The organism is Prevotella jejuni, assembly GCF_900187995.1.
GTDB lineage: Bacteria > Bacteroidota > Bacteroidia > Bacteroidales > Bacteroidaceae > Prevotella > Prevotella jejuni.
The window spans coordinates 57,672-115,342 of sequence record NZ_FZNZ01000007.1; the positions used below are offsets into that span (position 1 = coordinate 57,672).

The 57,671-nt window shown below is 42.2% G+C and carries 43 protein-coding genes (2 of these 43 cut by a window edge); 19 read left to right on the plus strand and 24 right to left on the minus strand.

The genetic code is table 11. The features are described 5' to 3' along the window. The 13 genes from ftsZ to mraZ all read right to left on the minus strand — a co-directional run. Positions 1-1,043: the 5' portion of a cell division protein FtsZ gene (ftsZ, locus tag CHB62_RS03620; RefSeq protein ID WP_089365748.1), read on the minus strand. It extends 286 nt beyond the left edge of the window; the window shows 1,043 of its 1,329 coding nt (coding positions 1-1,043); its start codon is at positions 1,041-1,043; the stop codon falls past the left edge of the window. A gap of 63 nt (positions 1,044-1,106) precedes the next feature. Next, positions 1,107-2,561, minus strand: coding sequence for a cell division protein FtsA (gene ftsA, locus CHB62_RS03625; protein ID WP_009010892.1), 1,455 nt, complete (start codon positions 2,559-2,561; stop codon positions 1,107-1,109). A 50-nt stretch (positions 2,562-2,611) separates the two neighbouring features. Then, positions 2,612-3,550, minus strand: a complete 939-nt coding sequence (locus CHB62_RS03630; RefSeq protein ID WP_009010891.1) for a cell division protein FtsQ/DivIB — start codon at positions 3,548-3,550, stop codon at positions 2,612-2,614. A gap of 39 nt (positions 3,551-3,589) precedes the next feature. Beyond that, entirely contained in the window at positions 3,590-4,966 is a 1,377-nt protein-coding gene (gene murC / locus CHB62_RS03635) for a UDP-N-acetylmuramate--L-alanine ligase (protein ID WP_089365749.1), read from the minus strand. 89 nt (positions 4,967-5,055) lie between these two features. Further along, entirely contained in the window at positions 5,056-6,162 is a 1,107-nt protein-coding gene (gene murG / locus CHB62_RS03640; RefSeq protein WP_009010889.1) for an undecaprenyldiphospho-muramoylpentapeptide beta-N-acetylglucosaminyltransferase, read from the minus strand. Positions 6,163-6,248: 86 nt separating this feature from the next. After that, on the minus strand, positions 6,249-7,535 hold the full coding sequence (locus CHB62_RS03645) for an FtsW/RodA/SpoVE family cell cycle protein (RefSeq protein ID WP_089365750.1): 1,287 nt from the start codon (positions 7,533-7,535) through the stop codon (positions 6,249-6,251). Between the two features lie 92 nt (positions 7,536-7,627). Next, complete coding sequence (gene murD / locus CHB62_RS03650; RefSeq protein ID WP_089365751.1) at positions 7,628-8,959, minus strand: UDP-N-acetylmuramoyl-L-alanine--D-glutamate ligase; 1,332 nt, start codon at positions 8,957-8,959, stop codon at positions 7,628-7,630. A gap of 178 nt (positions 8,960-9,137) precedes the next feature. After that, positions 9,138-10,409, minus strand: a complete 1,272-nt coding sequence (locus CHB62_RS03655) for a phospho-N-acetylmuramoyl-pentapeptide-transferase (RefSeq protein ID WP_089365752.1) — start codon at positions 10,407-10,409, stop codon at positions 9,138-9,140. A 63-nt stretch (positions 10,410-10,472) separates the two neighbouring features. Continuing rightward, positions 10,473-11,930, minus strand: a complete 1,458-nt coding sequence (locus CHB62_RS03660; protein WP_089365753.1) for a UDP-N-acetylmuramoyl-L-alanyl-D-glutamate--2,6-diaminopimelate ligase — start codon at positions 11,928-11,930, stop codon at positions 10,473-10,475. A 63-nt stretch (positions 11,931-11,993) separates the two neighbouring features. Next, entirely contained in the window at positions 11,994-14,150 is a 2,157-nt protein-coding gene (locus tag CHB62_RS03665) for a penicillin-binding protein (protein ID WP_089365754.1), read from the minus strand. 3 nt (positions 14,151-14,153) lie between these two features. Next, positions 14,154-14,747 (minus strand): FtsL-like putative cell division protein, encoded by a 594-nt coding sequence (locus tag CHB62_RS03670; protein ID WP_089365755.1) that lies wholly within the window; start codon positions 14,745-14,747, stop codon positions 14,154-14,156. Beyond that, a complete protein-coding gene (gene rsmH / locus CHB62_RS03675) occupies positions 14,740-15,684 on the minus strand; it encodes a 16S rRNA (cytosine(1402)-N(4))-methyltransferase RsmH (protein ID WP_089365756.1) in 945 nt (314 codons plus the stop codon). Before rsmH ends, CHB62_RS03670 begins: the two co-directional genes overlap by 8 nt. A 23-nt stretch (positions 15,685-15,707) precedes the next feature. Next, on the minus strand, positions 15,708-16,193 hold the full coding sequence (mraZ, locus tag CHB62_RS03680; protein WP_009010881.1) for a division/cell wall cluster transcriptional repressor MraZ: 486 nt from the start codon (positions 16,191-16,193) through the stop codon (positions 15,708-15,710). A gap of 747 nt (positions 16,194-16,940) precedes the next feature. On the opposite strand from mraZ, the gene glsA reads away from it, so the two are divergent. Both glsA and glsB read left to right on the plus strand, forming a co-directional pair. Continuing rightward, positions 16,941-17,768: a lyso-glycine lipid O-acyltransferase GlsA gene (gene glsA / locus CHB62_RS03685; RefSeq protein ID WP_089365757.1), complete on the plus strand. Its 828-nt coding sequence runs from the start codon at positions 16,941-16,943 to the stop codon at positions 17,766-17,768. A gap of 79 nt (positions 17,769-17,847) precedes the next feature. After that, positions 17,848-18,840, plus strand: a complete 993-nt coding sequence (gene glsB / locus CHB62_RS03690; protein WP_089365758.1) for a glycine N(alpha)-acyltransferase GlsB — start codon at positions 17,848-17,850, stop codon at positions 18,838-18,840. Between the two features lie 151 nt (positions 18,841-18,991). Here glsB and CHB62_RS03695 read toward each other — a convergent pair whose 3' ends face one another. From CHB62_RS03695 to CHB62_RS03705, 3 genes are all read right to left on the minus strand, one after another. Further along, positions 18,992-21,181 carry a glutamine synthetase III family protein gene (locus CHB62_RS03695; protein WP_089365759.1) on the minus strand — a complete coding sequence of 730 codons (2,190 nt, stop codon included), beginning with the start codon at positions 21,179-21,181 and terminating at the stop codon, positions 18,992-18,994. Positions 21,182-21,946: 765 nt separating this feature from the next. Continuing rightward, positions 21,947-23,047, minus strand: a complete 1,101-nt coding sequence (locus CHB62_RS03700; RefSeq protein WP_089365760.1) for a helix-turn-helix domain-containing protein — start codon at positions 23,045-23,047, stop codon at positions 21,947-21,949. Between the two features lie 205 nt (positions 23,048-23,252). Next, positions 23,253-25,409 carry a helix-turn-helix domain-containing protein gene (locus CHB62_RS03705; protein WP_089365761.1) on the minus strand — a complete coding sequence of 719 codons (2,157 nt, stop codon included), beginning with the start codon at positions 25,407-25,409 and terminating at the stop codon, positions 23,253-23,255. A gap of 199 nt (positions 25,410-25,608) precedes the next feature. On the opposite strand from CHB62_RS03705, the gene CHB62_RS15120 reads away from it, so the two are divergent. The 4 genes from CHB62_RS15120 (at position 25,609) to CHB62_RS03725 (ending at position 29,193) form a co-directional block, all read left to right on the plus strand. Beyond that, entirely contained in the window at positions 25,609-25,734 is a 126-nt protein-coding gene (locus CHB62_RS15120; protein ID WP_009010875.1) for a hypothetical protein, read from the plus strand. 670 nt (positions 25,735-26,404) lie between these two features. Continuing rightward, positions 26,405-26,608 (plus strand): hypothetical protein, encoded by a 204-nt coding sequence (locus tag CHB62_RS03715; protein ID WP_089365763.1) that lies wholly within the window; start codon positions 26,405-26,407, stop codon positions 26,606-26,608. Positions 26,609-26,651: 43 nt separating this feature from the next. Further along, the gene (locus tag CHB62_RS03720) at positions 26,652-28,244 is read left to right on the plus strand and encodes a hypothetical protein (protein ID WP_089365785.1); all 1,593 of its coding nucleotides are present in this window, start codon (positions 26,652-26,654) and stop codon (positions 28,242-28,244) included. Between the two features lie 493 nt (positions 28,245-28,737). Next, complete coding sequence (locus CHB62_RS03725) at positions 28,738-29,193, plus strand: HU family DNA-binding protein (protein ID WP_089365764.1); 456 nt, start codon at positions 28,738-28,740, stop codon at positions 29,191-29,193. A 686-nt stretch (positions 29,194-29,879) separates the two neighbouring features. On the opposite strand, the gene CHB62_RS03730 is transcribed toward CHB62_RS03725, so the two are convergent. From CHB62_RS03730 to CHB62_RS03750, 5 genes are all read right to left on the minus strand, one after another. Further along, complete coding sequence (locus CHB62_RS03730) at positions 29,880-30,773, minus strand: TIGR02757 family protein (RefSeq protein WP_240616226.1); 894 nt, start codon at positions 30,771-30,773, stop codon at positions 29,880-29,882. 82 nt (positions 30,774-30,855) lie between these two features. Continuing rightward, the gene (bcp, locus tag CHB62_RS03735) at positions 30,856-31,311 is read right to left on the minus strand and encodes a thioredoxin-dependent thiol peroxidase (RefSeq protein WP_009010869.1); all 456 of its coding nucleotides are present in this window, start codon (positions 31,309-31,311) and stop codon (positions 30,856-30,858) included. A 430-nt stretch (positions 31,312-31,741) separates the two neighbouring features. After that, complete coding sequence (locus CHB62_RS03740; protein ID WP_089365765.1) at positions 31,742-32,974, minus strand: LL-diaminopimelate aminotransferase; 1,233 nt, start codon at positions 32,972-32,974, stop codon at positions 31,742-31,744. A 76-nt stretch (positions 32,975-33,050) separates the two neighbouring features. After that, complete coding sequence (dapF, locus tag CHB62_RS03745) at positions 33,051-33,947, minus strand: diaminopimelate epimerase (RefSeq protein ID WP_089365766.1); 897 nt, start codon at positions 33,945-33,947, stop codon at positions 33,051-33,053. A 624-nt stretch (positions 33,948-34,571) separates the two neighbouring features. After that, on the minus strand, positions 34,572-36,599 hold the full coding sequence (locus CHB62_RS03750; RefSeq protein ID WP_089365767.1) for a M13 family metallopeptidase: 2,028 nt from the start codon (positions 36,597-36,599) through the stop codon (positions 34,572-34,574). Between the two features lie 766 nt (positions 36,600-37,365). Between CHB62_RS03750 and CHB62_RS03755 the strand changes: the two genes are divergently transcribed. After that, positions 37,366-38,541 carry an ATP-binding protein gene (locus CHB62_RS03755; RefSeq protein WP_089365768.1) on the plus strand — a complete coding sequence of 392 codons (1,176 nt, stop codon included), beginning with the start codon at positions 37,366-37,368 and terminating at the stop codon, positions 38,539-38,541. Between the two features lie 137 nt (positions 38,542-38,678). On the opposite strand, the gene CHB62_RS03760 is transcribed toward CHB62_RS03755, so the two are convergent. Next, the gene (locus CHB62_RS03760; protein ID WP_368073606.1) at positions 38,679-41,108 is read right to left on the minus strand and encodes a DUF2339 domain-containing protein; all 2,430 of its coding nucleotides are present in this window, start codon (positions 41,106-41,108) and stop codon (positions 38,679-38,681) included. Positions 41,109-41,520: 412 nt separating this feature from the next. Here CHB62_RS03760 and CHB62_RS03765 point away from each other — a divergent pair, with 412 nt between their 5' ends. From CHB62_RS03765 to CHB62_RS03805, 9 genes are all read left to right on the plus strand, one after another. Next, entirely contained in the window at positions 41,521-43,431 is a 1,911-nt protein-coding gene (locus CHB62_RS03765) for a phosphoethanolamine transferase (RefSeq protein ID WP_240616227.1), read from the plus strand. A 52-nt stretch (positions 43,432-43,483) separates the two neighbouring features. Next, positions 43,484-44,653 carry an acyltransferase family protein gene (locus CHB62_RS03770; protein WP_089365771.1) on the plus strand — a complete coding sequence of 390 codons (1,170 nt, stop codon included), beginning with the start codon at positions 43,484-43,486 and terminating at the stop codon, positions 44,651-44,653. Between the two features lie 35 nt (positions 44,654-44,688). Next, positions 44,689-45,714, plus strand: a complete 1,026-nt coding sequence (locus tag CHB62_RS03775; protein ID WP_089365772.1) for an acyltransferase family protein — start codon at positions 44,689-44,691, stop codon at positions 45,712-45,714. Continuing rightward, positions 45,711-46,601, plus strand: a complete 891-nt coding sequence (locus CHB62_RS03780) for a decaprenyl-phosphate phosphoribosyltransferase (RefSeq protein ID WP_089365773.1) — start codon at positions 45,711-45,713, stop codon at positions 46,599-46,601. The genes CHB62_RS03775 and CHB62_RS03780 overlap by 4 nt, the downstream gene beginning before the upstream one ends. 3 nt (positions 46,602-46,604) lie before the next feature. Then, positions 46,605-47,210: an HAD family hydrolase gene (locus CHB62_RS03785; protein ID WP_089365774.1), complete on the plus strand. Its 606-nt coding sequence runs from the start codon at positions 46,605-46,607 to the stop codon at positions 47,208-47,210. A gap of 2 nt (positions 47,211-47,212) precedes the next feature. Further along, complete coding sequence (locus CHB62_RS03790) at positions 47,213-47,602, plus strand: GtrA family protein (RefSeq protein ID WP_089365775.1); 390 nt, start codon at positions 47,213-47,215, stop codon at positions 47,600-47,602. A 1,097-nt stretch (positions 47,603-48,699) separates the two neighbouring features. Continuing rightward, positions 48,700-50,049 carry a DUF6080 domain-containing protein gene (locus CHB62_RS03795; RefSeq protein WP_089365776.1) on the plus strand — a complete coding sequence of 450 codons (1,350 nt, stop codon included), beginning with the start codon at positions 48,700-48,702 and terminating at the stop codon, positions 50,047-50,049. Positions 50,050-50,052: 3 nt separating this feature from the next. Further along, positions 50,053-51,477 carry a DUF6080 domain-containing protein gene (locus tag CHB62_RS03800; protein WP_089365777.1) on the plus strand — a complete coding sequence of 475 codons (1,425 nt, stop codon included), beginning with the start codon at positions 50,053-50,055 and terminating at the stop codon, positions 51,475-51,477. Positions 51,478-51,484: 7 nt separating this feature from the next. Next, entirely contained in the window at positions 51,485-52,447 is a 963-nt protein-coding gene (locus tag CHB62_RS03805; protein WP_089365778.1) for a glycosyltransferase, read from the plus strand. A gap of 11 nt (positions 52,448-52,458) precedes the next feature. Here the strand turns inward: CHB62_RS03805 and CHB62_RS03810 are convergent, their stop codons facing one another. Both CHB62_RS03810 and CHB62_RS03815 read right to left on the minus strand, forming a co-directional pair. After that, the gene (locus CHB62_RS03810; protein WP_089365787.1) at positions 52,459-53,901 is read right to left on the minus strand and encodes a lipopolysaccharide biosynthesis protein; all 1,443 of its coding nucleotides are present in this window, start codon (positions 53,899-53,901) and stop codon (positions 52,459-52,461) included. A gap of 487 nt (positions 53,902-54,388) precedes the next feature. After that, on the minus strand, positions 54,389-54,904 hold the full coding sequence (locus CHB62_RS03815; protein ID WP_089365779.1) for a hypothetical protein: 516 nt from the start codon (positions 54,902-54,904) through the stop codon (positions 54,389-54,391). A 925-nt stretch (positions 54,905-55,829) separates the two neighbouring features. On the opposite strand from CHB62_RS03815, the gene CHB62_RS03825 reads away from it, so the two are divergent. The 3 genes from CHB62_RS03825 to CHB62_RS03835 all read left to right on the plus strand — a co-directional run. Beyond that, complete coding sequence (locus CHB62_RS03825) at positions 55,830-56,660, plus strand: LicD family protein (protein ID WP_009010851.1); 831 nt, start codon at positions 55,830-55,832, stop codon at positions 56,658-56,660. Between the two features lie 77 nt (positions 56,661-56,737). Beyond that, a complete protein-coding gene (locus CHB62_RS03830; RefSeq protein ID WP_089365780.1) occupies positions 56,738-57,472 on the plus strand; it encodes an IspD/TarI family cytidylyltransferase in 735 nt (244 codons plus the stop codon). 54 nt (positions 57,473-57,526) lie between these two features. Beyond that, positions 57,527-57,671: the beginning of an NAD-dependent epimerase/dehydratase family protein gene (locus tag CHB62_RS03835; protein WP_089365781.1), read on the plus strand. The gene runs 905 nt beyond the window's last position; 145 of the gene's 1,050 nt are visible here — the first part of the coding sequence; the start codon lies at positions 57,527-57,529; its stop codon lies off the right edge, out of view.

Consider the following 57,671-nt stretch of genomic DNA (forward strand, 5'->3'; position numbering starts at 1 on the left):
GCAGCATCCTCTTGAGTCTGCTTCTTGATATGACTACCCATACCATCAACATCCTCGATACCGAAGCCTGTTGCAAGGATAGTAACCTTAACCTTTTTATCAAGTTCAGGGTCGATAGCAAGTCCCCACTTTAACTCGAAGTCAGCACTGAAGTGGTTCATGAACTCTGTCACATCGCCCATCTCCTCCATTGTCAAGCCAGGGTTGTCCTTGTCGTCACTGTTGAAATTGATAGAGAGCAGAATCTTCTTTGACTTATAAACATCGTTATCGTTGAGCAATGGAGAGTTGAGGGCATCCTCAATCGCCTGCTTCACTCGTCCTTCACCCTCTCCGTAACCCGTAGACATGATAGCCACACCACCATCTTTGAGGACAGTCTTGACATCGTTGAAGTCGAGGTTCATGATACCATGCACTGTGATAATCTCAGCAATACTCTTAGCTGCAACACTCAGGGTGTCGTCTGCCTTGCGAAAACCATTGAGCAAGCTCAGTTCTGGGTAGATTTCTCGTAGGCGTTCGTTGTTGATAACGAGTAGCGCATCAACATGTTTTGCCATCTCTTCAACGCCATCCAAGGCCTGATCAATCTTCTTAGCACCCTCGAAACGGAACGGGATAGTAACGATACCAACGGTGAGGATACCTAATTCCTTACTGATACGTGCGATGACAGGAGCAGCACCCGTACCCGTACCACCACCCATACCAGCAGTGATAAACGCCATCTTCGTACCATCATTGAGCATGTTTTTGATATCCTCGCTCGTATCTTCAGCCGCTTGGCGTGCACGTTCAGGGCGGTTTCCAGCACCAAGTCCTTCATCACCCAATTGCAGGTGCACTGGAACAGGAGAGTCGTTGAGTGCTTGTGCATCTGTGTTGCAGAGAACGAAGGTCACGTCGTGGATACCTTCTCTGTACATGTGGTTCACAGCATTGCCGCCACCACCACCGACACCAATGACCTTGATGATGCTATCGGCTACATCGCCATCACCGAAGTCTAATATATCCATTTTATTATTGTTGTCTGCCATAACAGTCTGTTATCTATGTTTATGATCAATATTCATTTTCTTGTGTGCAGGAGAGAAGAGCGTTTACTCGTCGTCTTCTTCTGCCATAATCTTCTTAACGAACTCTTTAGATTTGTGTGTGAACTTGTTCCAGAAGCTATTGCGGCGCTTTTCTTCTTCAAGTTCGCGCTCTCTTGCTTCCTCTTCCTCACGTAGTTTGCGTTCTTCCTCCTCACGTTTACGACGTTCAGCTTCCGCCTTCTTTTTCTCTTCTGGAGTAGGAACGATGCCCTGACCTTGTCTTGCAGCAGTAGAAGGAGTGTAAGGTTGTTCGATAGGAGTCGCTACAGCAATCTCTTCATTATTAAAGAGATTGGTCTGTGCAGGGTTGTATTCAGCGCCAGCACAGTTCATATCGCCCTTAGCAAGCAGCCCGAGAATAGTATTCATGTTACCATTTCTTGCAGTGATATCCGCATTGCTTGAAGAGATAGTATGCGTGACAAAGTTCGCTTTACGTATCTTGTCGATATGAGTAGTATTGCGCATGCAACGCTCAATGTTCTTGAGATTCATGCCGCCACCTGTAAGGATGATACCACCAAGAAGTTTGTCAGCATATTCTGAAGGTACCTGATACCACACGTTCTCAACGATCTCATTGATACGAGCTTCTACTATCTCAATGAACTTACGGCTGTCAACAGAGCGTTCAGCGTCGATAGAATACTTTAATGTATTATCGATATCGTTGTTCTCAGTAAAGGCAGAACCATACTTAAGCTTCATAGCCTCAGCATCCTTCTCCTCCATCTGTAGACTTGCGATGTCCTTTGTGATATTGTTACCGCCCAAAGGAATGACAGCCAAGTGGCGAAGGATATTCTTATAGTAGACAGAAACCGTGGTTGTATCAGCACCAAAGTCGACCAATACACAGCCACCACGCTTCTCTGCCTCGCTCAATACCGCATCAGCCAAGGCCAAAGGAGCAAGATACATCTCAGCGATAGAGATGCCAGACTTCTCAAAGCTGTTGTTGAGATTATCGTAGAAAGCCTTGCGCCAAAGGATATTAAGGAAATTACCCTCAAGTCGAGAAGCCTTAATACCTACTGGGTCGAGAGAGTACTGGTTGTCAACTTTATACTCCTGAGTGGCAGCATCAAGGATCTCCTGGTCCGGATAGGTCATGTTACGATTGGCATCCATCAACTCATTAATCATGTCAGAAGTAATGATAGTATCGGTTGGTAAGTCCTTTACTATGACGTTGCGAACGCTTCGTATGGACTGTCCTCCTACGCCAACGTAGACTTGAGAGATTTCATACTTCAGTTGTTTTCTTAGTTTGTTGATAATGCTGGTGAGGCACTGTCCGGTCTTATCGATGTTGTAAACGACACCCTTACGAATACACTGTGTAGCGTCTTCCTTTACAACAGCAAGTACGGAGATGCTGCCGTCAAGGTTTTTCTTGCCAGCAATACCCGTAATCTTTGATGAGCCTAATTCAATGGCTACTATAAACTCTGCCATATTCGTTAAGTATTTTGTTGCTTATTTATATTCTCTAAATTGTTAGCTATTTATTCTGTCAGACCGTCGGAAGCATTCTCTTGTCGCTTCACTTCCGTACGAGCCTTCTCTCTTTCCTCCTCTTCTGTGCGTTGTACGTCTTCTACCTTTTCAGACTTAGCTTTCTTAATAACCTCGTCCTCTTCTGCCTTCTCTGCCTTTTCGTCACGTTTCCTACAGATGATTTGGTTGTCGAACTCAATGTCTATATAAGAATACTTGTTCCATCCAGCTTGTGAGAGTCCGTATCGATAGAATTTCTCTAAGCGTGATAACTTCTTTGTCACAAAGACATTGATATCATGTTTACGTTTCCATGGACCATTGTTCTTAGGCAGATAACCCATGAAAATGATGTGATTACCGACGCGAGGGACTAATTCGATCCCTCTGTCAGGCAATACGTTAATCTGTTCTATCTGGTTGAGCCATAATGGAGAGGCATTGATAGCCATTGCCAAAGGGGCTATATACAGACGTGCAAAATTGTTGTCTATATTACCAGTAGCGATAATCAAGTCGCTTGTGTACTTAGAGTTAGGGAGTATCCCTCCGTTATCATCAAGATAGTAGTCAGCCCCAGTATTACTCTTGATGCGTATAATCGGCATACGTTGCGTAATTTGGATATTGACCTGACCATCTTTTGTTATGTAGCACTGCGCTGTCTTGATAAAAGGTCCCACCTTTAATGCTTCCTCAATGTGACGAGGATTGATGTCCTTTACCTTCTTATTAAGCGGATAGAGGTTTACCTTCTTTAATATCTGCTTGATTTCTCCTGCGGTAAGAAAGCCTGCGTTATTCGAGTCGGAGATGTTGATGTTCACTTGGGTACATAGCTCTTTGCTCTCATCAGGCTTGTTCCATGAGGTAACAGCCACGATGAGATAAATAGCCAGTAGGAAGTCCAGCGTAGTGATGATTATCTTTTTCCACCGAATGCGCATATCTATTCTCTCTTACTTACAGTGTTCTATATTCTTACATTACTTCTTGTTGAGTATTTCAGCAATCTGTGGGACATAGTTATCGAGATTGCCTGCACCCAAAACGACCAACACATCGAAATCTCTTGATTCCACAAAGTTAAGTACATCATCCTTTTGTATCATCTGCTTCTTGACATCTGGACGCAGATTATCGTAGATGAGCTTACTTGTCACACCTGGGATAGGTTCTTCACGAGCAGGGTAAATCTCGGTCAAAACGACCTCATCAAAATGACTGAGCGCATCAGCGAACTCTTTGTAGAAATCGCGTGTGCGAGTATAAAGGTGAGGTTGGAAGATAACAGTAACCTTCTTGTCTGCATAGAGTTCCTTCAGACTCTTTGCACTCTGTAGTATCTCCTTTGGATGATGCGCATAGTCAGAGAGGAAAACATGGCGGTCGTTCTTAATCTTAAAGTCGAAACGACGGTCAACACCACCGTAGGTCTTCATGCCATTGCGAAGCTCTTCGGCAGTACAACCATTGAGTTGTGCCATAGCCATAGCAGAGATACCATTCTCTATGTTGATAGGAATAGGTTGTCCAAGCTCTACATCCTTTACGTTTTCGATAGGGGAAACGAAGTCAAAGGTGATAGTTCCGTTTGCAATTCGTATGTTCTCAGCATGGAAATCACCCTCGTCACGACTGTATTCATAGGTTCTTACCCCCTCTTGTACGTTCGGTTTCATCTCTAAGTCCTTATGGATAATGAGTGCACCACCCTTTTTGATGAGTTCTGTATAATGACGGAAACTCTCAAGATAAGCCTCCTTAGTACCATAGATATCCAAATGGTCGGGGTCGGTAGAGGTGATAACGGTCATCCAAGGACGCAGCCAATGGAACGAGCGGTCGAACTCATCGGCCTCAATGACTACAAAGTCGCTGTGGTCAGAGAGGATGTAGTTGGTGCCATAGTTCTTAGAGATGCCCCCAAGGAAGGCATTACAGTCCAAATGACTCTGGTGCATTAGGTGTGCGCACATACTTGACGTGGTCGTTTTCCCATGTGTTCCTGCAAAGCAAAGACCCTTGTGTGTGCGGGTAAGAGTACCCAACACTTGTGCACGCTTCTGTATCTCAAAGCCGTTCTCACGGAAATAAACCAGTTCAGCATGCTTAGCTGGGATGGCAGGGGTGTAGACAACCAACGTAGACGATGGTTCTTTACAGGCTGCTGGGATAAGTTCTACATTCTCTTCATAGTGAATGTTCATCCCTTCTTTCTCCAGAGTGTGTGTGAGTTCGGATGGTGTTTTGTCATATCCCGCCACTATCAACCCTTTATGAAGGAAATAGCGAGCTATAGCACTCATACCGATGCCACCCGCACCAACGAAGTAAACTGATTTAATATCTTTGAGTTCCATGTGTTATATATTCTTTTTCTGTCTTTTGTTTGTTGGTAGCTTTGTGTTTCACTACCGTTTCTTGCATTGCTATTGGGTGAGTATGTGTATTAAGCCTTTATGAGTTTGATAACCTCATCAGCAATAATCTCAGCAGAGTCCTTCAACCCCATCTTCTTAACATGCTCACTTAGACTTGCTAACTTCTCGTCATTTGTGATCGTCTCAAGGGCAAGCTTTATCAATGTGTCAGGCGCTTCAGCATCCTTTACACAGAGGGCAGCATCTTTGTTGACTAACGCCATAGCGTTCTTGGTCTGGTGGTCTTCTGCCACATTAGGACTCGGAACTAAGATAACTGGCTTGCCAATGAGTTGGAACTCACTGATAGAACTTGCGCCAGCGCGGCTGATAACGAGGTCAGCAGCCTTATAAGCAGCTCCCATATCACTGATGAAATCCATTATCTTCAGGTTGGGTAATTCCTTACCCTTCATCGAATCCAATATCTGTTGATGGTAGAATTTACCAGTCTGCCAGATGAATTGTACGTCTGACTGTGCTATGAGGTCGAGGTGTTCGATGACAGAACGATTGATGGTCCTTGCTCCCAGACTACCACCCACAAGTAGGATGGTCTTTTTGTTAGGGTTGAGACCGAAGCTCTCGCGTGCCTCTTCGATAGAAAGTGGGGTAGAGAGGACGTTCTGTCGGACAGGGTTACCCGTCATGATAATCTTGTCTGCAGGGAAGAAACGGTCCATTCCTTCGTAAGCAACACAAATCTTTTTCACACGCTTCGCCAATAGCTTGTTCGTTACCCCAGCGTATGAGTTCTGCTCTTGGATAAGACATGGGATGCCCATCTTGGCACATTCGTAGAGTGTTGCACCACTGGCATAACCACCAACACCCACAGCAACCTGTGGCTTGAAGTCTTTAATGATGCGACGAGCCATACGAAGACTCTTCCAAAGCTTGTAGAGTACTTCAAAGTTCTTTAACTTGTGTGCACGGTCGAAGCCTTTGATAGGTAGACCTTTTATCTCATATCCTGCGGCAGGGACGCGTTGCATCTCCATACGACCATCTGCACCCACAAATAGAATCTTCGCCTCTGGGTGCTTAGCTTTGATGGCGTTGGCAATAGACACAGCCGGAAAGATATGTCCTCCTGTACCGCCACCGCTGATGATAATTCTTAATTCCTCGTCCATGTGTAATCTTCTTTATAACTTACAAAGGTAATCATTTTTTTTATCTTCGCTCAACTTTACCCTTCCTTTTTATTTTTCTCTGTCAATTAGACAGTTGCGTGAGAAAGATTTTCGGCTGAACTCTTGTCTTCCTTCTTCTTCTTTGCAGAGCGACTTACGCTTAGTATGACACCAATGTAGATACAGTTTATTATCGTTGAGGTACCACCTTTACTAATGAGTGGTAGAGGTTGTCCTGTTACTGGGGCTAATCCAACAGCTACTAACATGTTGAATAGGGCTTGTGTAACCAAGAGGAAGGCTATTCCCATTGCTAAGAACGCAGGGAAAGTGTTCTCACATCTGTTGGCGATGATACCCGTTCTGAAGAGAAGGATGATATAGAGTAAAGCCACAAAGATAGCTCCTTCGATTCCCATCTCCTCTATGATGATAGCATAGATGAAGTCGGAGAAAGCCTGTGAGAGGAAGTCTCGCTCGTTAGAATTGCCTGGTCCTTTTCCTACAACATCTGATGAAGCGATGGCAATGTTGGCATGTGCGACCTGTGCATCCTTATCCAAATCGTAGTCTTTAGGTGCTACATATTCATTATTGAAGAACTTCTTTATACGAGCCTTCCATGTGTCAGCACGGTGAAGCGTTTTCCCAATGAAGCCAGGTGACTCTTTCGGCTGTGCTGCCACCGTCTGTTCTGTAAGGTTCTGTTTGTCAGGTAGATCGTCTTCCAGCTTCTTGTCATCACCAACCAACATCACTAAGGATAATGCTAAGACGCCAAGTAAGGCAATGAAGCCTACCAACCGACCTAATTGCTTGAGTGGAACTCTCCCTACAAACATCATCAGAATAACCGTCAGGGCAATGAGCATCGCCGTAGAAAGGTTCTCAAAGAGAATCAAAAGAATGATACCACTTGAGAGTAACATGATGTATTTGAAGGCTTTACGGTCTGCTCCATGATCTGTTTGCATAGCACTAAGCACCTGCGCAACCGCTAAGACCAATGCACCTTTGGCTAATTCGGAGGGTTGAAATTGTAGACCTGCAAGCGTAATCCATCTGTTTGCGCCATTTGTTGTTTGTCCTGCTACAAGCACCCAGATAAGCATTAGTGTCGAGAAGATAAGTACGATGGGTGTTATGAGCTTGAAATAGCGGCACTTAATATTAAGTACAAACACCATCAAGACGATACCAACGATAAGAATACTGCAATGATAGATGATAGGACTCCAGTAGTTTCCCTTTGTGAACGACAGTGAGCTTGAAGCCGAGTAGACCTCAACGATACTGATGATACATAGGAAGAAGAAGACCATCCAGATTACTTTGTCTCCTTTAAATATATTACTGAGAGATTTATTCTTCATTGTTTTGTTGTTCCTTATGGGATTTATTAGTCCAATTAGTCTTATTGGCCCAATTTAGTCTTATTAGCCCAATTAGCCAGATAAGTCTTTTCCTACAATGCTCTGACATAACTCTTGAACTGCTCGCCACGGTCTTCCATATTCTTAAAGAGGTCGAAGCTTGCACAGCATGGACTTAAAAGGACGGTATTGCCAGGCTTTGCTAATTCAGCACAAGCCGTCACACAATCCTTCATAGAGTGTGTGTCACGAACAGGAATACCGAGGCTATCGAAGTTGTCATGGAGCTTTTTATTATCAGCACCAAGGTAGACAAGTCCAATACACTTCTGCTTTACTAAGTCTTTAAGTACGCTGTAGTCGTTTCCTTTGTCCTTACCACCAAGGATAAGAACGGTAGGTGTGTTCATACTCTCAAGTGCATACCAGCATGCATCGACGTTAGTTGCCTTTGAGTCGTTGATGTATTGCACTCCAGCTACCTTGCAGACCTTCTCTAATCTATGCTCTACACCAGGGAAATCGCTCAGACTCTTGCGGATGTTCTCTTTCTTTATACCACTGATGTCTGAGGCAATGCCGGCAGCAAGAGAGTTATAGATATTGTGCTTACCAGTCAAGGAAAGGTCCTCTTGCTCCATGTTGAAGGGTTCAGGTTGCTCTATGGTGTATTGTCCTTCTTCGATATATCCAATGCTTCCCTTCTCTTTTAATTCAGAGAAAGGATAGCATACTGCATGCACATCAAACTTCTCTAACTCCTTCTTTATTACAGGGTCATCATTCCAATAGATGAAGCTGTCCTCCTTTGTCTGGTTCTGAATGATACGCATCTTGGCGTCGGCATAGTTCTCAAACTTATAGTCATATCGGTCCAAATGGTCGGGAGTGATATTGAGAAGGATAGCAATATTTGCACGGAAGTCGTACATATTGTCTAATTGGAAGCTACTTAACTCAATGATGTAATACTCATGTGGGTCTTCCGCAACCTGTAATGCAAGGCTGTTACCTATGTTCCCGGCCAATCCAGCATCGTATCCAGCATCCTTAAAGATATGATAAATGAGGCTTGTTGTGGTAGTTTTACCATTACTTCCAGTGATACAAATCATCTTAGAATTGGTATAGCGACCAGCAAACTCTATCTCGCTGATGATATGTGTACCTTGTGCCATCAGTTTCTGAACCATCGGCGCCTCTTTAGGAATACCCGGACTCTTAATGACTTCGTCTGCATTAAGAATCTTCTCTTCCGTATGCTGTCCTTCTTCCCATTCTATGCTACGCTCGTCAAGCATCTTCTTATACTTGTCCTTAATGGCAGACATGTCTGAAACAAAGACGTCGAAACCCTCTTTCTTAGCCAATACAGCTGCGCCAGCACCACTTTCACCGGCACCAAGTATTACTATTCTTTTCATATATCTTTCCTTTCCTTACTCTTGCTTATGTAATGTTTTTGTTTGCTGGCTGCTTACCTCTCTTCGAGTAAACGGTTACTCGCCTCTTGGGTAGTGGTCAGCTGTGTGGTGTTTCGTATGAACACCAATTGTGCGAACGCCCCGCACATATCGTGCTGACGCCTCGCACGCCTCGTGCTTATCTTATCTTCAGTGTGATGATAGTCATTGCAGCGAGGATGATAGTCACAATGATGAAACGTAAGGTTATCTTACTCTCATGGATAGCACTATGTGGCTTCTTTAAGAGATACTTACATTCTGGGTCGAGTTGACTATCTTGTGTGCGGAAGTTATCGTGAATAGGGGTGCGTTTGAAGATACGTTGTTTAACTCCTTTACGTTTTCCTAACTTGTAGTACCACACTTGAACGATAACGCTTAAGCTCTCAACAAAGAACACACCACAGAGGATAGGGAGCATCAACTCCTTGTGAATGATGATAGCACCTACTGCGATGATACCGCCAATAGTAAGACTTCCTGTGTCGCCCATGAATACCTGTGCAGGATAAGCATTATACCAAAGGAAGCCAATCAAGGCACCTATGAAGGCCATAAAGAATACTACCAACTCTTCAGAACCTGGTATATACATGATGTTCAGGTAGGCGGCGTATTGTATATGGCTACTTACGTAGGCTAAGATACCCAATACGACACCTATGATAGCGGAGTTTCCTGCGCACATCCCGTCCATTCCGTCATTGAGGTTGGCACCATTAGAGACGGCTGTAACGACGAAGATGGTCATAAGAACAAACAGTATCCAGCCACCTGCAGTCTTGTAGGGACCTAAGAAACCCATAATCTCTGAATAGTCGAGATTATGTAGTTTGACAAACGGAATGGTTGTCTTAAGCGTTTTCTCAGCTTTTGCCTCATGCTTGATGACGATTTCTTTACCATTCTGGTTGGCTACTTCAAGGTTCAAGTTAGCTTTAACGTCAGGAGAAGCCCAAAGAACCAAGCCTACGATAAGCCCGATAGTTACCTGTCCGACAATCTTGTATTTACCTTTCAAGCCTTCCTTGTCATGCCGAAATATCTTGATAAAATCGTCCATACCACCGAGGAATCCCAGCCATACGGTCGTTATAATCATTAACAACAGATAGATGTTACGTAGTCTACCTAACAAGATAACCGGAATCAGCAGTGCAACGATGATGATGATACCACCCATTGACGGTACACCAATCTTCTTAACACCGAATGGGTCAATCTGTGCATCTCGTTGAACCTCTGTTATCTGTTTCTTCTTGAGGTATTTTATAAACCGTTCTCCAAACCATGCAGAGATGATAAGGGCTAATATCATTGCCAAGATAGAACGGAAACTGATGTATCCCCATAGATGGGAACCACTGATACCGAACTGGTCAAGCCAACGGAAGATATAATACAGCATGTTATTTCTTTTTTAATTTATTCTTATTAGATGGTGTTCTATAAATCAAAACAGCATTGTTGCTTATTTGATTCCAAAGATTTCACGGATGACCTCATGGTCATCGAAATGATGTTTCACACCATTTATCTCTTGATAGTTCTCATGTCCCTTACCTGCAACAAGGATAACATCACCCTTCTTCGCCATCATTGCTGCTGTACGGATGGCTTCCTTGCGGTCGACGATAGTAAGAACTTTCTTGCGTTGTGTCGTGTCCAGACCTGCAAGCATATCGTCGATGATAGCTTGTGGCTCTTCGTCACGTGGGTTGTCACTTGTCAGGATGACAGTGTCACTTTGCTTTACTGCTTCCTGTGCCATCAGTGGACGCTTACCCTTGTCACGGTGTCCACCAGCGCCACAGACCGTGATGACATGTCCACCTTTACCATCAAGTACGTCGTGAATAGCGTTGAGTACATTCTCTAATGCGTCTGGGGTATGAGCATAGTCGACAACAGCAGTGAAGCCTTCTGGTGATTGGATAGGTTCCAATCGACCGTTAACACTCTTCAGCGTACTCATTGCAATCAGTATCTCTTCAGGCTTCTTACCTAACATGATGGCTGCTCCATAGACAGCAAGAAGGTTGCTTACATTGAACTTACCAATGAACTGTACGCCCACTTCTTTACCATCAATCTCAAGGTACATACCCTCGAAGTGACACTCCAATATCTTTGCACGGAAGTCTGCCATGCGTTTGATAGAATAGGTCTTGACGGTTGCTTTGGTATTCTGAACCATTATCATACCGTTCTTATCATCGGCATTGGTGATGGCAAAGGCATTCTTAGATAGACCATCGAAGAACATCTTCTTTGCATTACGGTAGTTTTCGAATGTCTTATGATAATCGAGATGGTCACGAGTGAGGTTGGTGAAGATACCTCCAACAAAGTCTAATCCCCCAATACGATGCTGGTGAATGGCATGACTTGAACACTCCATGAACGCATACTCGCATCCTTCGTCAACCATCTTGGCAAGAAGACTGTTGAGCTCTATGGGGTCTGGTGTGGTATGACTGGCTGGGTATTCCTCGTCATTGATATAGTTACATACCGTAGAGAGCAACCCTACCTTATAACCGAACTCTCGGAACATCCTATATAATAAGGTAGCAATAGTCGTCTTACCATTTGTTCCAGTCACACCAACCAATTTTAGTTTGTGTGAAGGGTCTCCATAGAACATTGTGGCAACCTTGCCAGCATCCTCTTCAGTTGAAGCTACTTGAATGTATGTTACCTTATCATCCAATACCTCTGGCATGTCTTCGAGTAAGATGGCAACGGCTCCCAATTCAATAGCTTTGCTAATGAACTTATGTCCGTCTACTTGAGTTCCTTTCATTGCGATGAATAGATGACCATTCTCAATCTTGCGGCTATCAATATTCACACCTTTAATCTCAATGTCTACATCACCTTTGCAAGCGATGGGCTTTACATTTGTAAGTAGTTTACTTAACTTCATATCTTTGTTCTATTCTTATTCGTTCTTTATAATGTAAGGGAAATTATCCCTTTGAGCGTTTCCTTATCCCATTCTTAGTTCACAGCGCATGCCTTTCTTTACTTTCTCTCCTGGTGCAAGACTCTGTTGGATAACGCGACCTCTACCAATGATGATTGCTTTTATCCCATGTGTCTCCATCAGATAAACAGCATCACGAGCTCCCATACCATGTACGTCTGGTACAAGGTGGGCTTTTGATAGGTTCTCCTTTTGGAAGGATAGCGTCTTACTATTCGTTATTGTCTTTCCCCAAATAGGATTTCCGAAGGGTAGAGAACCGTTCCATCCGTTTGTAATGTTAAAGCCAAGCGCATTTAACACGTAGTCGGTCGCTAATAGATTACCTGTCTTTGCGGTTGGGATAAGGATGGATTCCTTGTCACGAGCGTCTGTTACGTTTAGTTTCAGACTCTGTGCCATAATGCCTTCAGCAATATGATGGAACACAACTCCACTCATTCCACCTCCCGAAGCAGGTAGACCTGTCTTCTGAATGCAGACGATACAGCTGTATCGAGGGTTATTTGCAGGGAAGAAACCTGCAAAGCTCAGCAGGTAGTTGGTACCTCCCGTCTTATAGCCTAAGGCTCCCTTTGACATCTGGGCAGTACCCGTCTTACCCGCAACGAGGAACTTGTCTGAACCAGCTTTCTTACCCAAACCTTCTGATACTACCTCAGTCAATATTCGGGTAATCTGCTTTATCGTACTTTCCTTTGCTATATGCTCCTTTAATACCTTTGGAGGATTGTCATAGATAACCTCGCCATTCTTCACAATCTGCTTTACAAAGCGTGGTTGCATCAGCTTTCCTCCGTTAGCGATAGCGTTATAGAAGGTAATAGTTGATATTGGAGGTATCTGTGTCTCGTAGCCGATACTCATCCATGGAAGGGCTGTAGCACTCCAGTTGACATATTGGCCACGACTGTTCTTATGTGGCATACGAATCCTTGCAGGCGAATATCCGACAATAGGAATATGGAAGTCAGTAGCAAGTCCGAGGTCGTAGATGCCTTGAACAAACTTCTCTGGGTTCTTGTGATAGTGCAAGTCGATGATACGACTAACACCAATATTAGAACTGTACTTCAATGTCCATGGCAGTGTCAGTGTGCCGTAACCACCACGTGTCCAGTTATGGTCTTTCATGTCTCGGCCATACATGTTCCAAACACCAGGTCCTGTCTGAACGGTGTACATCGTGTCTACCACTCCATCATCAAGTGCTGTCATGATGGAAGCAGTCTTGAAGACAGAGCCAGGTTCCAACAAGTCGCTTACAGCATGGTTCTTAACCTCTCTATATTCACCGTCGCTACATTTGTCGAGATTGACGATTGCTTTCACATCACCCGTCGCTACCTCCATCACAATGGCAACACCTACGTTGCCATTAATCTCTTTTAGCTCGTCAATCAGTGCACGTTCGGCCAAGTCTTGCATGCTGACATCAATGGTCGTGATGATGTCGGCACCGTCAACAGGGGGTGTGTCAGTGATATTAAGGAATCTATTGCGCACCTTACGACGGTGAATGATACCATTTGTACCACGAAGGATAGAGTCGTAAGAAAGCTCCAGACCGCAGCGAGCCGTATCTTTAGCACCGAACATATCGCCAATAGTACGTTGAGCAAGTGAGCCAAACGGACGACGACGGGCATTGAACTTATCCCAGTGGAATCCGCTCTTATTCTTATTTTCATTCTTGAAGATAGGAAGAGATTGTATCTCTTTAAAGGTGTTATAGTCGATACGCTCGTTCCATATAGGCCAATGCTTACTTACCTTATGATATCCTTCCATGAGATACTGCTTGAAGTATGAGGCCGACTTCTCAGGGAAGATGTTGTTCAATCCTTTACTTATATAGTTGATGCTATCGATGAAAGCGGTGTCATTTCCTGCTACTTTCAGAGCGTTAAAGTCCATGTAAACCTTAAACTCAGGTATTGAGCTTGCCATGAGTTGCCCATTGCAACTGAGGATATTACCTCTGGTAGGCTTGATCGAAACGCTGTCTTTCTTCTGAGAAGCAGCCACTTCCATCCAGTAAGACCTTCCTGCTGTCATAGTGTAGATAGTCTTACCGATAACAGCTACAGCGATAAGCGACATGATGATGGCTATGACGCTGTAACGAGGCATTATTTTACTATTATCAAACTTGCTCATATCTTATTTCTCGGGTACATCTATAATATAAGGTGGACGGTCTGACATCTTTAGGACACTGTCCTTTCTTGTCTTCAAGATTTCAAGTATATGGCTCTCACGTGTCTTCTCAGTGAGTTGACTACTACTTGATAGTGCACGATATTTAGCATCGTCCAGTTCATTCCTTAACTTATCAATATCAATAAGATACTTCTGTACACTATATCGATTTGATATATAGACGATGGTAAAGAAGACGATGGTGATAATCAACCAGATGTTATTACGAAGGAGCCGTGCTGAGAGAATATCACCACCTAATATCTTTCTCAAGGTAAAGTTAGAAGATTGCGGTTGCTCATCTTCACGTGCTTGCTCTTCTATAGCAGCTTTAATCTTTTCAACCTCCTCCTTTTCTTCTTTCTCCTTCTCTTCTTCTTCTGTTAGTGGTGTTACAGCTTCATTGTTGGCAGAGGCCTGTGTTGTCTCCTCTACAGCTTCTGTCTTGATGAGTGGCTCCGTAGTGTTTGGCTCATTCTCAGTGAAGAGTGTTATCTCTTCTGTGAGGACTTGCTCCGTTGCCATTGGCTTCTTCTTGTCGTTCTCGTCATTCATTTGCTTTCTTTTCTGCTATTCTTAGTTTTGCACTTCGGCTTCGTGGGTTTCTTTCTTGTTCGTCGTTACTTGCTGTGATAACTTTGTTATTGACCAATCGGAAGGGTGTCTCTATTCGTCCGAAGAAGTCTTGCTTCACTTTACCCTCGATGTTACCCGACTTCATAATGTTCTTCACCATTCTATCTTCTAATGAGTGGTAGGTGATAACAGAGAGTCTACCGCCAGGACGAAGCAACTCGGTTGCTGCTGTGAGCATCTCTTTCAGAGCGTCCATCTCGTGGTTTACTTCAATGCGAAGGGCTTGGAACATCTTTGCCATGTCTTTCTTCTCTCGTGCCCGTTGGAAGAAAGGTTCGATGGTCGTCAGTAGATCATTCGTCGTCTTGTATGTTTTCTTTTCTCTTGCTTTAACGATGGCTGAGGCGATACGGCGTGACTGTTTCAGTTCTCCGTAGAGATAGAGTAGGTCTGCCAATCGTTCTTCGTCATAGTCGTTAAGGATGTCGGCTGCTGTCAGTCCTGCTCTTTTGTTCATTCTCATGTCAAGCGGGGCCTCGAAGCGGAAGGAGAAGCCACGAGTCTCATCATCGAAATGATGACTGCTGACGCCAAGGTCGGCAAGGAGTCCGTCTAAATGGTCTATCTCATAATACCGCATCCAGTTCTTCAAATATCTGAAATTAGAACGAACGAACGTAAAACGGTTCACTTGCTCTTCACTTAGTCCCATGCTGTCAATGTTCTGCTCGGCATCAGCATCTTGGTCGAAGCTATAGAGATGACAGCCTTCTCCTAAGCGAGAAAGAATCTCTCGGCTATGACCTCCACCTCCGAAGGTTACATCCACATAGACTCCATTCGCATGAAGGTTCAGTCCTTCAATGCTTTCGTTGAGGAGTACGGGAATATGATAACATTCTGCAGTCTTAATCATGCTGTTGATTCTTGTGTTGTTGATTACTTGTTGTCCTGTGATGGAGTGTCAATCCAGAAGGTTCCTTCCATTCCCATGGTTTCTTCCATGGCTTTGCTAAATTCTTCAGCCGACATAAATGGCTCGTTGTCAGCTTTGTTCGCCCATATCTCAATACAATCGTCCATCCCTGTGAACCTAATCTGTTGGTCAATATTGGCCATCTTCAGATATCGCTTTGGTATTAGGAAACGACCATTACCATCCAATGTAATCATCTCAACATCGGTGACGTATTGGCGATAAATCATTTGGTCGCGACGACTCCAACGGCTTAGACGGTTGCGAAGTGCATCCATTCGTTTGTTCCATACCGACTCGGGGTAGAGAACCAGACAGGGTTCGAAGATATCTTTGCGCAATACCAACGACTCTTCGCCAGATGCGTTAAGCACCTTGCGAAAGACTGCTGGCAGGAAAGCCCGCCCTTTTGCGTCTGTTTTTGCTTCGATATTTCCTAAAAATCTCATACCTGTCTTTTTATAAAGCTGTATTTGGCTTCAAAGTTACACATTTTTCCCCACATATCCCCACTATACTCCACAATATTTTAAGAACGCTCTTAAATTTTATTATATTAACGCTTCAAGAGGCGTTACTTCCCTCATGATTATCATTCAAGAGCATGCGCTTGAATCTTACTGTTGGTTGAGTGGACAATGTCGGTTGTTTACTTGTTTGAAATATATTTACAGTTAAACCGTGTAAAAGTCTTTCTTTGAGGGCTGAAAAGCTGGTTATGGATGTTGGTGTAAGTATCATGTATTCAAACATTTGCGAGGTGGTAATGAAGAAGACGCCTAATATGCTTCAAGAAGAGCGTTAGTAAGCTTCAAGAAGGGCGTCTTTTGCATGCTTGAAGGGTCTTGTCTGTAACGTTGTTGGGCGTAGTCTACTTTTAAGAGGGTGAAATTTTATTACAAAACAGAGGGTTGTGACAATCTTTATCAAGGCTTCTCTCCGAAGAAAATTATCTATTTTAGGAAGCGTCGAAGTCGTTTTCTTGCTAATTTTATGCCTTTGTTTCGTTGTGTGTCAGTAAAGTGGGGGATATGAGAAAGCGTGGGGCATAATCGGGAACTTGACTTTTAAGGAGTGCTCCCAGCCGAGTTAATGACATGATTTTTTTATGTTTAAGCCTATATTTTTCGCAAAAAAAGCAGGCTATTCCAAATCGTTTCGTTATTTTTGCACTTTGTTAGGAGAGAATAGAGTACATGAGTGAAGAAATAGAGAAGACGATAGACATTGACAAGATTCTAAGAGATAAGATGGGAGCGAAGGCTAAATTCGTTCCGTCTTTTGCTGTCAATTGGCTAAAACGTATCCTCCATGAAGACGAGGTGAACCAGTTTCTTTGGGAAAGTCGTGGCTTGACAGGTACGGAGTGGCTCACGGAATGTGTGCGTTATCTTGATATGACGCTACAAATCGAAGGGTTAGAAAATCTCCCAAAGAAGGACGATGGTAAGCTCTATACCTTTGTCTCAAATCATCCCCTTGGTGGGCAGGATGGTGTAGCACTCGGTTCTATTATCGGGAAACACTATGATGGAAAGTTCCGCTACTTGGTTAACGATTTATTACTCAATCTCCCTGGATTGAAATCAGTAAGTATTGGTATCAACAAGACGGGAAAACAGAGTCGTGATTTCCCTCGAATGGTTGAGGCTGGATTTCAAAGTGACAATCATATCTTGATGTTCCCGGCCGGACTGAATAGTCGTAAGATTAATGGAAAGATACATGATTTAGAGTGGAAGAAAACTTTTATCACGAAGAGTGTGGAGTATCAGCGTGATGTAGTCCCTATCTTCTTTGGTGGACGCAATTCAGATCGGTTCTATCGCATCGCTCATTTTAGTGATAAATACGTCAAGAAGGTGAATATTGCCATGCTCTTCCTTGTCGATGAAATGTATAGAAATGTTGGTAAGACATTCCGAGTAGCGATAGGGAAGCCTATCCCTTGGCAGACCTTCGATAAGAGTCGTACACCGATGGAATGGGCAAAATATGTCGAATACATGGTTTACGAGCTATAATCATTAGCTTCGATGGAGACAAGGTGAAGTGATTTACCACTCGATAAGATATAGAGAAAGAAAAGATTTATTAGAATATATGGAAGAAGAAATCATCCAACCCATCAGCAAGGAACTACTCAAGAGCGAGTTGACTCCTGACCGGATGCTTCGTACGACAAACAAGAGCCACAATGAGATTTATGTTGTGACTGCTAAAACAGCTCCTAACGTGATGAAGGAGATTGGACGTTTGCGTGAGATAGCTTTCCGTTCAGCGGGTGGAGGAACGGGAAAATCGATGGATATCGATGAGTTCGACACGATGGAGAATTGTTGTAGGCAGTTGATTGTTTGGAATCCTGAGGCCGAGGAGATTATCGGTGGGTATCGTTATATCTTTGGAAGCGAGTGGAAGATAGACCAGAACGGACAACCAAAGGTAGCAACAAGTCACATGTTCCATTTCTCTGATAAGTTTATGAAGGAGTATGCTCCTTATACCGTTGAGCTTGGACGTTCGTTTGTCTCATTGGATTACCAGAACGTTCGTAAGAACTCTAAGAGCATCTTTGCACTGGATAACCTCTGGGATGGGCTGGGAGCGTTAACGGTGTTGTACCCTGAATGTAAATACTTCTTCGGTAAGATGACGATGTATCCTTCGTATATTCGACGTGGAAGGGATATGATTCTTTATTTCTTGAAGAAATATTTTGATGATAAAGAAGACCTTATAATACCGATAAAACCGCTGAAAATTGATACTCCAATGACGGAGTTGGATGCTCTCTTTCAAGGTGAGAATTTCAAAGAAGACTATAAGATTCTAAATCATGAGGTGCGTGAGTTGGGATATAATATCCCTCCTTTGGTAAATGCCTATATGAATCTTTCTCCTACCATGAAGCTTTTTGGCACTGCTATCAACTATGGCTTTGGTGATGTAGAGGAGACTGGAATACTCATTGCCATTGATGAGATTTTCGAAGAGAAGCGTATTCGGCATATAGAAAGCTTTGTTGATGAGCATCCAGAGGCTTTGAAGTTTACGAGCGGGGCTAATAATGTTATCTATAAAGAGAAGGAATAAGATTAAAGTAAGAATATATAGAAATAAAAGAAAGGCAGGTAATCCGTTGAATTTGGGATTACCTGCCTTTCTTCTGTTACTTTCTTCGCCCTTTACTGTGTCCAAGTAAAGATGCGAAGAAGGTGTTAATTGTCGATGAAATCGCTATCTTTTATCTGATAAAGAGTAGTTCACGATATTTTGGAAGTGTCCAAAGCTCGTCGCTGACCACTAACTCTAATTTGTCAATCTGATATCGGATGGCTTCCATCTTTGGTGCGATAGTGTCATGATAAGCGATAGCTTTCTCACGTTGACTTTCTATCTTGTTAGCTTGTTTACGTGCGTTGACAAGTTCCTCCACGCCAGACTCGATGATAGTTGTGCGTTCAGCAATCTCGCGAATAATCTTTATATTTCGTTCGCTGAGCTGTTTACCCTCTACATCTCCGAAGATGTTGACCATATTCTGCACATTCTTAGCTAACTGACTCTGGTAGTGTGTGGCCACGGGGATGATATGGTTCATTGCCAAATCGCCCATTACACGTGCTTCAATTTGGATTTTCTTCGTGTAAGTCTCCCATTTCACTTCGTTACGAGCTTCTAACTCGTTACGCTTCATGACGTTCATAGACTCGAACATCTTGATAGAAGCGTCGTCAAGGTAGCGGTCGAAACACTTAGGACAGCTTGACTCACAATCGAGACCACGTCTGTGTGCTTCTTCTTTCCATGCGTCAGAATATCCGTTTCCATCGAAGTGGATAGGCTTGCAGGCCTTGATGTCCTCACGAACGATGTCAATGATAGCTGACGTCAAGTCTTCTCCCTTTTCTACCAAAGCATCTACTCGCTCGGAGAAGTTCTGTAAAGCCTCTGCAATAGCCGTGTTGAGTACGATCATGGCAGATGCACAGTTGGCTTCAGAACCAACGGCACGGAACTCAAAGCGGTTACCAGTGAAGGCAAATGGAGAGGTCCTGTTACGGTCGGTGTTGTCGATGAGCAACTCTGGAATCTCTGGGATATCCATTTGCATACCAGTCTTTCCACTTAGGTTAAAGATGTTCTCCTTGTCAGCCTTCTCTATGTGGTCGAGGAGGTCGCTAATCTGTCGTCCGAGGAAAGAGGAGATGATGGCAGGTGGTGCTTCGTTTGCTCCAAGGCGGTGATCGTTGGTTGCACTCATCACAGAAGCCTTCAAGAGGCCATTGTGTTTGTAGACTGCCATGAGCGTCTCTACGATGAATACAACAAAGCGGAGGTTGTCTTTGTGGGTTTTCCCTGCTGCATGGAGGAGGATACCATTGTCGGTACTTAGGCTCCAGTTGTTATGTTTACCAGAACCATTGACTCCTGCAAATGGTTTCTCATGGAGGAGTACACGGAAGCTATGCTTATGTGCAACCTTCTTCATGAGTGACATCAAGAGCATGTTATGGTCTACGGCAAGGTTGCACTCCTCAAAGATAGGTGCTAACTCAAACTGACCAGGTGCAACCTCATTGTGGCGAGTCTTACAAGGGATACCTAATTCGAGTGCTTGTATCTCAAGGTCTTTCATGAAGGCTTGCACACGCTCAGGGATTGTTCCGAAGTAATGGTCGTCCATCTGTTGGTTCTTTGCAGAGTCATGACCCATCAGTGTGCGACCTGTAAGCATAAGGTCAGGACGAGCAAAGTAGAGGTCCTCGTCTACAAGGAAGTATTCTTGTTCCCACCCAAGATTTGTGTGAACTTGTTTTACGTCTTGATAAAAGTATTGGCAAACTTTGGTTGCTGTCACATTTACAGCATGGAGTGATTTTAATAATGGTGCTTTGTAATCAAGTGATTCCCCAGTATAAGATATAAATATTGTCGGGATACATAGTGTGTCTTCGATGATAAATACCGGACTCGTAGGGTCCCAAGCTGAATAGCCTCGTGCTTCAAAGGTGTTGCGGATACCTCCGTTAGGGAAAGAACTGGCATCAGGCTCCTGTTGAACAAGTAGTTTTCCTGAGAACTCCTCCATCATACCGCCTTTTCCGTCATGTTCAATGAAAGCATCATGTTTCTCTGCAGTACCTTCTGTTAGGGGTTGGAACCAGTGTGTGTAGTGTGTTGCTCCGTGTTCTTCGGCCCATTTCTTCATTCCCTGTGCTACAGCGTTAGCGATAGAACGGTCTAATCGTGTCCCATTATCAATGACATCTATGAGCTTATAATAAATGTCAACGGGTAGATACTTGTACATTTTTGCACGATTGAAGACGTATTTACCATAGAAATCTTCTGGACGTTCTTTCGGTGTCTTAATCTCTAAGGGGCGTTTCTTGAATGCTTCTTCGATAGCTCCAAATCTTAAATTTGCCATATTCTTTGTCTTAAAATGAAACTTGTCAGTGCAAAATTAACTATTTTCGAGTTATCCTGCAAAGTATTTAAGAATATTATTATTTGTGTGTTAAATCCTATATTTCAACGCTTAAATTGTTTGTTAAGAATTATGTTATCTGGTTACGATATATAGTAATAGGGTGCTTAATGCTGTCTACGTTCCTATTTAATAATCTGAATGAGCCGTTGGAAAATACTACGTTACGATGACGATGCGGATGAAGGGAGTGAGAGCAACATGAAGAAAGCGGTATTCTCTATTTATGTCTGATAGGGAGTAGGGGATTAATAACTAACGGCTCGCATGCTATCGTCTATAAATGTTGATACCATGGTGGGTCAGTAAGATGAAAGTTAGATATAGGATAGGTGTAACCTTCGGATACAAAAAAAGTGCATATCTGCTCACGCAGACATACACTCAGCCACTTAACTAAATAACTCAAAAAATTATTTGACTCAAAAAAATCATTAGGCTATCTTCTCACGAGGACTGTCCTAACTACTTTAATTTGACTATTAACTTACTAATAACTATTTAAACGTAATTTGATTGCTACTCAAGAAATATCTTTAATTGACTTCGCAAAGGTAGTTATTTTTTTGGAATAACAAAGGACATGCAAACGATTTATATTTGTTATAAGCCTATTTTTTTATTATAACTATAGTTTTTACTGTAATTATCCTCTATTTTCGGCCTTTTCATCGATAAATGTTGCCCTTTGAGAAGTATGTCTTGTTATTGGCCTTTTTCCCCAGAAAGTTTCTTTCTATAAACTGTCGGAGCCACTCCGAACCGCTTTTTGAAGGCTTTACTCATTGCAGCGAGGTCGCTATAGCCACATTCGTAGGCTATCTCGGAGATGTTTTTGTTGTTGTCTTTAAGTAATTCGCGGCACTGAAGCATACGGCATTCACTCTGCCATGAGAGGAAGGTTTTACCTGCAAACTCATATATATAATAGGAGAGGGCCATGGTAGGAATACCTATGGAAGCTGCTGTCTTCTCCATCGTGAGCTCGGTGTTGGATAATGGGAACGGCTCTTGGTCTAACCATTGGTCAATCTTCTCTTTGATTGTTTTACCCCGGTTATAGCTGTGAGACTCTAATTTCTTGATGTGCTTATGTAGGTTCACATAGAATCGAGTGATGGCTATGACGGTGAAGATAATCCCTATCTTTAAGATAGCATGGAATGTTATTGTAGGGATAAATTGTCCTATGGTTATAGTAACTAAGAGGATTCCCGTCCCTAAATACAGTGTGTTGCGTCGGGCAACACCTCTAATATCGCCTTTATCCTCTATGATCTGTTGCTTGTATTTTATCTGTTGAAGTAGGATTTCAACTATCATTAATATCATACACAAGATGATACCAGCCACAAAAGCAATTCGCATATATGCCTCCATCGGTATTGCTTGGTTGAGGGCTTGCACCACTTGGTCATAGTTCTGGAAATGATAGATATGACCATTCGCCGCATATATCATCTGAGGAATCAGAAGAGACAAGGGCAGAAGGTTATAGAACAATAAGGCATACTTGTTTGCATAGATCTTACCATTACTGAATGTCGTACAAGTAATGAGGAAGGATTCCCAAAGAAGATACAAGGAAAGGATTGATGGAACGCATAGTATCTCCGTTTCATCGTTTCTGCTTCTAAAGAAATGGCAGCATAGATATAACAATAACAGGCAGTAGTCTGCTATAATTACTCTACGTTTGAAGGTGAGTGGACCGCTTGGCGACCTCCAATACATTAATGTAATGATGATAAAGCATATAGCTGTCGCAGCGATAGCCACTAATGATGTTGCATAACTTAAAATCATGATATGTCTGTGTTGTTGTCTAATACAAAGATAATAAATTTATCTCGTAATCTTTGTTTCTTAGTCTTCTTTTTGGAAAGATTAAGGAGATAACATATCTTCTGTTATCAGACAACTTCGTTTGTAAGGTTGATAAAGCCCCTGAGGGGAGGTGATATTGTCAATACTAATAGGTGAGCACTATGCTCGAGAACGATAGGCCCTCTCAGGGGACGGTTGTTTTGATGACTAAGTTTATATCGTTGTAGGTGATGTCCGAAGGGCATTGTTCTTTAATCGGTTTGATGCCGTTCTCTCTTCCTACTGCTTTTGCGATACGTTTGATGATATTAATTTTCTTTTCCTCTATGACATCTTCAAGTTTTATATCTCCATTGTTGATGTAAGGAATGAGGTGTCCTTGAATGGTTCCTTCGGTTAGCCCACGTTCCTTAGCAATCTCTTCGATGCTTTTACCTGCTTTATAGAGGATGTAAGACTGCTCGTATGTGCTAATCTTGTTAGCCGCTGGGCTGTCTTTTGTTTCTCTTCTCTTTCTTCTTTTTCTCTCGGTTTCATCGCCAATACTGTTGAGAATAGCCTCTTGCTTCCTTGTCAGATAGTTTGTTATGGTGAAGTCTTCTTCCATCATACTCTCTAATAGGTCCTGCTTGGCGTCGTATGTCTGTTTAAGTTCCGTGTAAGTACTATCAAAGCGTTTAGCCCCAACCTTATTATTCGTTTCTACCTCTTTCGTTAATGGTATGGTCTTGCTGAATATCTCCGTCAATTCACTATGGAAATAGAGAGCTCCCTTCTTTATTCTCTCCTTGAAATCTTCTCTCTGAAGCTGCTCGGTAGTCATAGACTTGATAGTTTTCTCCCATTTCATCGATACTCCGATGACTCTGTTCTCTAAGTCAGACAACGCCATCTTGTGGAGTGCATTTATCTTAGTGTACTTGAAGAAGAACTCTGTAAGGACTCTGAAGAGGGCGGCCTCATATACTTTAAGGTCGTTGAAATTAAACATCTCAATGAGTAGCTGGCGATAATATTCCTCTTTGAGCGTTGGTAATACGGAGATACTCTTCTGTGCCTCTTCTGTTTGATGAGAGATATAATCGCTCACTCTACTATCGTTAATGATAGCCGTATTGCCGATAGGAGAGGCTAAGACTAAACCTTCTAACGACTTACAACGACTCAGTGCGACATAGACCTGTCCCGACGCAAAGGATGCCTGTGCGTCTATGATAGCATGTTCAAAGGTTAATCCCTGACTTTTATGTATGGTTATGGCCCATGCCAAGCGGAGTGGATACTGTTTGAACGTTCCTTGCACCTCAGCTTCTATCTGTTTTGTCTTTTCATTCAAGGTGTATTTGGTGTTCTCCCAGGTTTCTGCTTCAACATCAAAGGGCTCTTCATCGCCAGGACAAAGAACGCTGATTTTCTCATTGTCTACGTAGGTGACGTGTCCAATGCGGCCGTTATAGAACCTTCCAATGTTATCATTACGGATAAACATCACCTGTGCCCCAACCTTTAATGTTAGGTTGAAATCTGTTGGATAGTTGTATTCTGGAAAGTTTCCCTCTGTCTCTGCACTGAAGGTATAGGCCCTTGTCGGAAGATTTCTTAATTGGTCTTCGTTATAGCTTTCGGCCATCCTGTTGTGTGTCGTCAGTCGGATATAGTCACTCCCCTGCTTCGGTTGGAAAGTGGGGTCGTAACGTTGGTTGAGTCTTTGGAGGTCGCTCTCCGATACGTTACCCTCCCTTATATTATTAAGTAAGGTGATAAAGGTCTCGTCTTGCTGTCGATAAACATGGGTAAGTTCAATCGTAACGTAGTTAATACTACGCAAAGCTTTTGAACCGAAGAAATAAGGAGTATCGTAGTAACGTTGTAGTAATTCTTCCTCTGTGGGTGTCACGACAGGAGTGAGTTGTTGTAGGTCGCCTATCATGAGGAGCTGCACACCCCCAAAAGGTTTGTTGGGTTCACGAAAACGGCGCAGCACAGAGTCGATGGCATCGAGTACGTCGGCCCTTACCATACTTATTTCGTCTATGATAAGTAGGTCGAGTGTACGCATAATCTTACGTTTCTCTTTGCTATAATCAAATCGATTCTTAATGTTCGCATTAGGAACAAAAGGCGAGAGGGGGAGTTGGAAGAAGGAATGGATGGTCATGCCGCCAGCATTCATTGCTGCCACACCAGTGGGGGCAACGATGACGTTTCGTTTGTTGCTGTGTTCTTTAAGTGCGCGAAGGAATGTGGTTTTGCCCGTACCAGCCTTTCCCGTTAGGAAAATACTAATTCCGGTGTGTTCTACAAAGTCCCATGCATTGCGTAATTCTTGGTTTTTCTCCATTCTCTTGTGCCTTTTTTGTTTGCGGCAGGCAAAGTTAGTTTAAATATTTGAGAAAAGCAAGTGTTGCCACTTTGATTTATGTCAATCGGCTTGATACAGCATAATAAAAGGCCAAAAAGGCAACGTTCTTCTGCGTATCTTTTGTTGGATAGTATTTTTCTCTCTAACTTTGCACTCGTAATTAAAAGGATAATATATTATGAATTGGGGGAAAACGTTCCCCATTAAAGGTAGAAAGATTATGGTTTCATTAGTAATTTCAGCTGTTGTAGTAGCAGCATTAGTAGCAAAGGCAGTTAGTGTTAACAATCACATCGCTGCCTAATTAAAAAGGTAATTTAGAAATTTGAGAGTATTTACAAGGTCCCGACTCCGTTTATGACGTAGTCGGGATTTCTGTTTCTATTTTCTTTTATGAGTTTGCCTTGTTGCTATTCCTTATATATAGAAAGGTGGAGCTGACCTACCTTTTGTAATTAAAGGCAAACTTTGGTAGAGCTGTAACTGTAAAGGGGATATGCTGAACATGGAACAAGAAAAGAGAATGGCTTTTATATTTTTTAGCTAATTTCTTGTTTGTTTCATATATTCTCACTACCTTTGCGCCCAGTTAAAATAAAATTAACTCGTAATAACGATGAGAGTCATAAAGAATATTAATTCAGCAAATGTTTGCACCTTATTAGGAAATAAAGGCGCAGACATGCTTTGTGCTGCATTAGATTCTTTAACGAAGAAAGATGAAAAAAATATCGCAAATTATTTGGTAGTTCCAAATAATTTTGTACTCTCTCTCTCTCTCTCTCTCTCTCTCATATAGGCCAGGCCTAACTTCCCCACTTTTTTCTTCTCGCATACGCGCGCGAGGCGTGCCGTGCAACCCCTGTAAACAAAGGACTTTTCGGAGTTTCCTTTGTTCGCTTTTTTGTGTCCCTACGTAAACGAAATAAGAAGAAATTAAGCACGAAATAATAACTATTTTAATTGATAAAACAATGGAGAAAAAGAAACAAAAGAAGAACTATTCTGCACCAAAGTGTGAAATAGTCCACGTAAACGAAACCACTAATCTGATGGACGCATCCATGCCTGGTCAGCACAAAAAGGCGAACCATGCTACTGGTCCAGCTGGTGCTAAAGAAAGTCAATGGGATGAGGAAGAGTTCGAAGATGAAAACTCAACTTCATGGGAAGACTAAGAGAGAGTTATTAACTAAAAGAACAAATAAAAACGAATAAATGATGAAGACAACAATGAAACAATATTCATTCGCATCGCAACTAAAGTCTTTGGCTGTCGTGTTCGGCATCGCCTTGACTTTCGCATCTTGTGCTAAGGAAGATGTGGCACAAAACCCAACCAACAAAGAGGGCGACAACGATAAGAACCTTACGACTTTCATAGCAGGCGATGAGGCAAAGACTCGCACATCATTGGATTATAACAGTAGCGATTTCTCTTGGGAAGCAGGCGACTATATCTACGTAAAGGATGACGACGGCGTATTGCGGAAGAGTACGAACGCTCCTACGAGCAAGGTGGCTGCTTTTATGTATAAAGTTCCAGGCAAGTTTACTGCAAATACAAGTTATAAGGTTTATTATTTCGGTAAGAATAGCAGCAATAACCAAGTGGTTATCCCATCTGCTCAAAGTCAGTCAACACCAAACAACACCGAGCATTTTGGCGTATCAGGTGACTATGGTACAGCAACTGCTACAGGAACCTTAGGAGGAGGGTCTTTCAGCTTCGAGTTAGAGCATCAGGCAGCTTACCTTGTCTTCCACCCTTATGTAAGCAACACATTGTTGCAGAACTGCTACTTGACAAAGATAGAAGTAAGTTCAGATAATGACATTGCAAGCACCTATACCTTGAACGCCAGCACAGGCACGTTGCAAAGTGTCAGTACAGGTGCAGAGGCTGACAAGGAGATAATCCTTAGCACCAAAGGTAGTGGAGCTTATGCTAACGGCTTCCCTTTGAATACAGCTTCTGATAATATAGCAGTTAATGGAGCCTACATGGTGATTAAGCCAGGCACTCATACCTTGAAAGTACGTTATTGGTTAAAGGATGTTTCAACTGGAACAGAAGGAACAGTTACAAAGGCCTTTAAGGCTTTTAACTATGACGTGAATAACTATTATGATATAGATGGCAACCTTAACATCCGCGACTACGATGGCGACCATTATTACCAGTGGGATGCTCAGGAACAATACTGGAAGGGATACGAATGGACAAGGCACTTGCCAGGAAACACAGGTCAGCCAACACTAAACGGTAACAGTTCATCTAATTACGCCAAGAGCAACGCTGACCCTCGTTACAAGAATGAAGGTCTCGGTACACCATTTAATGCCACCCATTCATGCGCAAGTCTACCTAACGTGAACGAGATGACGTGGTACGCTGCCTATGGCAATCCCTGTTGGGACGCAGACGAATTATGGACAACTATGGGGCATTTATATAAAGGTGGCATGTGGTTTAAGAAAAAGTCAGTATTGCAAGACGAAGGTCATTACAACAGCAACATGGCTGCCCCCGGAAGCGATTTTCGTACAATAGGAAACGCTGACAGCAGGCCTGCATTTCATACCCTTCCTTCCGCAGCTGACGCAAACAAATATTTCTACCTGCCCGCCTTGGGTCGCTACTACAATGGTAAGCTGGACGACGTTGGCAGCAGCGGCTATTATTGGTCGTCAAGTGCTTACCCGGGGTATAACCACGTCGCGTACTATCTGTACTTTAACAATACTTACCTCAGCGTAGACTACTACTACGTCCGCTACAGCGGGATGAGGATCGATCCAATGGTTGAGTAGTCCGTGCACTTGCCTTTTATAGGTGTCGCCCTCTAAAAGGCGACACCTTAACCACCGCCGAACGGCGGTCGCCGAAAATTTTATAAAATTAAGAATATACATAATAATAAAATAGTCGACAAGAGAATGAAATTGTCTTCAATCTTGGCATTAGAAGCATCAGAAGAGGTAAAGATTTATCTTCATCGTGAAGGTCTTTTTGGGAAGGCTTACGAGCGGAGTGCTTAAGAAACCCCACCCCAGCCTTCCCCAAAGGGGAGGGAGTGCCTAACGGGATAAAGGAGGGTGAGAGATAAGGAAAAATCTAACCCGTTGCAAGAAAATTTCTAACGTGTTAGAAATTTACGGGGAACGGGTTAGCGAGAAATTTCTAACGGGTTAGAAATTTATGGGGAACGGGTTAGAAATTTTCTTTGGCTCTTTTAGCTTGTTGGAAACATATTGCTGCAAAGTGCAGCAGAAGTAAGTAATAACTAATAAAATCTTAAACACAATGAAAATCAAATTGATTGAAAGAAGAAAACCAGGTACCAAGACAGGTCCTGGAAAGTTTTATGCAAGTCCTGTGAATGTGGGGAAGAAAACTCTGCGAGATATTGCGCATGACATTGCAGGGCGTTCTTCGCTCACACGTGGTGACATCGAAAACGTGCTGGCAAACTTTATGGATTGTCTGCCTCATTATCTTCGTGACGGCTTTAGTGTGCAGTTAGGAGAGTTTGGGACGATGCGCCTAACACTTTCAAGCGAGGGGGCTGCAACGGAAAAGGCTTTTAAGACCGAGACAATTAAGCCGCGGGTAACGTTTACGCCAGGCGTGGAACTAAAGACGGCTCTGCGTGATAACTCGTATGAGACGGTGAGAAAGACAGAAGAGGCAGGGAAAGACAAGAAGGAGGATAAGAAAAAGAATGGAGGGGGAAGTGGCCCTGTAGCGGGCCAAGGATAGGAAAGGATATTGGGCTTATGAGCCTAATGAGGCCAATAGGGCTAATATTCAAGAAAAGAAAAAAGTTCGGTTTTAATAATACTGAATTGATTAATTTAGTTTTAATTATGTTTCCAGCGGGAAGGCATTGATGTGATATCAATGACGATACATCGGTAATTTAATTTTCGTTTCTTGCCCCTGGCACCATGGTTGGTGTCATGGGGCAAGTTTTTTGGTGGTAGCTCGTTGATTTTTTTCCTCACAGATTTTAGAACGTAAGAAACTCGTTGGGGATTTTATCTCTCACAGATTTTCACAGATGAACAGAACCCTTTCTGCTAACAGAGAGAACCCACAAACGCCGGCAAGCGGCGACAGATATCACAGAGCGTTATTGCTAATCATCAACACCTAACAATTAACACCCAACACCCAACAATGGCTGAAAGGCTCTGTGATATCGGTTGACTTAATGTCTCTGTGCGTCTTTGTGATTTCTGTTCTTCTGTGTAGTTCTGTGAGAGAAAAAGGAGAACATGAGAGAGAGAGCGGCCCCTCCCCCAACCCCTCCCCCGAAGGGAAGGGGCGTGATCACCGAGATACCCCTATAATGAGGGTGTACGCTTCGTTCTATCCTCTTATCAGCAGCCCTATAGGGGTAACCTCACATACTTAGTTTGTCACACCATATTTCGGAGAGCTTGTTATTTCTGGTTTACGCCATAACCAAAGAGGGCAAAGTCGGCTTTTAGTGGGTCGTCGGGAAAGATTTCTAATAACTTATCTGTAAGTTTACGAGCCACCGACATAGAGGTAGTCTTACTTGTTATAAGACCTAATTGCAAGGACTGTTGTATGACATGGGTGTCAAGCGGCATGATGAGCGAGCGCACGCTGATGAGGTCTGACCATATACCGAGGTCGACAGGAGAATCTGTTCGGACCATCCAACGAAGGAACATACAAACACGTTTACAACTTGAACTTGCGTTCTTGGGTACGATTCCCACAGCTTCTTGCTCTTGGAAATAATGGCAGATAGCCTCTACAGCCTCAATAGCCTCGAGTTGATAGTTGTCGTCATTATGCCCAGTATGACAACGAATAAAGTTTTTCATGTCTCCATACACCTCATACATCGTTTGGAGCGCATTGAAGAGATCGTACATCATCGCATTGGTATAGAGACGATAAAAACAAGTATCGTCGTTAGGGATATCAAGTTTGTATTTCCCACTCTTTATCCATTCGTAAGGTTCATAGCGTGAACAGTCGAGCAGATATTGTATGCGTGGCATGAAAACGTTTCTTGAACCATAGCTAAGACAGGACGCAATGAAAGCGATTGTCTCCTGATTTCGTTCTCCAATCACCTGGTGCATAAACCATGATGGGTCGCCGTTGAGAAAATCAGGCACCTCGTATTTATTCGCAAGCGAAAGGAGTTTGCAGCGTAATGACCTTACTTCGGCTTCACTAAGAAGGCGTCTCACACCCCTTTCCTCCCTTGTCTGCGGAGGAGTTGGGGTGTGAGACGCAGCTTTTGTAGTCCTTGAACTTTTAGGGTATGTCTTCTTTACGTTTTGCTTCTTAGACATCGTTGCATTGATAGTTCTGTTGTCCCGCCTCTACAATCAGATGAGGCGTTACAGATTAGAAGGTAGCGTTTTGCCGAAGGACTTACTTCTCAGCAAGGATCTGAGCGGCATGATCCTTCGTCTTAACCTGCTTTGGACCAATGATACGTTCGATGATTCCGTCTTCGTTGATGATAAACGTGGTGCGGAAAGTACCCATGTAAGTGCGCCCGTACATCTTCTTCTCACCATAGACGCCGAAGGTGTTGACAAGTTTCAAGTCGGTGTCGGCAATGAGAGGGAAGGGAAGTTCGTTCTTCTCGATAAACTTCTTGTGTGATTTCTCGTCTTGGATGCTTACTCCAATGATGGCATAACCCTTATCCGTTAGCTCTTTGTAATTGTCGCGAAGGTTGCAAGCCTGTGCAGTACAGCCTGATGTTAAATCCTTAGGATAGAAGTAGAGGGCAATCTTCTTACCTTTATAATCACTCAACTTAATCTCTTTTCCGTCCTGGTCGGTACCAAGAATCTCTGGTGCTTTATCTCCTACGTTCATAATTCTTTCTGTTTTTAATTAATGATATAACCGTGCGCAAAGTTACTGAAAAGAAATGAAATGATTACAGGACGGGGTTATAAAGATGACATGTTAGCTGATAAATATTAGTTAATAGGTACGCTGGTATGGGTTTCCTTTTAGGTTGTTACGAGTTTATTATCCCTTGGATGGTGGTCTAATAACTATGAATTTATCGTTTTGTAGGGTTTGTGCGGCATTTCCTTCTGCATGACAAAGAGCTGTTCAAGTCTTATTGTTGTATTATGCTAAATATAGGAACAGACCTCAAAAGCAGTTAATTACTAAAAAAAGGTGTGGGATCTCATCTCCCGATGAAATCCCACTGGTAACTAAAAATATCCCATAAAAAATAGGATTTGGTAGTTATTTCTTACGTATGATTATCTGAAAAAGACTTTCTGTATTCTTATTTATTTAACCATTTCTTAATTCTTGCCATTGCTTCGATGCAATCGTTGCGGTCTCCAAAGCTTGTGATGCGTATGAAACCTTCGCCAGCTAAGCCGAAGCCAACACCAGGCGTACAAACAACCTGTGCACCATTAAGCATCTCTTCAAAGAATTTCCATGAAGGAGTGTTAGCCGGTGTCTTCACCCATAAGTAAGGTGCATTCTCTCCCCCGTAGACGGTAAGTCCTAACTCAGTAAGGCTTTTGCGTAAGATACGAGCATTCTCCATGTAATAATTGATGGTCTGTTTAATCTGCTTCTTACCTTCTGAGCTGTAGATAGCTTCTGCCGCACGTTGTGAGATGTAGCTTGTTCCGTTGAACTTTGTGCATTGTCTACGGTCCCAGTATTGTGCCACTTCAACACATTTACCATCTTTTGTTGTTGCTGTCAGTTCCTTTGGAATGATGGTATAACCACAACGAATACCCGTAAAGCCGGCAGTCTTACTGTAACTATGGAATTCAATCGCAACCTTCTTAGCATTTGGTATCTCGTAGATAGAGTGAGGAATGTCGTCGTCTTGAATATAAGCTTCGTATGCCGCATCATAGAAGATGATAGCATTGTGTGCCAGTGCATAGTCAACCCACTTCTGAAGTTCGTCCTTGGCTATCACCATGCCCGTTGGATTGTTTGGATAGCAGAGATAAACCATGTCGACACGATGGTCGGGAATCTGCGGCACAAACTTATTTTCCTCACTGCAGGACATGTATGTGACGTTGCTCCAACGGCCATTCTCGAAGACTCCTGCGCGACCTCCCATGACGTTAGAGTCAATGTAAACGGGATAGATAGGGTCGGTCACAGCCATTGTGTTGTCCTGACTCAATAGGTCGCCAATGTTTCCAGTGTCGCTCTTTGCTCCATCGTTGACAAATACCTCACAAGGGTCAAGGTGTATGCCACGTGCCTCGTAGTCGTTTTTGACAATGGCTTCACGGAGCCACAGATAGCCCTGTTCTGGTCCATAGCCATGGAAATGTTCCTTAGTCGCCATGTCGTCGACCGCCTTATGCATTGCTTCAATCACTGCGGGTGCTAAAGGTTGGGTAACATCTCCGATGCCCAGACTGATAACTTTCTTATCAGGGTGAGCTGTTTTATAAGCATTTACTTTCTTTGCAATGTCAGCAAAGAGGTAATTCTTTTGTAATTTAAGAAATTCTTCGTTAATATGTGCCATCTTGTGCTTGTTCTGTTTGGGATATGTCTATAAGCGTAGTCTCGCTCGTTTCTTGTAGAGACATCCTTTCTTATTCTTATCCTTCAGGAAGTTCGACCTCACCTTCGAAGGCAAAAGCCGCAGGTCCTGTCATGTAGATGTGGTTATCATCCTTCCATTCAATGGAGAGCGTACCGCCATCCATTTCTATTTCAACGGGTTTAGAACGGTCGGCAATGTTGTTCTTTATAGCCGCAGTCGCTGTGGCACAAGCTCCTGTCCCGCATGCCATTGTGATTCCGCTGCCACGTTCCCATACTCGTGTACGTAGATGATTGGCTCCTGTTAAGCATGCAAACTCAATATTGCAACGCTCAGGGAAAGCCGAGTCATGTTCTAACGCCTTGCCTATGACTGTTAAGTCGGTGTCAGTGATGAGCTGCTTTTTGTCGTCAATCTTGCTTTGATCAAGGAAGACAACGAAATGTGGATTACCCATACTTACGAAAGTGGGGTGTACATCGTTGCTTGTTTCTAAGGGAAGATGGTAAGGAACGAGGTTAGGAGAAGCCCCTTGGTATTGTTCCTTTACATCAAACTTAGGTTCAAGCATGTCGACTGTAACCGAGTCCACATGTTTTGTGTCAGCGCTGACATGTAGTTGTAGCACTTTAATCCCCGATAGCGTCTCAAGTCTAAGCTCTGTTTTCTCAGTGAGCTTTTTCTCGAAGAGATATTTCCCGATGCATCTGCTGGCATTGCCACACATCATTGCTTCGGAACCATCAGCATTGAAGATGCGCATTCTGTAGTCAGCATCTTTTACAGTTGGCTTCCCTATCAAGACCAAACCATCGCTTCCAATACCCATGTGACGATTACTCCATGCGATAGAAGCAACGCTTGGGTGAGGTATATCATACTTCAATGTGTCAACATAAATGTAGTCATTACCTGCACCGTGCATCTTGGTAAACTTTATCTTCTGACCCATTGTGTAATTTTCTTTACTCTCTTAGAAGGACGTTAATTTTATTATCGGGTGCAAATATACAATATTTTATTGAATTAATAGATAAATAATCGTATTTCTTATCAAGAATATATATTTTATTGATTATGTTGTTTGTTTTAGTCTACTTGTTAATTTATTACAAAAGTTTTTTTTCTTCTATGTTTGAAGTGTATGCTTATGACTGATAACTGACTTTCAAAGTTTTCTGTATTTGTTCGTTTTTTGTCATATATAGTTATTAGTATCAAGGTTTTTTACCTTTCCTTCATTGATGTGCACTTTGTTCTTTCTTGTTGAAGTTTTTATTTTGGGGTACGTCTTGTATATAGGTGAAGTTTGATTTGAAGGAAACTTTTTATCTATTTTAAGCAATTATTATAGAGCGAAAGATACTTGTTTTTTATTTTACAAATCTCTTATTTTGTTCATAAATGTTTCTTTGTGGCATACGTTGTTGTAACAGAAGAAAGGGAGCATACCCAAGTTAAATGAGTACACTCCCTTATTTTGATATTTTGAAGATGCTGCTTACCTTATATATATGATAATATGACTATCATTATAAATTCTCTTTTACGCATCTTCTTATTCGTTGTTTATCGTTTACCAAATATGTGCACGACTCTGTTGTGGTACGAAGAGTTTGTCACCTTCTTTGATATTGAACGCATCATACCAGTTGTCAATCATTGGTAGGGCAGCATTCACACGGCTGATACTTGGTGAGTGAACATCAGAATTGACAATATATGCAACAAACTGAGGTGCTACGTTGCTTGCCCAGACACGTCCCCAAGCGAGGAAGAAACGCTGTGCAGGTGTGAAACCGTCCATATCGCTCAATGGTTTTGCCTTCATACTGTTTTCAAGTGCACGGAAGGCAATGTTCAAACCTCCGTTATCACCGATATTCTCACCGAGTGTCTTCTCACCGTTTACATACAGACCAGGGATAACCTCCTGCTTGTTGAACCAGTCTACAAGAACCTTTGTACGAGCGTCATAGTTCTTCTTATCCTCTTCTGTCCACCAGTTCTTCATGTTACCATCTTTATCGAACTGACAACCTTGATCGTCAAATCCATGGCTCATCTCATGACCAATGACAGCACCGATAGCACCATAATTAGCAGCATCATCCACTGTTGGGTCGAAGAATGGAGGCTGAAGAATAGCTGCAGGGAAGTTGATGCTGTTGGTTGTTGGGTCATAGTAAGCATTAACCGTCTGTGGAGTCATGTGCCATTCCTTCTTATCAACAGGCTTACCCCAGCGTTTCGCAATACGATACTTCATAGCTGCTTCTTGTACAGCTTTCACGTTTTCAATCAATGACTTATTATCGTCAATCACGAAAACGCTATCCATATTCTGCCATTTATCTGGGTATCCAATCTTAATGTCAAATGCCTGCAATTTCTCTAAGGCCTTCTTCTTTGTAGCAGCAGTCATCCATGTGTTCTCTTCAATACGCTGTGCGAAAGCGTCTTGGAGGTTCTTTACCAATGTAATCATACGTTGCTTGCTGCTCTCAGGGAAATATTTCTGTACGTAGAGCTTACCTACAGCCTCACCCATGATACCCTGTACGAAGGCCAAAGCACGTTTCCAACGTGGTTGCTGTTGCTGAACACCGTATGCCACCTTCTTATATTCGAAGTTGCGATCAGTGAAATTGTCTGATAGCATACCTGCAGAGCTTGAGATAACAGCCAATTCCATATAAGCTTTCAGTGCGTCTAATGGTGCTGTGGCAAGTATCTTCTCTACCTCATGGACAGGTTCTGGCTGTCCAACATCAACCTTTCCGCCGTTGTTTGGATAGCCTGACGCTTTAAGGAGGTAGTTCCAGTCAACACCAGGATAGCTCTTTACGAACTGATCCCACGTCATTGGGTGATAGTTAGCTTGTGGGTCACGTGACTTTACCTGGTCATAGCTAACCTTTGCTATCTGGTTTTCTATAGAGAAGGCAGCCTCCATCTTCTTCTTAGCAGTTGCAGCATCGTTGCCAGTCATCTTGAACATATCGTTGTTCATACTCTTGTAAGCAGCCAGCACAGCCTTCTGCTGTTCGTTAGGATGGGTGTAATATTCTGGGTCAAGACCAATTCCACCTTGTGAAACACCAATGATATAGCGGTCAGAATTCATTGCATCGACTGTCATACCAAAGCCAACAGGGAAGGTGCCATAGCCTTTCACGTCAAGGTCGTACATCAGTTTGATGAGTTCCTTACGGTTCTTCGCAGCACGAATCTTTGCTAAGACGGGTTTGATAGGGGTATATCCCTCACGGTTACGACGTACGCTATCCATATAGAGATTGTAGATTGATGCAATCTTCTGTGCTACAGTGCCCTTTGTCTGTGGCTTCTTCGCATAATCCTCAACCATCTCACGGATGCGTTTCTTGTTTAGTTCTTCCAAATCAACAAAGGCACCGTTCATTGGATGCTCCTTGTCAAGAGGATGACTCTTCAACCAGTTACCTGCAGCATACTCATAGAAATTCTCACCGGGCTTCACGTTAAAGTCCATGTTGTTGCGGTCTACGCCCGACTTTAAGCCCTGTGCCATAGCTGATGTAGCTATGAATGAGGCTGCAAATAATAAAATTTTTGCTTTCATGTGCATATTGTTTTATGTGTTAAATATATACTTTTCTTCCATTTAATGTTACTTCTTCTCACCTTAAAGGTGCTATTAAGATGTTACTTGTCTTAGATATTATCTTATTACAAAGGTAAATAAAAAAGACCAATGTTATCCTATTAGTCGTATTTTTTACTGAAGAACTACATTAGCCGTGTGTTTTTTGTATTCTTTTAACATGCCTTAGCGGTGTTTTTCTATGTCTTTCAATTTCTAAAAGAACGGCTTTATGTGTTGTGACTATCTGCTAAAGAAGATGATATTCTCTTGTATGTGAAACATTTTTAACCGCATATAGGTTAGTAAGTTTGGGTAGTATGACTTGTTACTATTCGTAATTTGAATCCATATCGGTAAGCTTTTGTAATGTGTTTAGTACTCCGCACCAATGGTGCGGACGCCAAACACCATTGGTGCGAACCATCAGCACGACATGTGCGGAGTACTCGCACATGGGTTGAAGTTGGGAAGAAAGGAGCATCAAGCACATTATAATGATGATAATAAGAGGTTAATAACTAATCAATATATGGGAAAGACTCACCAGAGTGCAGTACTCATAAGCATTCTTTTATGCTATGCATTATTTCAATTGCACTACGGATAGTGCAGGAATCGTTGTGATATGCACTGTAGATAGTGCATTGTTTAACACAAATTGCACTGCTTGTAGTGCAATTTATTGCTGATTTTGCACTATGGTCAGTGCATTTTTCGTATCTTTGTAGCAAAAAGAAGAGCTATGGATATTAGTTTAATACAATTTATGCGGGAAAGAATAGAGTACACCTCTACCACTTTTCATCGTTATCTATATAATCGTTTAGACTGGGGAAGACAGATGTTAGGGCTGGTTGGTCCACGTGGTGTCGGTAAGACAACGATGTTTCTACAATATATAAAGGAGCATCAGTCAGAGCAGAATATGCTTTATGTTTCAGCTGATTATGTCTATTTTTCATCTCACACACTTGTTGATTTAGCAGATGAATTCTGTAGAGAAGGAGGAGAATATCTCTTTATTGATGAGATTCATAAGTATTCAGGTTGGGCACAAGAACTAAAGCAAATATATGATACCCATGTTGATTTGAAAGTTGCTTTTACTGGTTCGTCGGTTCTTGATATAATACAAGGAGAGGCAGACCTTAGCCGTCGCGCTCCTGTTTATCATTTACAAGGGCTTTCTTTCAGAGAGTATCTGGAGATGTTTAAGGGTATTGTTGTCCCAACTTATAGTTTAGAAGATATCCTTCAACATCGTGTGGAACTCCCCAAAGGAGTGGAACATCCACTACCTTTGTTTAAAGAGTATTTGCGTCATGGGTATTATCCATTTGGAGATGACGTTGAGTTTATAATGTTATTAAACCAAAGTGTCAATCTTACGATGGAGGTTGATATACCACAGTTTGCAAATATGACGCTTTCAACAAGTCGTAAGCTAAAGAAATTGCTTGCTATAATTTCACGTAGTGTACCTTTTAAGCCTGTCATGGATTCTTTGGCAACAATGGTGGGAGTGAGCAGGAATGTACTTCCTGATTACTTCTTGTATATGGAGAAGGCTGGGATTATTAGTCAATTACGAGATGCTACTGGTGGCATAAGAGGATTAGGTAAGGTGGATAAGGTTTATCTCGATAATCCTAATTTAGCTTATATCTTAGCAGGTAGTGAAGCTAATATTGGGAATATAAGAGAGACCTTCTTCTATAATCAGTTGAGAGTACATAATGATATTATAGTTTCTCGTATCTCAGACTTTGAGATTAATGGTGTAACCTTTGAAGTCGGAGGAAAGAGTAAGGGGCAGAAACAGATCGCTGAAGCTAAGAAGGGATATGTAGTAAAAGATGATATCGAGATTGGTACAGGTAATATCATACCTCTTTGGATGTTTGGATTGAATTATTAAGAAGTGTACCTCTCCTAATATAATAGGTAAGAAACACGAATACTATACCAAAGCAATCGCCCTCATCAGTCCAAGATAGAAATGAAGTTTGGACAGATGAGGGCAATTGTTGTTATGTTAATGTCTGATGTTGAGGCTTACTCCTGTGTTTTTTCATCCTCATTAAAGAGTGCATCTTTAAGCTTCTGATAGAGGAATGAGAGGATAAGGAGAATAGCTCCAAGGCTGATGAAGACTATTATCTTACCGAGAGCAGGCATTGCCCATACGTCATTGAGGACGAGCTTACCAATGATAATTGCAAACTCACCCAGGCTGACAATTCTTATCTCCTTACTATGATAGCGCATACCGATACACATTAAGATGAAGGCTGCAACACCTAATGACAGTGAGAAGGCTGTGCTAAAGCCAGTCTCGCCAAATGTGACGAGCAAGAGTCTTGTCGTTGTGAGCCATACCAGCGTTGAGATGATAGCGTACTCAGTGTATAGGTTTCCTCTTTTTGATGTTGCCAATAGCACTCCACGCATACTATAAATCATATAAGCAATCGTTACGAGTGTTATCAACCATCTGTAAGTTAGTTGGTCTGGCACTGCAGAGTTCCATACAGCTATCGCAAAGATAATTCCTGTGATATAGATACTTATTTCGTAGGCAACAGGATATTTACTTATCTCAAATCGTTTACGCAGGATGAGTGCACCTACTAAGATTAGTACATTCGCTGTGAGTAAGGACGCATAGTCGGACGCTGGGTATGCAAGGTGCAGGTGGAAATCATCCCAGAAGGCAAGGTATAAGATACTAAATCCTAACGCCCATGCTATCACATTACAAGGAGTATAGCTGAGAATACGATTGTTTTCCTTAAATAACTCTTTATTGCATTGTAGGATGATGGCTGTCACAAAGAAGGCGACACTTACGAACATGGTCACAAAGAAACTTCCATTGAAGAACAAACTACGACCAGCATCGTGTATAAACACATCACTCTCTCTATAGCATGCCAATACAACGAGTGTTAAGAACAAAAGTATTGTTGCACCCCATTCGTATAATAGGTTCTTTTCTTTGGTGAAGAGCCACAGAAGAAGTACCGCCTCAGCTGCCCATACCATGGCTATGTTAGCTGTACTGAAATAGAGTGGGATGGCGATAGACGCAAATGTAATGCCAAGTCCTAACATTAAATTGCGCAGCGTGTCCTGTCCTTCGACGCGGAAGCGTACGTACAGATAGATGGCAAGGTTGACTGCAGCAATGAAGAAAGCCAAGTAAGCCGTAGCATCGTTGGTAGATTCATATTGTTGTAGGATGTAGTTGCCATAGAGCAAATAGAGGAAGCTGTTAATCGTAACGATAGATAACAATCCTGTCCTTGTTTTTCCTTCACACTGTGTACGCAGGATATAAACCACGGGCAGCAAGAAGATGAAATAGAATAATGTAGCAAAAGCAAATAGAGTAGGGTAGATAGTGTTTGTCTCATTGCTTGAGATGTATGTTATCGCTTGAGTTCCCCATAAAATACAATAGGTGAAACAGAAGGATATGATAGGTAGTATTGCCCATCGTTTATACATTGTAAGACAGAACATACCCACGTTCAGAATACTAATATAGATCTGTAAGGAGATAATACTACTTGCGTTTGTGCTGATAATGAATGGTGCTATAAATCCTCCTACGAGTGCCGTAACTGCCAACTCAACCCTATCATATAGTATGGAGACGGCTGACATGAATAATGTTGTCGCACATAAGATAACGAAGGCGGTCGTATGAGAGAACAGAGCATAGTAGTGGAAGGCGATTGCCGTGATAAGATAGAATATACCAAAGGCACCACCTGCCAACAAAGAACTAAATGCGTGATAGCGTTTATGCAGTCTTTCTGCCAGTACTAACATACCTATTCCAACGGCATAACCCATCAGCGTACGTGCTGTCTCGTTAATCCAGTTCTGGTCGATGGCGTATTTAACGAAGAAGCCAATACCAATGATAAAGATGAGAATACCTATCTTACCGAAGAGGTTCTCACCGATATATTTCTCAAAGTTGCTTTCTCTTATGGTATATTCTTCAGTTTGTGGTTCTTCTTCAAGCATAGAAGACTCCTCTTCACGTATCGAAGACTTTTCTTCCATGGCCATGGCTGGTTCTTTCTTCGGCTCTTCTACTGGCTCTTCAGTAGTTTCTGGTTTTTCTTCTGTAGTTTCAGAGGCTTCTTCTTTCGTGTCTTTGACAGGGATTTCCACAGTAGAAGGTCTTACATTCTCATTGTTTACAACAGGAACTTCCACGGTCTCTGGTGTCTCCTGTTCCTCTAATTGCTCACTATCATGTGTGATTACTGGTTCTTCCGTCTTTTCCTTGGTCTCTATTTCATTCTTTATCTCTTCCTCCCACCAGTTCGTGTTTTGAACAATAGTAGGTCTTGTCTCTTCCTTCGGAGCTTCTTCAGGCTGCTCCTTTGGCTGTGTATCGATTTCTTCTTGCTTTGTCTCTATTGGAGTATTAGGTTTGCTCTCCTTTTCACGCTGCATCTTTTCCATTATGGATTTCAGTGTGGAGATTTCAAAACTGATGCTGTTAAGTGTGTAATTTATGTCATTTATCTTAGACATAAGTACAAAAAACAGCAGAAAAGGGGCTGCTAATAAAGCGAGACCAAGAAAGACTAAAAATACTTCATCCATGATTTTGTGAGTTTATTTAGGCGGTAAAGTTAATGATTACGTGTGAAATAAAAAAATAATTACTCCTAATAAATCTTATTGCCATGTTTTTTTACCTCTTAACATACTGTTTATTCTCGTATATAAGTCTAATGATAAGGAGGAAGAGTTTATCATATATTATAAGGTGAAAAAGCTGTTATGCTATGAGAACAATGTTAAATACGCAAGTAAAAGTTGACTACTCCTAAAAATAATGTTAACTTTGCAAGTAAATATAGTTGAGAGAATGAAAGTTATTAAGCAAGTTGTCAATCTATTAAACAAGGCGTATCAACCAATAAAGGGCAATGCCTCTTTTTTCTTCTTTATGTATCTTATCGGCATTGTGGTGTCGTATGAGGAATTGCCTACCAATAATCCTGATGCTACTGTCTATAGTAATCTATGGTTAGAGTTGTTTTTTGACTTGTATATAATCTGTCTTCTCCTTTCACTTATTCCTTTGAAAGTACGTCGATGGATACGTGCTTTATTGTATGTTATTGCATACGCAACAAGTATCACAGACCTTTTTTGTTGGGTGAAGTTCCAGTCTACATTAAACCCCTCCATGCTCCTTCTTGTAGGTGAGACTGATGGCCGTGAGGCGGGTGAGTTTTTTAGTAGTTACATGACCACCGATATCCTCTTCTCGAGTGTCGGACTATTACTACTGATTATGCTTCTGCAGATTCTTGTAGTAGTAGGACAGAAAATCAAACTCCCTATTGCTATTAGCGATAAAATGGATGTTATGTATCGAGTATTTGCTCGGCTGCAACCTGTCTTAGGGACTCTTTGCATTGTATTGTTCTGTTGGTCGGCATACTCGTCAGCGCATAATAAGAAAGAGATGGTGGAGATGTTCTCCTTAGATACTATTGGTTCTGTAGAGCACGAACTGACAACCAGCGATTGTGCACAGTTCTATCTGCCTGTCTATCGACTTGTGTTCAGTATCTTCTCAAATGAGTTAGCATCGCAACAAATCGACCGTCTCATCGAAGCAAAGGACAAGATGAAAGTGGATAGCTGTTCGTTTAAATCGCCAAATATCGTCCTTATCATCGGCGAAAGCTATGGTAAGCATCATTCACAACAATATGGTTATTTCATGCCGACGACCCCTCGCCAGATTAAACGAGAGAAGTCGGGATTACTTGTACCGTTCAGTGATGTCGTAGCACCATGGAACTTAACCAGCTTTGTGTTCAAGAACGTCTTTTCTCTACACGTTGTTGGAGAGAAAGGGGAGTGGTGTGATTATCCGCTCTTCCCTTCACTGTTCCGTAAGGCAGGCTATCATGTTACTTTCATAACTAATCAGTTCCTACCGAAAGCGAAGCAGGCTGTATATGATTTCAGCGGTGGTTTCTTCTTAAATCACCCAGAACTTTCATCGGCAATGTTCGACTCTCGTAACTCCCAATTATATCGATTTGATCGAGGATTACTCGATGATTACGATAAGAATCAAAAGCAACACAATACAAACCATAACCTTATTATCTTCCATCTACTCGGACAGCATGTCACTTATAAACAGCGTTATCCGAGCGACCGTCATCATTTCACGGCTGATGACTATGCGGAAAAGCGTTCTGACCTCGATGGTAAACAGCGTAGTATCTTGGCAGATTATGATAATGCCATCCTATATAATGACTCCATCGTGGATGCTATCATTAGTCGTTTTGAGAATCAAGAGGCTATCATTATCTATATGCCTGACCACGGAGAAGAATGCTTTGAGGGTAATAGAGGCTTTATTTGTCGCAAACATTCAGCAGCTATTGATTATGACTTAGCACGCTATGAGTTTGAAATTCCTTTCTGGATTTTCTGTACACATAAGTATGCTGTGAAGCACCCTGATATTTTCCAAGAAATCATCGCTGCTAAGCATCGTCGTTATATGACGGATGCTTTACCGCATCTGTTGCTTTACTTAGCTGGTATCCATACGAAAGACTATCATCCCGAATATAATATCCTCAGTCCACAATACAATGAGATGAGACCGAGAATATTAAAGAATACAACGGATTACGATAAGCTTCCTCGTCCTTCCGAGAAGCATCTCTTACCGAAGCAGAAGTCTATGTCAAAAGAGAAGATAGCTTGTAAGGTGGGTAGTGGACGTGGAGAAATGAATTAGAGAAGTGTAAAGTAATTCGTAAAAGACCACAAAATCAATTATTAAAGTTAGGATGTTTAAAAAGGAAAAGAATACATATACAGAACACTCCGGACCAGAACATAGGAAAGAACGCCGAGAAGTATTGCTTACACGGGTAGAGTGTGATGCGTTGAGAGGGCTTGCCATTATCGGAATCTTCCTACATAATTACTGCCATTGGTTGCGACCAGTGGTAAAGGAGAACGAATACCAGTATTTCCAACGTAATGTAGACAAACTCTATCAAGTGTTACAGGGGTCGTGGAACGAATTGTTCTTCTTCCATATCCTTTCGTTCTTTGGGCATTATGGAGTACCTGTATTCCTTTTCTTATCGGCTTACGGTCTGACGATGAAGTACGAAAAGCAACAGCTAACAGTGCCAACAAGTATGCTGCAAGCACAGTCAAGTCTTCCAGTCTTTGGTTTTATCAAATATCATTGGGTAAAACTTTTCCGTATGATGATAGTTGGCTTTGTGGCTTTTACGATGGTTGACGCTATTACAGACGCTCCCCACGATTATCATGTGATGGATATTATCGGTCAAATGGGACTTTTTAATAATCTTCTTCCCAATCCCGACGATATTATTTGGCCTGGCCCTTACTGGTTCTTTGGGCTTATGATACAGTTGTATATCGTGTATCGACTTTTCCTTTATCGCCGACATTGGGCATGGAATGTTATGTTGATAGTGCTTTGCTTTGCCATACAGTTATCTTGTGAACCAGAGAGTGAGGCTTTGAACCGATGGAGATATAACTTTATCGGTGGTATGCTGCCATTCGGTTTTGGTGTACTTTATGCGAGATACGCACACGCCTGGACGACTGCTACAAACTTTGTAGCCTTTGTCCTTTCGTTATTTGCCATACTATTGATGAGTTTCAACTATATAACATGGTATTTTGTTCCACTTGTAATATGTGTTGCCTCTATTACCTTTGTGAGATTACTCAGTTGGATAGAAGGTGTAGTTGGCAATAAGTACTTCTCTGTTATGAATGTTCTCTCGTGGGTTGGCAGCATCTCAGCAGCCCTTTTCGTCTGTCATCCTATCACAAGAAAGATCTTTATTCCAATCTCTCGAGGGGGAGAGTATTGGACGGGTCTTCTCCTTTACGTTATCTCTTCGCTTTGTTTAGCATGGTTGTTCAAAGAGTTAATGAAGAAGATACCGAGTCCAAAGTTAAAGTAAAGGAGTCTTATAAATACACGATTTCATCGCAATAAATGAAGGTAAGAAACATTGAATTAGCTGATATAAGCCGTTATCGAGGAGAGTTGATGGGGTTGGCCATCATCTTCGTTGTTCTTTTTCATGTGGGGCTGCCACGTGAAGATGCCTTCTTTGGCTTGAAGAGAATGGGCAACATCGGTGTAGATTTCTTCCTCTTCTTGAGCGGTATGGGCTTGTGGTTCTCTTGGACAAAGCACCCTTCCCTGCGAAAGTTTTATCTTCGACGTTTCTTACGTGTCTATCCTACTTGGCTCTTTATGGCCTGTCTCTACTATATACCCGATTTCCTTAACGTCAATCTCACAGGACATAGTGGGCACAGTATGAATATCATCGATCTCATCGGGGATATAACGATTAACTGGGACTTCTGGATGCACAATGAGCTAACGTTCTGGTATATCCCAGCTATCATGGTTTTCTATCTTGTGAGTCCTTTTTATATGATGCTTATTGCCAAGAATCCTATCTATCGTTGGACTCCTGTTATCATGATAATGTGGTGTGTCATAGTAGAATATATTACCCCTCTGCATGAAGCAGTAGGTCATTTAGAGATATTTTGGAGCCGTGCGCCCATCTTCTTTATAGGTATTAACATTGCAGAGGTGGTGAAACGGAAAGAAACAGTGGCTGGTTCGGCTATTTGGATGATAGTGATAACATTCGTTATCGCTCTTTCCTCTTGTCTGTTTCTTGAACAAGAGAAGCACGGACAGTTCCCCTTATTCCTTGAACGTATGTTTTATATCCCCCTTACGTTTACATCGATCATCCTCTTCATTCAAGTCCTTCATCATACACCAAAGTTTATGAACAAAATTCTAAAAGTCTTTGGTGCATTGAGTCTGGAGCTTTATTTGATACATTCCCACTTTGTACTCGATTATCTTGAGCGGACTGATTGGTCTTATTGGCCTAAGTTTGTTGTGACGATTGTCCTCAGTCTGATATTTGCATGGCTCTTACAAACTATAATTAAAGGGATGATAACGCCCATAGAGAATAGAATAAAATGAAGAACCTTATACTGTTAATACGTCCACATCAGTGGATTAAGAATCTTATCGTCTTTCTTCCAGTCTTCTTTGGAGGTGCTCTACTGCAATGGGAGGCGGTTTACGCAGGATTTATCACAGTCTTGTCTTTTAGTCTGACGGCCTCATCTATCTATTGTCTGAACGACATTGTCGATGTTCATGACGACCGTCAACACCCTGTGAAGTGTCATCGTCCGATGGCCTCTGGTGCTGTAAGTATTGTTCAGGGATATATTCTGATGGGGTTGATGTTTGCTTTATCGATGATTTCGACCTTTTTGTTGCATGCACGTCAGGTTGAGACAGCCAGTGTGATAATCTTCTATTGGCTGTTAAATATAGGTTATTGTCTTCGTCTGAAGCGTTATGCAATCATTGACGTGTGTGTAGTCGCCTTTGGATTTGTACTTCGTATCCTGGCCGGAGGATATGCAACAGATATTCATCTGAGTAAGTGGATTGTTCTGATGACCTTCTTGTTAATGCTCTTCCTGTCCTTTGCTAAACGACGTGACGATGTTGTGAGGATGAACGAAACAGGGCATGCACCTCGCCAGAATACTATCCGATATAATCTTACTTTCATTAATCAAGCGATTACGATAACGGCAAGTGTTACCTTGGTGTGCTATATCATGTACACAGTAAGTCCCGAAACCATCGCTAATTTCCACACAGATAACCTTTATCTGACCAGTGTCTTTGTGCTCTTGGGCCTACTTCGTTATATCCAGATATCGGTCGTTGATAAGAAGAGTGGTGACCCAACGAAGGTGATGATACACGATCGTTTCATGCAGCTCATCGTCTTAGCCTTCGGACTTGCCTTCCTCTTTATTATCTATGTATTTAAGAATAGCCAATAAGAGATGAAGAGGATATACGCTTTCGACTTCGATGGTACGCTAACAACCAAGGACACACTCATAGAGTTTATCCGCTTCTCAAAGGGGAGTGTGCGTCTGTTCTTGGGTTTCCTACTCTTTTCTCCTCTCCTTATATTAATGAAGCTTCATCTTTATCCTAATTGGAAAGCTAAGCAAAGAGTTTTCTCTTGGTTCTTTAGGGGGGTGAGCCTCGATAGTTTTAATCGGTTATGTGTTGACTTTGCCCAGCAGAACAAGCAGCTACTTCGGCCTGCTGGTATAAAGAAACTACAACAAGTAGTACGGGACAAGGATAGCATAGTACTCATAATCAGTGCGAGTGTTGATAACTGGGTATGTCCTTTCTTCGATGAAATCGATAAAAAGATACAAGTGTTAGGTACTCAAATCGAAGTGAAAGGAGGATATCTTACGGGGCGGTTTATCACTAAAAACTGCTACGGACAAGAGAAAGTATGTCGATTGAAGGCGCTCTATCCGCAACGTGAGTCTTATGAGTTGATTGCCTTTGGGGATAGTAGAGGAGATAAGGAACTACTTGCACATGCAGACAAAGGATATTATAAACCTTTTAGAGAGACGGAGTAAAGATGCTAAGCAGACAGGTGAAAGATAAGAAAAAGCTCGGTGAAATCGTACGTTTCATCATTGTTGGGTCATTAGCTTCAGCCATTCAGTATGGTACTTATCTGTTGATGATATGCTGGTTACAGCCTCTCATTGCTAATACCATCGCTTATCTTGTAAGCTTCACATTCAACTATATTGCCTCAACGCGATACACCTTCCGTGTGAAGTCTACGACGAAACGAGGATTAGGTTTTGTTTTCTCACATGTTATTAACTATGTCTTACAAAGCACTTTCCTACAACTTTTCCTTTGGTTAGGGCTTAGTAAGCAGTTAGCCTTAATTCCTATGTTTGCTATCTGTGTACCAATAAATTTCCTATTGGTGCGTTTTTTTCTACGTAGGAAGTAAGGATAAATTTCTTGATAGAACTGGTGAAGCGAGTGAAAGGAGGTAGCCTCCCTCCTTTCTACAGCTGGCACCTCCCTCAACACCTCCCCAGCAGGCAAGGACGTAGTATGTGTGGTTACCCCTACTGGGCAGGCCTCACCCCCAACCCCTCTCCGAATGGAGAGGGGAGTAGTATGTGAGGTTACCCCTATTGGCCTGCCGAGAAATGGAGAAGAGACGCTAAACGCATGGATGACATACAGGGGTATCTCGGTAATCACTCCCCTCTCCATTCGGAGAGGGGCTGGGGGTGAGGCTACAAACGGCCTTCGGCATACAGAGTTCACAGAGCGTTACTGCTAATGATGGTTGTAATGTTCTGTATTATCGGTTGACTTAATGTCTTTGTGGGCATTTGTGTGTTCTGTTCTTCTGTGTTCTTCTGTGAGAGAAAGAAATAACCTCCGTGAGAGAAAGAAAGGTCCTATGTGAGAGAGAGAAATGTCCTCCGTGAGAGATAGCATACTAACCATGTAAACAGAAAATGTCAAGATATTTTGTAGATTGTTCCCTTCTCTTTTTGAGAAAAGGCCGAGTATGCAACAAGAAGAGGCTCTTCAACGTTCAAGAATATGCCCTTCTCATGCGTTGAAGACGCCCTTCTTGAAGCAAGAAGGGCGTCTTCTTTGATGCTGTTTGTAACGTACTGATTTGTTGAAGGTTATATCTTTTATTTAAGAAGATGTGATACGCTTTCTTTAGGGATGTTTATCTTGATTGTATGTAATGATTTTTCATAGCACTGATTGTTATTTTAAAGTGTGGAGAAATTGCTGGAATAGGCGCATGGGAATATTGGAATCAGCTGTAAAGGACGATTAATTAACGCAGATAATTATAGTTTTTTTGAATCAAGTAAACACATGTCGATAAGGAGTAATGAGTACTAAGACCATGAATGTGAGAAGTGGAAAACCTCTTAGAAAAGACTGCTCACTTGTATAGTCAAATATGCCAATGATTGCTGTAAGTGATAAAAGTTTTGCCTGACATTACCAAATTCTTTTGTTAAATGTGCTTTAATTCGTACCTTTGTACCAAATAATCAAAGCTACTCAATGCACATATTTAATATTTTCAAGGTGAAGAAAGAAGAACGCTGGCTGGCTTTCGTCATGTTAGCAGTCTTTGTTACGTTCAATGCGATGGTGATAGCAAGCCACTATCACGTCTACACCATGGATGCACATGGTGGTTTTTGGAGTATCTTTACCAAGAACTTTCGTATGTCAGGCTATGATTGTTGGTCGTGGATAACGGTTTCGGGAGGACGTATCCATTTCGTTACATCACGTCATCCGTTATATCTTACCTTTCTTTATCCGCTCTATCTGCTCAATGACTGGCTCATACAGAATGTAGGATATAACTTTGCAGTGTATTTCATGGCCGTCATTATCGTCTTTTCGGCCTTCTATGCAGTACTCTTTATGTACCGAGTTTTCCGAGAGGTAATGGAGTTGAGGCGCAAAGATGCAAGACTACTTACCTTGTTGTTATTCTCTTTTGGACACGTACTCATTCCAACTATGGTGCCAGACCACTTCGTTGTTTCTCTGATGCTGCTCTCTCTGACGCTTTACATCACGGGGAAGAAGATGAAGAAAGGACAATTACTAACCGCTTGGCAATCGTTGGTTCTGACTTTCTTCACGGCAGGAATGGCAACATCAAACGGGGCGAAGACTCTGTTAGCAGGCTTATTCACCAATGGAAAGAAGGTCTTTACCGTTAAGTTTATCTCTATTGGAGTAGTCCTTCCATTGCTCTTATTGCTCGGTATTCAACAGTCTCAATATTATCTTTTGGAGGTTCCACAGCAAGCAGTTGTTAGTCATATCGAAAGTGAAACACTGAAGAAGAACCCACAGAAGGTGCTCGAACATAAGAAGCAAAGGGATGAATGGCAGCGAACACACCTCGGTCAGCCTGTGGGAGATGGGGTAATAACAAAGTTGATGGATGTCTCTACGCCACGTATTCCAACCATTGTAGAGAACTTCTTCGGTGAGTCTATTCAGCTTCACCAGCGTTCGTTATTAATGGATGTGTCGTGGGAACGTCCTATCTTCGTGGAGTACAACTGGAGTGTGAACTATATCATTGAGGCTTTTATAGTACTCTTATTTATAGTAGGTATTGTGTTCAGCTATAAGCAGCGGTTCTTTAAAATGCTTTTAGCTTGGTTTGCTTGTGACCTCACCTTGCATCTCATCCTTGGATTTGCCGTCACTGAGGTGTATATAATGACCTCAGGATGGGCATTCATCATCCCTATCTCTTACGGTTACTTACTGAGACAATTATCGATGAAATGGCGAAAAGTGATGCGTGTGACGCTAATCATGCTAACCATCTACCTTTGGATTTACAATGCAGGACAGACATTCTATTACTTAATGTCGTAAGCTATGTGGACGAAGTTTATTAAGATAAGAAAAGACGAGCGTCTTTCGGTTTGTTTATTCCTCCTGTGGCAGCTCATCATGCACGCTACAGTGATTATTCCTTACTATTCGGTGTTCTCAAGAATATCAAAGGATTATCGGAAGAACTTCCTCGACTGGTTCCATGTGTCTGGTTTCGACCCACTCACTTATTGCGTTGTTACCGACTGGACAACAGCCTACGATGTGCATAGACACCCTTTGTTGGCTTTCTTCTACTATCCTGTCTATCTTATCAATCAGGGATTAATGAGCTTATTGGGCATTAACTGTGTACAGTTCCTCGTTGCCATTGTCCTTCTCATTAGTTCCCTTTATGCGTTCCTATTAATGATGCGAATAGGGAAAGACCTTCTTCATCTCTCGCAACGAGAGTCTTCTGTGCTCGCTTTCTTACTCTTTTCCTTCGCATACGTACTATTAGCAGCTATCTCACCCGACCATTTCATCCTTTCGTTATTCCTTATTCTCTTAGTGATTTATGTGACAGGTAAGCAGATGGCAGAGCGTAAACCATTGAAGAGATGGCAGACGATAGTCTTCTTTATCCTTACTGCTGGCGTATCACTTAATAATGGATTAAAGGTGTTATTGGCTGATCTTTTCTCAAAGGGAAAGCGTTTCTTTCATCCTAAGAACCTTATTCTTGTTGTCATCTTACCTGCTGCAGCAATCTGGAGCTTTGGTCTTTGGGAGTACAAAACGTTCGTTGCCGATAGTGTTAACACACGAAAGGCACACGAAAAGAAAGCTGTAAAGGACGAGAAGACTAAGATGTGGAAGGAGTTCAGCGATACTACCCATCTTAAAGATAGTAAACAGCAGACAGAAGCGTTTGCGTTACTATGGAAAAAACACCGAAAGGCGCAGCTGAAGGCAAAGTATAGTGCACCACAATATGCTCATTCTGGTACGCCAGTGAGTAAACAACCGTTCTTGAACTGGACAGATGTGACTACTTCTCGGCGTGAGACACTCATTGAAAACCTCTTTGGTGAGTCTATACAGTTGCACCAGAAGTATACGCTATGTGATGTTATTCGCGACCGTCCAGTCTTTGTTAGATATAATTGGGTCGTAAACTATATTGTTGAAGGGCTTATCGTCTTACTCTTTTTAGGCGGAATCTGGGCTGGTAAACGTAGTAAACTGATGTGGATGTGTTTGTCATTCTTCGCCCTTGACATGATACTTCATATAGGCTTAGGGTTTGGTATTAACGAGGTATATATTATGACTGCGCATTGGGCTTACGTCATACCGTTGTGTATAGGTTGCCTGATAAAGTCAATGAAAGGTGGGGTTAGGAATGCTATCACCCTATTGACAGCCTTGATAGCTTTCTACCTTATTGTTTATAATAGTGCGCTCGTCATCTTCACACTATAGTAAAGTTATGGAAAACAAAGCCTCTGTATCAATAGTCCTCTGTACTTACAATGGTGAGAAATACGTGAGGGAGCAGATAGACTCACTGCTCGCTCAGTCTTATCCTATCCATGAGATTATCATTCAAGATGATGGTTCGACGGATCATACATGGGAGATACTACAAGCGTATGCGGCAAAACATGCTGTTATTCGTACTTTTAAGAATGAAGGCGAACATGGTGTTAATGCGAACTTCCTTTCTGCATTGCATCGTGCAACAGGTGATTACATTGCCATCTCCGACCAAGATGATATCTGGGAGAGGGATAAGATAGAGACACAGATGCGTTGTATAGGAGATAAGCTGCTATGTAGTGGACACTCACGACCCTTCTCGACGGATGGCTCCTTTGCTTATTTTGACAATAGACCACGCAATGTGAATATCTTTCGAATGATGTTCTTAGGTCTACCAGGCCATACTTTATTATGTAAGCGAGCATTGATTAATCTCCTACCACCTATTGAGAGTCCTATTTATAAGGTCACCCTTTACGATGCAGTGTTGAGTATTATTGCCGCATCCTACGACAGTATCGTCTATTGTAATAAGGTGTTAGTGAACTTCCGACGCCATGCAGAGGCTACTACCTATAATGATTATAGTAGCAGTCTGCCCTCATGGAGGAACGCTCTCACCGAGTTAACGTGGAGTCTGAACCATTATAAAGAGATACGCAAGAAGGTTGTCCCCATCTTTCAAGGTAAGCTTATGTTAATGGAGGGATTACATTCAAATATAGCCGATTTCATCGAAGCTCGTGAAGCAATGCGAATGGAAACCAAGCAGGGCGTCTTTGCCTTCTTACGTTTACAGTATCTACTAACGAAGAACTACAAGAAACTCTTTCATACACCAGGTGGCGGACCAGTCAAACTGCTTCGTGCTATGCTTTATCCTATCATGCAGTTGTACATGTACCACTAAGATGAACGCTCTTATCCTCTCTTTCGATGAAAGTAATTGAGACATTCCTTTAGTGTTTGCGAACCTCCCAACTTCATAACGATATAATAGAGTAGGGCTGCCAAGACGACTCTCGTCAGTAAAAGCAGTAGAAGACTCTGTATCCACATGGTAATGAGATAGGTAGAAATCATTACCGCCACGGATGTTAATAGATAAGGACAAAGATCTTTAAGAATATCTATGAAGCGTATGCCAATCTCTTTATGTGCAAAGAACTGCCACACACCCAACCAAAGGACAGTAATAGCTGTATAGACACTCACCATGAAAACGATTCCTTGTTGGTAACAAAGAATAATGAGTCCTACCTGTGCTACGATTAATAAGATTGTACACCACATGTAGACAGCAGACTTACCTCGACTAAGGATGAGGTTTTGATACATTGTATAAAAAGGTAGGAAGGCACCGCTAATACAAAGAATACGCAACAAAGGAATACTCTCTATCCATTTATCTGATATGAGAAGAATGATAAATTCGTGCGATATCATCGCTAATCCGAACATAGCTGGAAAGACCAAAAAGGCCGTGAAACGCATCATTTTTCTAAACACATTTACTTGCCTTTTGAGGTCATTATTCACCTCTACCAATACTGGTTGCGCTACTTGTGACACTGTTCCTGAGACAAACGTGCTGGCCATTGTGTCCCATTTGAAGGCTTGCGAGAAATTGCCTACCACCTTTGCTGAGTATAAACGACCGAAGATAAAGGTTAGAATGTTTTGGCTAATTGTATTGATGATGGTCGTTACGAGTATCTTATAACTAAAAGGAAACATCCTCTTGACGGGTTTGAAATCGATGTGAAATGAGGGATGCCAAGGAATGATAAAGAAGCGCCAAAGACTCGTGAGGGTGATATAAAGCAGTTGCTGCCAGGCCAAACTCCAATAGGCATAACCCTTTAAGGCTAACACGATACCCACCACTCCTGAGATGATAAGACTTGTGATACGCAGAAGGGCTGTCTCTTTTACCATCATGTTCTTAAATAGATAAGCTGCAGGAACAGTTCCTAATGATGAGAACAAGAGGGATGCGAAAAGGAAACGAGATAGGTTGATAAGCTCTGTGTGGTGGAAGAAGTTGGCTATTAAAGGTGCTGAAAAGAATAGTACGCTATAGGATACCCACCCCATGATAGCGCTAAACCAGAATACAGAGTTATAGTCATTGTCAGTGGGATGTTCCATGTTTGCAAGTGCTGTGGTGAACCCACTCTCTTGCAAAGCACCTGCTATTGCAGTAAAGACAGCCAGCATCCCCACTAAACCATAGTCTGATGGTGTGAGTAGACGAGCTAAGAATATGCCGATAACTATATTCAGTAGCTGCATTGTACCATTGTTCAATGCACCCCAAAAGAGCCCTTTGGCTGTTTTCTCCTTTAGTGTTTCTTTTTCCATTCTGTTTGTATCTCTGTGATACGTAGTCATTTTTTTCTTTTGTGAAGTGCCTCTCTGCTTGTCTGCCGTTGCGTCTTTTCCCCTCGCACTAACATCCTTTTTGAAGCACTTTATTGGTCTTTGTGATAGCGAGTCCCCCCTTCCTTTGCTCCTATCTTTCTATGTTTACCTTATATAACTTGCAAATGTAGCGTTTTTCTTTGGAAATGCCAAATATCATAACCTTTGTAATGTATTCCTGAGAGGATGGTCGAACGACCCCGATGAGGGCGTTTTTTCTGAAAGATGAGAGGGTGAAGTCTACCCTAAGAGGGGCATAAAATGATTACACAAACCCCTAATTTAGTTTTAAATTCATTTGCTGTCATATTTAACATTTGTGGTAAGAAGCTAAGAAACAGCTAGTTATCTACCTTCAATACATGACAGGAATGACAGGAAAATTAGTTTTAATAAAATCGCTTGTTATCGTGAGTTAGACAGCTGCCTACTGTTTCTGTTGTTTTAGGAAGGCTTCGATGGCTGTAGTACTATTCAATTTCTTCGTGTCAATTCCGTAGCGTTGGCTTTGATAAACTTCACGATGAAAAGGCCCAAAAACCTCGTCTATCCGTATGAAGTCAGTATTTGTAGCGAGGAAACCATAAAGGATAGTAACCCGATAATGGGTGTCCTCGTACACAATCTCGTTGCTTTTGTCGAATTGCGGTGATATCCAAAGATAAAAGAGTTGTAGTGCAATGATAAGTGGGACGGTCATCCACGTGCTTGTGTACAAACATCCTATACTGGCATTACCCTCTTCTTCCCATTTCCGTTTGATATATCGTATGAGAAAGAAGAGTATCAACCAAGGTAATGTGCAAACAATCAAGGTGTTTGCATCGCTCCATAATTTCCAAGGTGATATCCAATTGAATATCAGCCATAACAGTTCTGCCCACATCAAGTAGCTTAATGCGCTTCGAACCTTCCTATAGATATTGTGCTGTTGTGTACACATTTCGTATAATGATTTCGTACTGTTGGGAGTTCATGATGGTCTTTTGTCAGCAGAGAGAATGAGTGTCTCTGCTGATGTTAGCTGTAAAAGCAGTGCTGGATGAGCACCTTTCTGACGGTAGAGAACCTGTATAAATGTTAGCGTTTAACGCTCTCACAATAGGAGGAAACAGTCTCGAAAAAGCTGATATATAACCCACAATAAATCAGCGTGTTATAAATAGTGTTTGAGAACATGCCCTTCTTGCCTCAAGAAGGGCGTCTTCTTGCCCCTTGAAGGGCATGTTCTTGCCCCTTGAAGGGCCTCTTCTTGTTTCAAGCCTATCCTCGTGGCGGTTCTTCTCGCTACTTATCCCTCAAAGGATGTGGCGTAATCACCGCCAGTCTCTCATACTATCTGTTTGTATGTTTAACGTTCTTATGCCCTATATTAGTATCTTTGTAGGGAAAACTCTGTGATATTTTCTCTCATAGAAGATATTTCTTTTTCTCACAGAGTTACACAGAAGAACAGAACACACAGCATTCCACAGAGACATTAAGTCAACCGATTTCACAGAACGTTACAGCCAATCTTAGTTGAAAGGCCTCTGTGATATCTGTATGCCGGAGGCGTTCTGTGAGTTCGAAACGTTGGTTGAAATGTTCTGTTAAATCTGTGAGTTCTGTGAGAGAAAAAAATCTCCAGCGAGTTGTTTGTGTGTTATCTCATAGAGAGGGTGCGTTCTATTTCTCACAGATTTACACAGAAGAACAGAACACACAGGGCTTAAAGCAAGTGGTGCCACCTCTCCCTTTGTGACCTCTCGGCCGTGCATATATATGTATATTGGTTCTAATAACAATATTGAAGGATAAGTTTTTATAGAGAGAGAAGGTGAAGTCATATTCTTTTATTATCTTTGCAACAAGTATAATAACGGAAGATGAAAGAAACTTTCAACACAGGAGAGACGCAAGAGAGTCTCCGGCAAGAGTATAACCCAGACGGTTCTGTGCTTCGACAGGCACAGTTGAGGCTGCTCGATATGGCTATCTATCTGCAAGAGACAGCGAAGAAGATAGGTGTTCCTTGCCGTCTTGATGGGGGCAATGTGTTAGGGGCAATGCGTCATGGAGGGTTTATTCCTTGGGATGACGACATTGACATGGTTGTAGACTACAAGGATTTCAAACGGCTCTGCGACTATTTAAAGGCGCATCCACACCCTCAATTCGTCTTACAAGACAACGATACCGACCCTGGCTTCTATAAGGAATGGGCTTGTCTACGTGACTTAAAGAGCGAGAACAGGAGTCATGATAATCAGCAGAGTGCTGACCGAAGAATGCACGAGGCGCAGAAATTTAGAGGACTCCATGTAGACATCTTCCCCTATGAGGGTAACATGATTCCTTGGTTACAGCGTTTGGCAGCTAAACTATCCGTCAATGTGAACACAAAGTTAGCTGGTCGTTACCCTCAGTTGGCGCAAATGGGTTATAAGTTCCTACATGTCATCGTCTTTCCAGTGTTCCGCTTTATAGGGAAACTATTTGGTAATCCCGACCTCTATATGCACTCTTACGGTGCATGGTTTTATGAGCAGAACCCGCGTCGTTGCATGATACCACATAAAGACATCGTCTTTGAAGGTCATACCTTTGAAGGTCCAGCCGATGCTGATGAGTTATGTCGTATCGCCTATGGGAACTACATGGACTTACCACCAAGGGATAAGCGTGATAGACACAAGATAGATGTTGTCTTTAAGTAGTAGGATAGTGTAGTAATGTAGGTATTTGTAGACTGTGATATCTCCATCTTCAAAATAACAATTAACCAAATATAAGTATGAACATAGCAGTAATCTTTGCAGGAGGTTCTGGACTACGTATGCATACGAAGTCGCGCCCTAAGCAGTTTCTTGACCTAAACGGAAAGCCGATAATCATCTATACATTAGAGTTGTTTGACAACCACACGGATATAGATGCTATCGTTGTAGCATGTATTGAAGGCTGGATTCCTTTCCTTGAGAAGCAGCTCCGTAAGTTTGAGATTAATAAGGTTGTGAAGATTATACCAGGTGGAAAGTCTGGACAGGAGTCTATCTACAAGGGACTGTGTGCTGCTGAGGAATATGCGCAGAGTAAGGGTGTAAGCAACGAAGAGACAACCGTTCTTATTCACGATGGTGTTCGTCCGCTGATAACAGAAGAGACAATAACAGATAACATCAAGAAAGTTGAAGAGGTCGGGAGTTGTATCACTTGTATCCCAGCAACAGAAACACTTATCGTGAAGCAGGCTAACGATGCTTTAGAGATTCCTTCACGTGCCGATTCGTTCATTGCTCGTGCACCACAGAGCTTCCGTTTGGTCGATATAATTACTGCACATCGACGCTCCTTGGCGGAAGGAAAAACCGATTTCATCGATTCTTGTACGATGATGAGCCACTATGGTTATAAGTTAGGGACGATTATCGGACCGATGGAGAATATTAAGATTACAACCCCAACAGACTTTTTTGTGCTGCGTGCGATGGTGAAGGTGCATGAGGATCAGCAGATATTCGGATTGTAAAGGTGTTGTTATGTGTCGATGGAATGGGTATTTTTATAACTTTATAGGGTAAGGATGAAGGAAAGAATACTAAAAGAAGATATAAGCTATTTTGCTGATACGTTCCCTTTCTCAGCAGCATTGGAAGGGAAGACGATTGCTGTAACGGGGGCAACAGGCTTGTTGGGTGCGTGTATGGTACGTTGCCTGTTGGCTCTAC

Excerpts from the sequence above, each read along its gene's own strand:
- CHB62_RS03700 (WP_089365760.1), bottom strand. The coding sequence starts at position 23,047 with ATGATTTTAAGTTATGCAACATCATTAGTGGCTATCGCTGCGACAGCT.
- mraZ (WP_009010881.1), bottom strand. The coding sequence starts at position 16,193 with ATGAGATTTTTAGGAAATATCGAAGCAAAAACAGACGCAAAAGGGCGG.
- CHB62_RS03790 (WP_089365775.1), top strand. The coding sequence starts at position 47,213 with ATGCTAAGCAGACAGGTGAAAGATAAGAAAAAGCTCGGTGAAATCGTA.
- CHB62_RS03775 (WP_089365772.1), top strand. The coding sequence starts at position 44,689 with ATGAAGGTAAGAAACATTGAATTAGCTGATATAAGCCGTTATCGAGGA.
- CHB62_RS03760 (WP_368073606.1), bottom strand. The coding sequence starts at position 41,108 with ATGGAAAAGATGCAGCGTGAAAAGGAGAGCAAACCTAATACTCCAATA.
- ftsA (WP_009010892.1), bottom strand. The coding sequence starts at position 2,561 with ATGGCAGAGTTTATAGTAGCCATTGAATTAGGCTCATCAAAGATTACG.
- CHB62_RS03825 (WP_009010851.1), top strand. The coding sequence starts at position 55,830 with ATGAAAGAAACTTTCAACACAGGAGAGACGCAAGAGAGTCTCCGGCAA.
- CHB62_RS03800 (WP_089365777.1), top strand. The coding sequence starts at position 50,053 with ATGTGGACGAAGTTTATTAAGATAAGAAAAGACGAGCGTCTTTCGGTT.
- bcp (WP_009010869.1), bottom strand. The coding sequence starts at position 31,311 with ATGAACGTAGGAGATAAAGCACCAGAGATTCTTGGTACCGACCAGGAC.
- CHB62_RS03730 (WP_240616226.1), bottom strand. The coding sequence starts at position 30,773 with ATGTCTAAGAAGCAAAACGTAAAGAAGACATACCCTAAAAGTTCAAGG.
- CHB62_RS03725 (WP_089365764.1), top strand. The coding sequence starts at position 28,738 with ATGAAAATCAAATTGATTGAAAGAAGAAAACCAGGTACCAAGACAGGT.
- glsB (WP_089365758.1), top strand. The coding sequence starts at position 17,848 with ATGGAAGAAGAAATCATCCAACCCATCAGCAAGGAACTACTCAAGAGC.
- CHB62_RS03695 (WP_089365759.1), bottom strand. The coding sequence starts at position 21,181 with ATGGCAAATTTAAGATTTGGAGCTATCGAAGAAGCATTCAAGAAACGC.
- dapF (WP_089365766.1), bottom strand. The coding sequence starts at position 33,947 with ATGGGTCAGAAGATAAAGTTTACCAAGATGCACGGTGCAGGTAATGAC.
- CHB62_RS03785 (WP_089365774.1), top strand. The coding sequence starts at position 46,605 with ATGAAGAGGATATACGCTTTCGACTTCGATGGTACGCTAACAACCAAG.
- CHB62_RS15120 (WP_009010875.1), top strand. The coding sequence starts at position 25,609 with ATGAATTGGGGGAAAACGTTCCCCATTAAAGGTAGAAAGATTATGGTT.
- CHB62_RS03765 (WP_240616227.1), top strand. The coding sequence starts at position 41,521 with ATGAAAGTTATTAAGCAAGTTGTCAATCTATTAAACAAGGCGTATCAA.
- CHB62_RS03795 (WP_089365776.1), top strand. The coding sequence starts at position 48,700 with ATGCACATATTTAATATTTTCAAGGTGAAGAAAGAAGAACGCTGGCTG.
- rsmH (WP_089365756.1), bottom strand. The coding sequence starts at position 15,684 with ATGATTAAGACTGCAGAATGTTATCATATTCCCGTACTCCTCAACGAA.
- CHB62_RS03815 (WP_089365779.1), bottom strand. The coding sequence starts at position 54,904 with ATGTGTACACAACAGCACAATATCTATAGGAAGGTTCGAAGCGCATTA.
- CHB62_RS03715 (WP_089365763.1), top strand. The coding sequence starts at position 26,405 with ATGGAGAAAAAGAAACAAAAGAAGAACTATTCTGCACCAAAGTGTGAA.
- CHB62_RS03770 (WP_089365771.1), top strand. The coding sequence starts at position 43,484 with ATGTTTAAAAAGGAAAAGAATACATATACAGAACACTCCGGACCAGAA.
- CHB62_RS03720 (WP_089365785.1), top strand. The coding sequence starts at position 26,652 with ATGAAGACAACAATGAAACAATATTCATTCGCATCGCAACTAAAGTCT.
- murC (WP_089365749.1), bottom strand. The coding sequence starts at position 4,966 with ATGGAACTCAAAGATATTAAATCAGTTTACTTCGTTGGTGCGGGTGGC.
- CHB62_RS03755 (WP_089365768.1), top strand. The coding sequence starts at position 37,366 with ATGGATATTAGTTTAATACAATTTATGCGGGAAAGAATAGAGTACACC.
- murD (WP_089365751.1), bottom strand. The coding sequence starts at position 8,959 with ATGAAAAGAATAGTAATACTTGGTGCCGGTGAAAGTGGTGCTGGCGCA.
- CHB62_RS03740 (WP_089365765.1), bottom strand. The coding sequence starts at position 32,974 with ATGGCACATATTAACGAAGAATTTCTTAAATTACAAAAGAATTACCTC.
- CHB62_RS03630 (WP_009010891.1), bottom strand. The coding sequence starts at position 3,550 with ATGCGCATTCGGTGGAAAAAGATAATCATCACTACGCTGGACTTCCTA.
- CHB62_RS03750 (WP_089365767.1), bottom strand. The coding sequence starts at position 36,599 with ATGAAAGCAAAAATTTTATTATTTGCAGCCTCATTCATAGCTACATCA.
- CHB62_RS03780 (WP_089365773.1), top strand. The coding sequence starts at position 45,711 with ATGAAGAACCTTATACTGTTAATACGTCCACATCAGTGGATTAAGAAT.
- CHB62_RS03805 (WP_089365778.1), top strand. The coding sequence starts at position 51,485 with ATGGAAAACAAAGCCTCTGTATCAATAGTCCTCTGTACTTACAATGGT.
- murG (WP_009010889.1), bottom strand. The coding sequence starts at position 6,162 with ATGGACGAGGAATTAAGAATTATCATCAGCGGTGGCGGTACAGGAGGA.
- CHB62_RS03645 (WP_089365750.1), bottom strand. The coding sequence starts at position 7,535 with ATGAAGAATAAATCTCTCAGTAATATATTTAAAGGAGACAAAGTAATC.
- CHB62_RS03665 (WP_089365754.1), bottom strand. The coding sequence starts at position 14,150 with ATGAGCAAGTTTGATAATAGTAAAATAATGCCTCGTTACAGCGTCATA.
- CHB62_RS03830 (WP_089365780.1), top strand. The coding sequence starts at position 56,738 with ATGAACATAGCAGTAATCTTTGCAGGAGGTTCTGGACTACGTATGCAT.
- CHB62_RS03705 (WP_089365761.1), bottom strand. The coding sequence starts at position 25,409 with ATGGAGAAAAACCAAGAATTACGCAATGCATGGGACTTTGTAGAACAC.
- CHB62_RS03655 (WP_089365752.1), bottom strand. The coding sequence starts at position 10,409 with ATGCTGTATTATATCTTCCGTTGGCTTGACCAGTTCGGTATCAGTGGT.
- CHB62_RS03810 (WP_089365787.1), bottom strand. The coding sequence starts at position 53,901 with ATGGAAAAAGAAACACTAAAGGAGAAAACAGCCAAAGGGCTCTTTTGG.
- CHB62_RS03660 (WP_089365753.1), bottom strand. The coding sequence starts at position 11,930 with ATGAAGTTAAGTAAACTACTTACAAATGTAAAGCCCATCGCTTGCAAA.
- CHB62_RS03670 (WP_089365755.1), bottom strand. The coding sequence starts at position 14,747 with ATGAATGACGAGAACGACAAGAAGAAGCCAATGGCAACGGAGCAAGTC.
- glsA (WP_089365757.1), top strand. The coding sequence starts at position 16,941 with ATGAGTGAAGAAATAGAGAAGACGATAGACATTGACAAGATTCTAAGA.